Here is a 57671-nt window from a genome sequence, read left to right as displayed (position 1 = left end):
AGAGTTATTTTTGGCCTTTTAAAAAACAACACCATTTAAAATGCCAGACATCAAGGAATTACAAGATTTTGCTACCCAGGTTCGCAGGGATATTTTAAGGCAGGTTCATAAAGTAAACTCGGGCCACCCGGGAGGATCTTTAGGTTGTACCGAATTTTTCACTGCACTGTACAAGGTAGTTATGGATCATAACACCGATTTTAACATGGACGGAAAAGAGGAAGATTTGTTTTTCCTTTCTAACGGACATATTTCACCCGTATTTTACAGTGTACTTGCACGTACCGGCTATTTCCCGGTAGAAGAGCTTAACACTTTCAGGCTTATAGACTCCCGTCTTCAGGGACACCCTACCACTCATGAAGGTTTGCCAGGAGTAAGAATTGCTTCGGGTTCTCTTGGACAGGGAATGAGCGTGGCCATTGGAGCAGCACAGGCTAAAAAACTGAACAAAGACAAGCATATTGTCTATTCACTTCACGGGGACGGTGAATTACAGGAAGGCCAGAATTGGGAAGCTATCATGTATGCCGCCGGAAATAATGTTGACAACCTTATTTCTACTATAGATCTTAACGGACAGCAGATTGACGGTAGTACAGAAACTGTTTTGCCTATGGGCAACCTGAGAGCAAAATTTGAAGCATTTGGCTGGGATGTAATGGAAATTGAAGATGGAAATGACCTGCAACAGGTCATGGATGGTTTGAACGAGGCCAAGTCGCGTACTGGTAAAGGAAAACCAGTGTGTGTACTTATGCACACGGTAATGGGCCATGGAGTAGACTTTATGATGCATACCCATGCATGGCACGGAAAAGCTCCAAACGATGAACAACTGGAAACCGCTCTGTCACAAAACCCGGAAACCATCGGAGACTACTAATCTCTTCAATTTCTCACTTCAAACTAAAAACACAATGAAAGAATATAAGAATTCAGGAAGTAAAGACACTAGATCAGGATTTGGAGACGGTCTTACAGAATTAGGAAGAAGCAACCCAAATGTTGTTGCATTATGTGCAGACCTTGTAGGCTCCCTGAAAATGCAGGATTTTATAGATGAAAACCCTGAAAGGTTTTTCCAGGTCGGGATCGCTGAAGCTAATATGATGGGTATGGCCGCAGGTTTAACCATCGGAGGAAAAATTCCTTTTGCAGGAACTTTTGCCAATTTCGCAACCGGTAGGGTTTATGACCAGATACGCCAGAGTATCGCATATTCAGGTAAGAATGTAAAAATATGTGCCTCCCACTCAGGAGTTACTCTTGGAGAAGACGGAGCCACTCACCAGATACTGGAAGATATCGGACTTATGAAAATGCTTCCAGGAATGACGGTGATAAATACCTGTGATTTTAATCAAACTAAAGCTGCTACTATTGCTATCGCTGAGCATGACGGGCCTGTTTACTTAAGATTTGGAAGACCAAAAGTTGCTAATTTCACTCCTGAAGATCAAAAATTTGAAATAGGAAAAGCCGTTCAGCTTTATGAAGGAAACGATGTAACCATTATCGCCACCGGTCATTTGGTTTGGGAAGCCATCCAGGCTGCTGTTGAACTTAATGATAAAGGAATCAGTGCTGAAGTTATAAATATCCATACCATTAAACCTCTTGATGAAGAAGCTATTCTGAACTCTGTAAAGAAAACCGGATGCGTTGTTACAGCCGAAGAGCATAACTTCCTTGGCGGACTGGGAGAAAGTGTTGCGAGAACATTGGCAGAGAACCATCCCGCTCCCCAGGAGTTTGTAGCCACTCAGGATACTTTCGGTGAAAGCGGAACTCCTGCTCAGTTAATGGATAAGTATGGCTTAAATGCTGCGGCAATAGTTAAGGCTACCGAAAAAGTTCTAAAGAGAAAATAAAAGTATATATACTAGTAGATAAAGGCCTTTCAGCGACATCGCTGAAAGGCTATTTTTTTGTTAAACAGAAATAACTTAAAACTATCAACGTTATATTAGCCTAACGATAAAACAGAAGAATATGAAAAAGTTAATGTTGATAGCCCTTATTTTCACAGGCATTGGCATGTCTGCACAAAATGCAGAGTTTGGATTAAAAGGAGGTCTGAATTATGGAGCAACCGGTGATTATGAAACCTTTAATGATGCTTCAGGAGATTTTGTAAATTCATTCAATGGAGACAACAAAGCAGGCTTCCACGCGGGAATCTTTGCGCAATTTGAAATTATAGGAATATTTCTTCAGCCGGAACTTATGTACACTGAACTGAATACAGAATATTCCGAATTCGACTATAAAGTAAGTAAATTAGATGCTCCGGTACTTTTAGGTCTTAATATTCTGGGACCTTTAAATATCAAAGCAGGCCCATCTTTCCAATATATTCTGAAAAACGAACTGGAAAAAACTGAACTTGAAATAGGTGATGTGGAGAATGATATTACAGTTGGATACCAGTTAGGCGCCGGACTCGATCTTGGAAGGTTAGGCTTTGATGTGCGATATGAAGGTGCCTTCACAGAAAACACGGCCTTTGGATTAAATGAAACAGCTCAGGAAAATTTCAGTATAGATTCAAGACCCTCACAATGGATACTGAGTTTATCCTATAGTCTTTAATCAAAGCAAAACAGAATAAAAAGAGCCCCGCAAATGCGGGGCTCTTTTATACCATATTTTTTCTAGTTAGCCACCTGGCTGATAAATTTTATTCTGTACAGGCGAAGCTCTTCATCATCATATTCTCCGTCGAATTCTTCCATGGCCTCATCGATCTTATCGGTTTCTGCTTCCAGAAAATATTCATGGATCTCTTCCTGCTGATCTTCATCCAGAATATCATCCAGATAATAATCAATATTAAGTTTGGTTCCGCTATAGACTATGGCCTCCATTTCCTTAATAAATTCAGGCATTTCCATTCCCTTTGCCGAAGCAATATCGGGAAGGGGCAGTTTTCGGTCCACACTTTGAATGATATACAGCTTTAAAGAACTGTTGGCTCCGGTTGACTTCACCACAAAGTCATCAGGTCTCGCTATATCGTTATCCTCAACATATCTTGAAATAAGTTCAACAAACTCTTTTCCATATTTTTTGGCCTTTCCTTCTCCTACTCCATAAATATTACTCAACTCCTCTATTGTGATGGGATATTTAAGAGCCATGTCTTCCAGCGAAGGATCCTGGAAAATTACAAACGGAGGAAGATTCTTTTTCTTAGCGACCTTTTTGCGCAGATCCTTGAGCATCTTTACCAACTGTGCATCGACCGAGGCTCCACCTTTACTGGAAGTTACCGCCTCTTCCGTTGAGGCGTCATAAATATGATCTTCCGTCATCATAAATGATACAGGCTTTTTCAGAAAACCATGCCCTTTATCAGTAAGCTTTAAAACGCCATAGGTTTCAATATCCTTTCGCAGATAACCTGCAACCAAAGCCTGTCTCGATAGCGCCATCCAGTAATTGCTATCCTTATGGCTTCCCTTTCCAAAAAGCGGATGTTCATCGGTTTTATGTGAAAGAATCAGAGCGTTAGACTTTCCAATGAGCGTTTTAACAATCTCCTTGGACTTATATAATTCATTGGTCTCATCAACCGTTTTGAGAAGCAATTCAAGATCATCCTTAGCTTCATGCTGCTTTTTAGGATTCCTCACATTGTCGTCCATGCTCGCCCCTTCTCCGGTCTTGGAATCAAACTCTTCCCCGAAATAATGAAGAATGAACTTTCTTCGGGAAACAGAAGTTTCGGCGTAGGCAACCACTTCCTGCAGAAGTGCATGGCCTATTTCCTGTTCTGCGACAGGCTTTCCGCTCATGAACTTTTCAAGTTTTTCAATATCCTTATATGAATAGAATGCAAGGCAGTGACCTTCTCCCCCATCCCGTCCGGCACGACCTGTTTCCTGATAGTAACTTTCTATACTTTTCGGAATATCATGATGTATGACGAAACGAACATCAGGTTTATCAATACCCATTCCGAAGGCAATAGTGGCTACTACCACATCAATATCTTCCATCAGGAACATATCCTGGTGTCTGGATCTGGTCTTGGCATCCAGACCGGCATGATATGGAACCGCCTTTATTCCATTTACCTGAAGGGTCTGGGCAAGTTCTTCTACTTTTTTCCTGCTCAGGCAATAAATGATCCCCGATTTACCTTCATTTTGCTTTACAAAACGGGTAATATCTGCCTCAATATTTTTAGTCTTAGGCCTTACTTCGTAATACAAATTCGGCCGGTTAAAACTGGCTTTAAATGTTTTAGCATCCGTAATTCCCAGGTTTTTCAATATATCTTCCTGAACCTTGGGAGTTGCGGTAGCCGTTAATCCAATAACGGGAATATTATCGCCAATTCTTTTGAGTATGTGTCGAAGGTTCCTGTATTCAGGCCTGAAATCATGCCCCCATTCACTAATACAGTGAGCCTCATCCACCGCTAGAAAAGATATTTTCTGCCCTCTCAGGAAATCAACATAATCTTCCTTGGTAAGCGATTCAGGGGCGACATATAGAAGCTTGGTAATACCATTTCTGATATCACTTTTCACTTGATTAACTTCCGTTTTATTAAGAGAGGAATTGAGAACATGGGCCACGCCATATTCCGATGAAATCCCACGGATAGCATCCACCTGGTTCTTCATCAATGCGATAAGGGGCGATACCACAATAGCAGTACCTTCTGATATAAGAGCTGGGAGCTGGTAACATAGTGATTTACCTCCGCCAGTTGGCATTACCACAAACGTATCATTTCCTTTAACGATGCTGGCAATTACTTCTTCCTGAAGCCCCTTAAACTGACTAAATCCAAAGTACCTCTTCAGTTCTTTGTGTAAATCAATTTCGGTCAAACCCATTCAATTGTGTTACAATTTTACATACATTTGCATTAACTAAATATACATATTTCTTTAGTACCTGCAATTCATAATTTAATCTAATTTGAAACTTAGAGATCAAATCATTTCCACTGCAAAAGAAACAATTTCCAACGAAGCAGAAGCGATTGCGAACCTCGAAAATTTCATCGATGAACAATTCACCAAAGCGATTGAGATCATATATCGTTCCAAAGGTCGCGTTGTTGTAACCGGAATTGGAAAAAGTGCCATTATTGCCAATAAAATAGTGGCCACTCTTAATTCTACGGGAACACCTTCCATCTTTATGCATGCGGCAGATGCGATACATGGCGACCTTGGAATTATACAAAATGATGATGTGGTTATTTGTATCTCCAAAAGCGGAAATAGCCCTGAAATTAAGGTGCTTGTTCCGCTCATTAAGAATTTCCATAATACCCTTATCGCTTTAACGGGGAATAAGGAATCATTTCTGGCAAAGGAAGCCGATTATATTTTGAACTGTTATGTTGAAAAAGAGGCCTGCCCTAACAACCTGGCTCCTACTACAAGCACTACCGCACAAATGGTGATGGGGGATGCCATAGCTATTTGCTTATTAAATCTGAAAGGATTCAGCAGTAAGGATTTTGCAAAATATCATCCTGGCGGTTCTCTGGGTAAAAAACTTTATCTAAGAGTAAGCGACATTACCTCTCAGAATATGGTTCCTCAGGTTAGCCCCGACACTGATGTTGCTAAAGCAATTATTGAAATTTCTGAAAAAATGCTGGGCGTAACTGCAGTTTTGGAAAATGAAAAGATCGTTGGTATCATTACCGATGGTGATATTCGAAGAATGCTGACAGATCATGTGGAGATCAAGGATTTAAAAGCCAGGGACATAATGAGTAAGAATCCTAAGACCATAGATCATAATGAGCTTGCCGTTGAGGCTTTAGAGGTTCTGGAAAGGAATAAGATATCCCAGTTGCTTGCCGTAAAAAATGGAAAATATACCGGTGTGGTTCATCTACACAATTTAATTAGAGAAGGAATTTTATAATGGAAAAAATAGGCCCCCAGGAAGATCCGGCTAATGAAATGTCGTTTTTAGACCATCTGGAAGAGCTAAGATGGCACTTAATACGAGCTACCCTGGCGGTAGTAATCGCAGGTGGGGTGGCATTTTTACTTAAAGGTTTCATATTTGATGTACTGCTTTTTGGGCCTTCTAAAGGTGATTTTTTTTCTTACGATATGCTTTGCCGTATTTCTAGTTATGTTGGAATAGACGGTGGCTTTTGTTTTGAGGAAATGCCTTTCAGGATCCAGAGCAGGACCATGGGCGGCCAGTTCTCTGCCCATGTATGGACTTCAATAACTGCAGGATTCATTATCGCTTTCCCGTATGTGATCTATGAATTCTGGAAATTTGTGGCTCCGGCCATGCATTCCACTGAAAGAAAACATGCGAAAGGATTTATATTTATCACCTCGGTTTTGTTTTTTCTGGGAGTTCTATTCGGATATTATGTCGTGACACCTCTTTCCATCAATTTCCTTGGGAAATATCAGGTAAGCGAGACGGTTTTCAATGATTTTGATCTAAGCAGTTATATTGGTCTGGTAAGAGCTTCCGTACTGGCTAGCGGACTCATTTTCGAGCTCCCGATCGTTATTTACTTCCTTACCAAAGTTGGGATCGTGACACCCGATTTCCTGAAAAAATATAGAAAATATGCACTGGTGATCGTTCTCATATTATCAGCTATTATCACCCCGCCAGATATCGTAAGCCAGATAATCGTTGCAATTCCAGTTCTGGTCCTTTATGAAGTGAGTATTATCATTTCCAAGATCATGTATAGAAAAGAAGAAGAAAAATTAAAAAAATAAGCTATGATTGATAAGGTTGATGAGTTCAACTCGTATCGCGCGAAGATGAACGACAAGATATTATCTGAAAACAATAAAATATTAAAAAGAATATTTAATCTTGACACCAATGCCTTTACCGAGGGTGGTGCACTTGATAAAAAGACAAAGGAATTATTGGGATTGGTAGCCTCTTTGGTTCTTCGCTGTGATGACTGTGTAAAGTACCATTTGGAATCCAGCCACAAGGTAGGAGTTAAACGAGAAGAGATCATGGAAACTCTAAGTATTGGAACTCTTATTGGTGGAACAATTGTCATCCCCCATCTAAGAAGAGCTTTTGAATACTGGGAAGCCCTGGAGGATTCAAAAGCTTAATTCCGGTATAGTTTCTGATTGATCAGAAGAATAATAACAGAATATGAAATTACGCGCCGAGAAACTTGTAAAGACCTATAAAGGAAGAGATGTTGTAAAGGGCATTTCCGTTGAAGTGAATCAGGGAGAGATCGTAGGACTGCTAGGTCCTAATGGCGCGGGAAAAACCACTTCCTTTTACATGATTGTGGGACTGATTAAGCCTAACAGCGGTGATATCATCCTGGATAAAGTAAATATTACTAAATACCCCATGTATAAAAGAGCGCAGCATGGAATTGGATATTTAGCCCAGGAAGCTTCAGTATTTAGAAAGCTAAGTATAGAAGACAATATCATGAGCGTTCTTGAACTTACCAAGCTTTCCAAAAAGGAACGGGTAATGAAAATGGAATCACTAATTGATGAATTCGGGCTTAATCATATCAGAAAAAACAGGGGAGACCTTTTAAGCGGTGGTGAAAGAAGAAGAACCGAAATTGCCAGAGCCCTGGCCACCGATCCTAACTTCATATTGCTTGATGAACCTTTCGCGGGAGTAGATCCGGTTGCTGTTGAAGATATCCAGCGCATTGTAGCTCAGCTTAAGGATAAAAATATCGGGATTCTTATAACCGATCATAATGTGCAGGAAACACTGGCGATAACAGACAGAACTTACCTGATGTTTGAAGGTAGCATTCTGAAACATGGAATTCCCGAAGAGCTTGCAGAAGACGAGATGGTAAGAAAAGTCTATTTAGGGCAGAACTTTGAGCTAAGAAAAAAGAAACTGTTTAAATAAGAAAAAGTTTCTTTAGTCAGAAATCAGGATGCGATATGAAATTTATTTTTTCAAATAAAAGACTGGATCTTGATCTGTCAAAAGATTTTCCAGACCTTAAATTTCTTCAGGTAAATTCATGGCAAATACTTACCAATGATCAAAATACTATTACCCATACCGAAAAGGAATTTTCAATTACCAATGGGTATCTGAAGGATCTCAGTTTGAATAATGACTCTGAGCAAAAAATCTCTGCTGTTAGACATATACTGAACACATGGCCGGTGCCAAATAATATAACAGGCAGCTTTTCCAGCCTAGCTTTGGATAGGATCAATAATGAAATAGTAATTGCAACTGACCTGGCGAATATTTACCCTTTATATTATATAAAACAGGGAAAAGATCTCTTCATATCGAATAGTCTAATTCTCCTGGGACGTTATTCAAAAGTGAACTTTGATCCTACAGGAATATTTCAAAGAGCCGTAGGGCCGAGTTTCATGAATATAGGCTCAAGGACAATCCTTGAGAACTGTAAGAGCCTGCTTCCCGGTGAGTGGCTTAGATTTAACTTGAATGGTGAGTTAAAAATTAGAAAATTTGATAATTCACTTTATCAAAATATTGGTCCTACTGATTTGGAAGAAAATCAAATTAGAAATTACTGGTCACATTATAAAAAAGAAGTATCTCTTTGCACCTCAGGATACAGCGAGGTTAGCATTGCCCTAAGCGGAGGAGTTGATAGCAGGATAGCATTAGGGGCAATACCTGGAAATAAAAAAATCTCTGCCTATACATTTGGGAGGCCTTCAAATTATGAAAGCAAAATTGCGTATAAACTAGCTCAGGCCAGAGGAGCAACCCATTCAGCCTTTTTTGCTCCGGAACAATATTTCCCTACAATAAAAACTCTTCGGGATTATACAAAAAATACCGAAGCTGTAAAGTTAAACTCCTGGCTTGAGATTCTTAATAATGTTCAACCTTCAGATAAACATCCTTTGCTATTAGGCGAGTTATGTGAAGGTCTGCCGGGCAGAAATATCCGAAAATTTAATACTACTGAATTCAGAAAACAAAATTTTATTAAATATTATCTAAAAAAAGAAAATATTCCTCTTACTCCCGCTAATCTAACTTCTTTTGAAAAATGGAAAAAGGATAAAACAAATTTTATTCTTTCCTGGCATGTTGATTTTTGGTTCGAAAAGCTGGATTTGGTAAATCAAAAGCAGGAGATTATAGGGGCAACATTAGCTAATGCCGATGAAATATTTGATAGGATAGAAGCACATAAGCTTCCTTTTACTGAGTTATATGATGAATTATTTTCATGGTATACTTTCACTAGAATGGAATTGTCCCGACAAGTAAATATTTGCAACGAAAAATTCTATGCATATAGCCCGGGAATGTCTTTACAAATGCTAAAAAAAACGAGCAATATCCATCCAAATCTGAGGCTTTATTATCGTTTTGCTAATAAACTATTAAAAGAAACTCCAGAGCTCAGAGCATTTAAAAATATTCCGACAAGTCAAATTCCCTTAATTCCTCAAACCTGGCCCAACATATTTAAAATTCCGGTATGGGGTATGAGATCGAAAATAGACGACTGGCTGATTAAAAGGATGATAAAATCTAAAGATATAAATAAGCGATATCGGTTATTTAAATCGATTAACTGGGCCAAAGTATATCAGCAAGAAGACATGTTAGAGAATCTTAAGGGATATTATAAGGAAAATAATCTTTCGCCGGAATATTTTGAAACATTCTATAATCTCGCAAAAAAAAGAAAGGCTTTAATAAGCTGGCCTTTTGCTAATATGGATATTATTAGTGGCGCAACATTAAATACTGAAATAAGCCTTATTAAAAAAACTAGAGAGTAAAAGTTTATCTTCTTGCAAAAACTGACAGTACTACATACAGCAGTATAATCAGGGGCACAGCAATAAATTTCAGAAGTATTATTAGGATAATACAACTTAGAATAAAGAAGTATCTAAGCTTATTTTCCTTAAAACTCCAATCACTAAATTTTAATGCGAAAAGCGGCAATTCAGCATTCAGAAGAAAACAGCTCAGAATAGTTAGAATCACTAAAAACCATTCATTTAATAAAAGCTCTGAGATAAATGGCCCTGGCTGATATGTTAAAATCAGAGGCAAACTCAATATTAAAAGAGCATTTGCCGGGGTAGGCAGGCCTATAAAAGAATCTGTTTGACGATCATCCACATTGAATTTTGCCAATCTGTATGCCGAAGCAAGGATGATTAGCAGCCCTATCAGAGCAAATGGCTTTATTTGAATATCAAATACTGACGAGTTCCAGTCTGCTCCCAAACCACCCCCTGACGGTAAGGCCTTGGTCATTAACTGGTACATAACAATTCCAGGCACTACACCACTGGTCACAACATCAGCTAATGAATCCAGTTGAAGCCCCATTTCACTTTTAACGTCAAGAAGCCTGGCAGCCAGTCCGTCAAAAAAATCAAAAAAGATCCCCGCAGCTACAAATATTGCAGCAAGAACTAAATTACCCTTTACAGCAAAAATAACCGCAAGACTTCCACTAAACAGGTTCAAAAGAGTTATAAGATTAGGAATATGTCTTTTAATTCCCATAGATCGGTTTTAGTTAGATTTTACTAAACTACTATTTTGAAATGAAAAAGCTCTAAATATTTCTTTAATGTCTTTCAATTTTGATTTCAAGCATAATTGATAATTGATAATTGATAATTGATAATTGATAATTGATAATTGATAAGGAAGTTTGTTATTTTTGATGAGACCCAAAATTTATGAGGAATTTTTTCTACGCTTTACTTAGTGGATTATTATTAGCAATTGCCTGGCCTACTTACGGTTTCCCCTTATTTATTTTTATAGCATTTGTCCCTCTGTTGCTGGGTGAATTTCAGGTAAGGAATTTTTCAGAAAACTGGGTAAAATTAAAAGTTTTCGCCCTGGCTTACCTGAGTTTCTTTATCTGGAACCTAATCACGACTTACTGGATCTACTTCTCCACTCCTTTCGGCGGGGCATTCGCCATTCTGGTGAATTCACTGCTAATGGCCCTGGTTTTTTTGTTATATCACATTGTAGCCAAAAGAACGGGTTTCAGTGCTGCAGCAGCATTTCTGGCAAGTATATGGATGGTATTTGAAAAAATACATCTCACCTGGGACTTTTCCTGGCCCTGGCTGAATTTAGGTAACGTTTTTTCTGAATATATAAGCTGGGTCCAGTGGTATGAATATACCGGAACATTTGGCGGTACTTTGTGGATTTGGCTGGTAAATATAGCCGTATTTAAAACTATTCTGCAATACAGGGAATTCAGGGAAAAAAGCATTATTTATCGCTCACTGGTGAAAGTTCTTCTTCTTACTGGCATTCCACTGATAATCTCACTATTAATATATTATGACTATGAAGAACCCGAAAAGAAAATAGATATCGTCATACTGCAGCCGAATATCAACCCATATACTGAAAAATATAACACTACAGACACTAGAATAGGCGAACTTTTATTAAGGTTAAGTGCAGAAAGTGTCACTGATTCTACAGATCTGGTCCTGGCTCCGGAAACGGTATTCGCCGATGGAACCAGAATTGATAATATAGAAAATTCTGAAGCTGTTTTTTTTGGCAATCAGATAAGCAGGAAGTACTCAAATCTTAGCTTTTTGGGAGGGGTTACTCTTTTTGAAAGGTTCAGCGATCCGGAGAAAGTTAGAAATCAGTCAAATCAAATAGGTCCCAACGACTGGTATGACGACTATAATTCTGCTTTTCTCGTTAAATCTTCTCTTGATAGCACACAGCTTTATCACAAATCCAAACTTGTAGTTGGAGTTGAAAATTTTCCTTATCAGAATATTTTAAAACCCATTCTGGGCAATATCATGATAGATTTAGGAGGAACGGTAGCAATGAAAACAACCCAGGAAAACCGGGAAGTTCTATGGTTAAATGACAGCACTGGTACGGCCCCCATAATTTGTTACGAATCAGTATACGGTGAATATGTCACCGATTATGTTCAGAACGGCGCCAATTTTCTCGGCATCATTACCAATGATGCCTGGTGGGGCGATACGCAGGGACACAAACAACATTTGAGCTATGCAAAACTAAGGGCTGTTGAGACCAGACGTTATGTAGCCAGAAGTGCTAATACGGGTATATCGGCTATCATCAGTTCCAGAGGAGATATCATCAAAAGTCTTGGTTATGAAAAACAGGGAACTGTTTCGGGCCAAATAGGACTTAGTTCTGAAACTACTTTCTATATAAAATATGGAGACTATATCGCACGGATTGCACAGTTCCTGGCTTTATTTATATTTCTCTTTGCCATTGTTAAATTCCGAAGAAAACGGCCTGCCTGATCAATTAAAAATTAATAATTAAAATTGGATAATTACACCATAAACCTTCTTATCAATTATTTTGAAAGAAATATATTTTTCACTGCTAACTTTCAACTGAGCACTGGAAACTGAAGTCACTGTCCCCTGAAAAAGATTACCGTACTCAGAGTTTTGAGAAGGATGCTAAGGTCGAGAAATATTCCCCTATGCTTTATATAATATAGATCATATTGAAGTTTCTCCAGACTATCATCATGGCAATCCCCGTAATTCGCCATTACCTGTGCCCATCCAGTAAGTCCGGGTTTAATTATATGTCTGCTTTCATAAAATGGAATAAGCTCAGATAATTCCTTAACAAAAATAGGCCTTTCAGGTCTGGGACCAATCAGGCTCATATCACCTTTAAGTACATTATAGAATTGCGGAATTTCATCAATTCGGGCTCTTCTCAAGAACCGTCCAAATTTCGTTACCCTGTAATCATTCTTCTGTGCATACTGAGGTCCCGCTATTTCTGCATCATGAATCATGGTGCGAAGTTTGAGAATTTTAAACACCTTGCCGTTCTTTCCCACTCTTTCCTGGGTATAAAAGAGATCACCACGATTACCTAAAAAGTTCCCAACTATTACGAAAGGCAGGATAAGCAGGCAAAAAACAAGTCCCATAAAAGAGACTAAAATATCTATTATCCTGAAAACAAGAAGATAGAACTTATTCTGATTACTTCTGCTAAAAGGAAAATATCTATAAAAATCCTTATCAACATTCTGCACTGGTATTCGCCGTGTAATCTCCTCATACACCTGGGTATAATCTCTGATCGGAAAACCTTTCTTAAGTAGTTCACTAAGCTCATTGTAAAGGCTAAACATCAATCCTTTCTGATAGGCACTTGCAACAACCACTTCATTTATATGATGTTTGTGAATGGCACTTTGAAGTTCTCCAACTTCAAACCTTTTCAGCTTTTCATTTTCTAATTCGGTTTTAAGCCTTTGATCTGTGTTTATATATCCGACGACCATATAGTTGGGGTCAGTTTTCTGCAAGGCATCCGCAATAAGTTGAATATCAAATGAATCACCTACCACCAAAACCCTTTTATAAAATCTTGGGGATGATATAAGACTGATATACAGAAATCGCCATATGAGAAGAGCTCCTGCAATGGACAGAAAGAAAAAGAGTATCTGTAAACGATTGGTAGGCAGACTCGGAGTAAAGAATGGAGTCAGAATATAAAAAAGAACGGTAAGGCTTGAAGTTAGAAGTACATTCTTGATTACACTATCAAAACGATCGGCTTTTTGGAGATCATAGAGTTCAAAGACACTGGAAAAAAGATTGAGGTAGATCAAAAAAACCAGTGTCCAGTTCCAATGATCTGCATTGATCCTGAAATAATCAAATTCAAAGATGATACCGACAAGAGCAAGTGTAATAAGGACTGCAAGCATGTCAAACAAACGCAAAAGAATCTTACGTTCAGAAATCTCGAAATGGAAGAGGGGTTTTTGAGACATGGTTAAATTGCATTCCGACTAGGCGCTAAATATATAATTTTTAGTTTAGCAATTCTAACCATAGAGGCTTTACCTGTTCCCAGTCATATTTTTCTGTTTGAGCTCGTGAATTCCTGCTTAGCAGTCCGGCCAATTCAGGATCTTCAAGTAAAGTACAAATTGCCTGAACCATGGCTTCGGGATTTTCCGGTTCCACCAGAATTCCGTTCACTTTATTTTCTATCATATATGGAATTCCTCCTACGTTCGTAGAAACTACCGGCAGACCCAGGGCCATTGACTCAAGCAAACTTACAGGGGTATTATCTACTGAAGTGGTATTAATAAAAACATCAAAATCCTTGGATAAATCTATCCATTCCTTCTTACTGAGTTTTCCTTTAAACACCACCGGTAAATTTTTCTTCCGGACAATAGACTTCAATCTTTCAAGACTGCCATCTTTTTCAGGTCCAACCATACAAAGTTCAGCATGCGGAAAGTTTTTGGATAATTTCTCAATTACCTCCACTGCCATTGCAGGGTTATATACTTCATCAAACGACCTTACCCAAAGTAATCTGGGACATAAGCCAGTTCTCAGTTTAAAAGGATACAATTTAAGGTCTATCCAGTTAGGGATAAGCTGTATGTTATTAAAATTAAAGGCTTTCAATTTTTTAAGGAGATATTGAGACGGCACAATGTTAATTTTCGCCTCCTTAAATATATTAAGGACCCACCTGGAAACCTGAGTAAACCGCTGATCCAAATTTCCACCGTGTAAGATAAATATATACGGAAGCCTCAGACTACGGCAAAGCATTCCACAAATCACAGCATACCAGAAATTTGAAGTACTATAAGTATCGATTAATACCAGTTCTACTTTACGGGAGTTAAAAAGCACACTTCCCATCATGTGAAACAGGCGTAAGCCCTTATTTCTTGCAGAAGAAGCTGTTTTAACCTTATAACCTTCCCGGGCCAGATAATAGGGAAGTATATCAACACTTGTTGGAGCTGCTCCATGTTTTGAAAGTTTATTCCCTATATAGAGGATTCTTTTCATTAAGCAAGTACCTTGTTCCACTGGTTTTTCACAAGGTTCCAGTCAAAGAGTTCCACTTTTGCCCTTGCATTTTCACATATTCTTCTTGCTTCGTCAGGATTTCCGATCAGTTCCATAATTTTTGACGCCATAGCTCTTTCATCATTTTCAGGCACCAGAATCCCATCAAACCCATCCTCAACCAGTACCGGCATTCCGCCCACGTTTGTACTAACAACCGCCAGCCCCAGACTCATGGCTTCGATTACACTAATAGGGGTGTTATCTATTGAGGTAGTATTTATGAAGAAATCGTAATTCGAGGCAAGCTGAGCCCAGTGTTGCTTTTTTAGTTTTCCAGTAAACCTCACATCCAGGTCAAATTTACTGGCAAGTTTTTTACAGGTAGCCATTGTACCATCCTTCTCAGGTCCTACCATGCATAAACTCGCGTTTGGGTATCTTTCCTTGATTATTTGCAGCACCTTTAAAGCCATCAATGGATTATATCGCTTTTGAAATCGTCTCACCCATAAAAGTTTCGGACGGAATTCTGATCTTTCTTTGAACGGATAATTTTCGGTATTTATGGAATTAGGGATAATTTTGATATTATCAAAACCATACGACCTGAAACTGTCATACAGAAACTTTGAAGGTGCTATGTTTATTTTGGCATTTCCAAAAAGGCTTTTGCTTAATTTCCCTGAACCTTGTAAACGATCCGGAAGATTGCCACCATGAAGTATAGGTATATATTCCATATTAAGCATCTGGCAGGCTTTCCCAACCAGGTAGGCATAATAAAAATTCAAAGCGCCATAGGTGTCTATAAGAACAATATCGGTAGAATCTTTATAGCGAATAATCATGGAGAGCATTTCTCCAAGGCGGAGTGCTTTATTATTCCGGGTGGAAGCGGTCCTCACCTTATAGCCTTCCTTTTTCAGCATTTTACTGAAAAACGAAATATAGGTTGCAGTAAAACTATTGACCTGTAAGTCGTTTCCTATGTACAGTATTCTTTTTCTCATCTACAATATACAATAACGCCAGTCCGTACACGAACGCCGGCATGGCAATACGCATAGCCGAATGATTGATGGTTAGGAACCAAAAGGTAACAAAAGCAAGAAAATAATAATTATTTTGAAACTTAAACCAGAAAATCAACGGCACAAATATAAGGATAGATAATGCAAATATTCCTAAAACTCCATGTTCTGCAAGTAACCTACTAATTTCATTATGGCTTGCTATCTTTATACCTAAATTTTCTTCCCTATATTCAATACCTTTTCCAACTCCTATCCCTGTAATAGGGTGTTTGTAAAAGGCTGTTAGTTCAGTTGTAATCAATTCAGTCCTTCCAGTAGTAATATCCTCTTTTAATTGGCCAGCTGCATCGCGATTTGAATAACGGTTACCAATTAATCCACGCGTTTCCAAGGATGAAAATATCCAAATGGCGGTAGAAATGCCGATTAAAACAACTATTCTAAGATTTGTACCTTCAATTCGTTTTGAATCCTGTTTATAATAGAAAAAAATTAAAAATGCAACAATGCAAGCAATCCCAGTAATAATTCCACCTCTGGAAAAGGTGATTATTCCTCTATATCCCATAAGTATTAAAAGAGCAATATCTATTAAATTAATTAATTTATCCTTAATAGTAAATAGCCTTGTTGCTAAGAGGAAACATCCCATGCCAAATACCGTAGCGATTTGATTTGGGCCAAAACCTCCTGTCGCTGCATAGTTACCGGATAAACTAATCCTCACCTCTTCCATACTGGGTGTATAGAAATATAAATAAGTCATCTGTGCTACTAAAGGCATTAATAGCATCAATAAAACTCTCTGAAAATCTTCTCTTTTTATTTTTTTATAATAACAGTATAATGCAGAAATACCCAAACAAACAGGTCCCGCCAGGTTAAAAGCTATCAACTTCCGAACTTCGGCATCATAACTAAAATTAAAGGAAGCTATTAAAACACCTGGAAAAAGAATAAGAAGGTATAGCCAATAGGGTACTGTTTTAGAGCTAGCACCTTTAAAGAACATCCCTACTAATAGAAATATAATTACGGCATATTTACCAGTTTCCCAGAAAAAAAGAGCACCAGTTTGCCTAAAGAAGACCTCTCCCCCTGAAATATAAGCAGCAGCCATTAAGGCTTCATTACCTTTATTCTTTCTATCTAAAATAACAAAGAGAAAGGATGCCATTATCAAAAGGAGGATTATTTTTGATAATGCAGGAAATAAAAAAATCAAAAATCCATATCCCAGATGAATAAGAAGCATTCTGATATAGAATTGATTGTTTATGTAATTTTCCTTGCTCAAGATTCAGATTTTTGAGATGAACTTTTGAAATTCGGATAGAATAGCTTCCTCAGAATAATCATTTTTTATCCTTCTATTGAAATTTATAGAATCTTGTTTAGATTTTTCCCTATTTTCCAGGTAATATTTCATTGCTGCAGCCAGTTCCTCTGGCTTATTAGCTTCCACTAAAAATCCATCATCTTCAATAATATTACTGCATTCACCTACTTTAGTGCAAATCACAGGTATACCGGCCATACCATATTCCAGTAGTGCCAAAGGCAATCCTTCAGAATTTGATGATAACACTCCCATATCGGCATCTGCTAGAAAATTCATAACATTACTCACTTCTCCGTCATAAAAAATTCCTGGATTATTTTCAACCAGGGTTTTTACTTCAAAAAAGTAAGCATCGTCTGAATGTCGTCCAAACAAGTGCAAAGAAACATCAAATTTATGCTGGATCATCTTAAAGGCTTTGATTAAAGTAAAGTGATCTTTTTGGGGACGTAGATTAGCTACACAAACAATTTTAAATTGACAGTCTCCACGTAATACTTTTCTCTCTAAACTTATTGGCTGGTTTACGAAATTAGGTAAATAAATTAAAGGCTTTTTAAATTTTAATGTATGCTTAGCCCAGTTTCTCAAATTATTATTTACACTGATAATGCCATCAAAATATCTTGATGCTTTTTTTAATAATATGCTTTTCCTTTTATCTAAATTTTCGCTATCTCCAAAATGATCATGCCACACAACCTTAATTTTACTTCCAGAAATCTTGCATAAAACTGCCCAAAACCAAGAGCTTCCATGAGCCTGAATAATATCTATTTTATGTAAAGAAATAATCTTTTTCAATTTATAGAATGCTAAAAGATCTGCCGCATTCGATTTTTTTAAAAACTTATAACCCGGACTATACCTGATCTGTTCTGCGAGAAAACCTTCCTCTCTACTTACTGCTATATAGCTTTCAAATCCGCACTTTTTAACAGCTAAAAAATAATTCAGAGCCATTCTTTCAGCTCCACCTGAATTAAGCGTATCTATAAGCTGCAGTATCCTCATAGCATTTTTTTTATTTCAGAACTGAATTTCTCGGTTGTATAGATCTGAGACCATTGCTGTGCCATTCGAGATTTTTCTACTAATTCTCCAGATGAAGTGAGTAATTTAGATATTTTTTTTGCAACCCGGTTTCCTTCAGGATTGTTAATTATTATGCCTCTTTCTCCCTCACCCATCATCCATCTAACACAAGAAACCGAAGTACCAATCGGCACACAACCAAAAAACATAGCTTCTGCAATGGCCTTAGGCCATCCTTCGCTTTTAGAAAGCAACACAGAAAAGTGAGCTTTACGGTAAGCTTGTTTCAAATCTCCCAGATTCGCGCGGCCCTTGAAAACTATAATTTGATCAAGCTCTAATTCCTGAACCATTTGCATAAGTCTATTCTCCATAACCCCATCCCCGTAAATATCCAATTTACAATTCAGGCCAAGTTCCCTTAAGGATTTCATCATACCAATTGTTTCCTTCAAGCCTTTGCCTTCAACCATATTTCCGGAATAGATAAACTGGAAGGGAGGTTTAAATTCTTTTAAAACAGTTTCGCGTTCTTCTTCTGAAAAACTTGCCGTAAAAAAGGGAACTATATTTCTTGTTTGGTTTTTCCACTCTCCATAGACCAAAACCTTGATATTCCTGCTCAAAAAAGTATTACTCAATATCCATTTTTGCAGATTATAAGTCCAGGGTTGCCTGGCGCCTGGATCCCAATTCCCTGCATACTTAACGGTTTTAGATTTTTTCGGAAAAAAGATCTGAGCTATAACAGCTAACAAACCAATATTGCCAGGACATCTAATATGCAAATGATCTGCCTGACGCATCGCAGCAATAATTTTGTAAAAATTGACTGGAATTTTAACTAGCGCCTTGAGGAATTCTAATAAGTTTAGAAGATTAAAAGTAGAAATTTCTATAAAATTTAAATTATGATGAATATAATCTTCTCCTAAATCTCTGGTTTTGGAGGTCTTGGATAGAGGGGCTACTATGTGTACCTCATCAACATATCTTAACCACAAATTAATCTCCCTTACATAAGGACCGTAGGCATAATATCTTCTTTCATGCTTATGGTGAATTACATGAGTGAAAATTGCAAACTTCATTTGACAGGTTTTTTGACCATATGTAAACTTAAATGCATACAGGTAAACATATGTTTATCAGAATGGGCAGACATTTCCCAGTCTTCACGATGCCATAATTTTGCTTTATTAATTTTCTTTTCTTCAGAAACCGGCAACAGATTTGCAAAAACACTCCATTTAGCTTTACCAAGGACTGCTCTTCGTCCTCTAATTTCAAATGCTTCTTCAAATTTATAATAGGTCTTTTTTGAAAAAGGCCATTCCCAGTCCTTATCACTTTGAAATGGTCTATATATACTTCTGATCAATTTTATAGGAAGACTGGTTTGCAATGGGTCGTGGCTTACGATCTCACCTCCGTTGCTTAACTTCTCTTTTAACTTGGAAATAAGTTCATCAACATCTTTAAAATGATGAAGAACACCATAAGCGTAAATCAGGTCAAAATCTTTTTCTTTGAAGCCTTCTGATAGGAAATCGATCACCTCAGCCCTGGCACCGGGGATCTTTAAAATTCGCTGGCTTAAATTATCTATGCCTATGGGGCTTAGATCTATCCCTAGATACTCTCTGGAATTCTGAGCGAGATAAAAACTTAGAGAATTTCCTGCAAAACAGCCTAAATCAAGAACTTTTTTATTGGAAAGGTCCCCAAACCAAGCTTTGTGTAATTCATATATATCATGCTCCACTCCAATTCTCTTTTTAATCCTATTTAATGCTCCATTTCTAAAATAGGACCATATTCGGGTTGCAGCATTCTTTTTCTTAGTATTATAGAATTCCCTCTGTCGTTGGTTGATATTTTTATAATCTCTATTCAATAAATATTCGTCTTAGGTCATAAAAATTATACTTTAGGGAAGCTTTCCAATTAGCGATTCTTTCTTTTTCAGGAGATTTTATATCTCCGTCGAATACAATTTTGAATCGGCCTTTATATGGTAGAACAGACAGGTGATGCATACCTCTATTAAACCATTTGAGAGTATCTATTTTATCCAAATATGATTCCGCGTACTTCTCAAATTTAATTTCTTTATTAGTATATTTTAATTTGTATAATGAAATACCAGAGCCATACCCTCTATTATTTCTTTGTAAAGGTAAAAACCATTCACCTCCTACCTGAAAAAAATTACCTCCTGCCCTTGTTTCATCGCCATAACGTTCCTTAAAAAGATCGCTTTTAACCCATGGCCCGGTTAAACTATCTGAAGAATAAATGGTTTGTTTTAAATTTTCATCACTTACGCTAATCAACTTTATAGAATCAGTAATAAGTATAGCCGGATCTTTAAAAGTAACATCTTTAATTAAGGTATCAGAAACACTCCATTTACTTGGAAAACTATCTGCTTTATATAACAATACATTTCCCGATTGTTTAGATTCAGGGAGCATATAATATTCCCCACCCCATTTGAAAACCTGTGGAAAGGATAAATGGAAATCCTCATCCAGAATATCTCCTTCAAATTGAAAATCCTCCCCATTTCTTGATGTTAATAGACCTATATTTGCATTACCTTCGGCCTGATGCTCAAAAAAGATGTAATGAGTACTATCTTCAATAAAAATGAATGGATCTGCTAAAAACTGTGTTGATCCAGCGGTTTGCCCATTAAACCATTCCTTATCCAGAATAATGCTGTTCTTCACAGGTTCTTCTTCAAATACATTGGTAAGCGTATTCATTCCTATGGACCAACCGTCCCCTTTTATGGTGAAAAAATTATATCTCCAGTTTGCTATCATGATAATGATGCATAGCAAAAGAATAATATATAGAAGTGCTCTAAAAGCCTTATTCACTCGTTCGATTTTTAAAGATTAAAGAAAACCAACCGGCAATTCTGCCAAAACTTTCGGTGAGCGCCTCTTTTCGTTTTGGAGTTGAAATCACATTGCCAAGTCGTACTAAAGTTAATAAATATGCTGTACCATGCCATTTTAAACGAGCTTTTAGACTGGGATCTGGATATTTAACCCTCCATACATACCAACCATTTCTGATCACCATTTTACCAAACTTATATTTATTTGGACGTCCAGCTTGTTCATGGTAATGCACCACCCGGGCAGCACAATTCACATATAGTTGACCAATTTTTGACGTTCTTAAACAAAAATCCATATCCTCGTAAAGTCCATAACCTTCAAAATAGGAGGAGAATTTAATTTTTTGAAAAAGACAGCTTCGATAAGAGGATACACCACCCATAAAGAACTCAACCTCATAAATTTTATCGGAAGGCGGTAAAAATCCTGTCGAGAAGCCATGAGAAAATTCCGGCATGAACCCAGGCGGCTTATCTGATAATAATCCTAATCTTTTTCTAAAAACATTCCGCTGTCCCAGCTTACGCACGTAATTGTCTATTATAAATTCATCAAATTTCGGTTTATAGTTCCCTTCTTCTTTTCGCCAGTAAGTATCGTCATCTATCCAGCCTCCAACTGCTATAGCCTCTGGCTTTTTTCTATAGGTAGAGAGCAATTGTGCGAAATAATTCTTCTCCAGTACTAGATCATCATCTGCAAAACAAATAACATCTACATTGCCACTATGACGTATCCCATAATTTCTCTGTTTAGTCAGCCCCCTATCCTCTTCCCCTACTTTAAAATATTTCAGTTTTGCATACTGATACTCATCTATGATCTTCTTGGTTTCTTCGGTAACAGATCCATCAATAATAAGAATCTCATCGGGATATTCTGTTTGTTTTTTTACCGAGTCTAGCAAACGCTTTAAACTGGAAGCCCTTTCGTAGGTACAGACAATTAGGCTGAAGCTGATTTTTTCCTCCTTTATCATCGCTTAGTTTCAGTTGTATCCAATGTATCCAATCTTTCACACAAACTTTCACTGAGTTTCCACCGCTTTTGCATTGATCGAAAATAAAGAAAAGGATTTATGATCTTTTGATTCCTATAATATTTTATAAATAACGATATCTTGAATCCCTTTACCATCGGGCTGGAATAATATTGTTTTATAAGAAACATCATTGTAGGAGAAGGTTTTGGTTCCAAATCTTGTTCTTTCCATTCATTAATCCCTGGTGTTCTGAACCCCCCTGTTTTTGCTTTTAAATGAGTAAATTTTAAATCGGGATGATAAATAATATCACACCCCAAATTTCTTAGCTGCATACCATAATCAATATCTTCTCCGAAACCGAATTCCAAATACTTTGAGAATTTACATTTCAAAGCATACTCACTTTTAACAAGAGCGTTTGCCGAACCAAAAGCGCCCCATTGTTTAATTTTTGAAAACACGGTTTTTTCCCCCGGTTGTAAAGAATTAAGATTAAGACAATTCACACCTAGTCTTTTTAGTTCTTTTAAACTATTTTCCAGCAGCCTCGGCTCAATTCTAATATCGTCATCGGCAAATAACACCCAATTTGATCTTACTTCTTTTAAGGCAAGATTTCTTGCATTACATGCACCTGTTTGATGAATAAAATGATGCACAATCTTAAAAGGCCACTGCTCTTTCAAAAAAGGCAATTTCGAAATTGAAGTAGGATCCGGATCTTGCTCTATAATAATAACCCTTTCCGGTAATTTAGTTTGGTTAGCAAAATCATGAAGAAGATTTTTTATATAACCGGATCTGGAAAGAGTAGGAATAATGACATCAATTGATTGGTCTACCTTTGTAAACTTTTTTTTCTCTTTTTCCATTTTAATTTTAACCTTCTTTTTAAAAAAGGATTTTAAGAAAAAGCTTTTACCTAAAGCTATTATGGGAAACTTTTTTTCATACTTCCAATAACAAAAAAAAAGAATCCAAAGCCATTGCTGATTATAATGTTGGGCGACAAAACCGAACAAATCCACAGTTTTAGCTTTTGATTTTAAGGAAAGGTTTTGCTTGACATTAAAAATTGATGGATTTAAATAACAGAACAGGGAATTCTGCTGGCCAATTTTAGCTATGGAACTTAGCAAATATTCAAAATTGGAGATATTGTAAAGAATTTTCTTGAAAGAAAGCGCCGATTCTCCATAAATCCCACCAATATCACTACTCATAAGCCAGGACGCATATTTTACATTCAGATTTGGTTTAACAAACGGAAGCTGGTCAATGTACCCTATTTGATCTGGAATAAATCTGGATTTAATACTGTAGGAAGCCATTACATTTTTCGTAGGAAAAGCCGCTTTTATTTTATTTTTATCAATCCCCGAAAAATATTCTTCTTCACACCATATAATTAGTTCTGCCGGGAATTTTTCTGCCAGTTCCCAGAATACCTGAATAATTGACCTGCTTTTTAATGATAATTTCTCCTCCTCTTTAATAGCTCTCAGAAATTCATAGGCATTTCGGTGAATCAGAAAAATCATTAGGAATAATTTGGTTTTAAATTTAATGCTTTTATTATCTGCTTTTTGCTTAAAATCATTTAATAGTGATGAAGAATTTTTTTATAAAATTCAATATTCTTTTTCACCACGACTTCTGAAGAGAATTTTTTCTTCACCTGCTCTCTTGCCTGTTTTCCTACAGATTCTCTCAAATCTTCATTATCCAGAAGTCGGACTATTTTTTCAGCATAGGCTTTATGGGAACGAGGGTCTTCCATAAATCCTGTTTTTCCATCTACCATTACTTCAGGAGCCCAACCAATATTGGAAGTTACAACAGCCTTTTCCATAGCCATAGCTTCTATCCAGGTCATGGGCAGGGCCTCAGCGAAACTAGGTAATACCACTACAGCCGCTTCCGCTATATGGGTTTTGACCTCACTGTAATCTACGGCTCCCAGATAACTAAATCTTTCTGTTGCTTTTTCGGACAAATTCTGCCTGAACAATTCAATAGTAGATCTGTTCTCAAAAATATCAATAACATCCTTGCCAATAATTACCAGCTCAGAATCAGGCCTTTCTTTTACAACCTCATTAAAGATCTTACTAAGCTCAAGAACACCTTTTTTGCGGATTACCGTTCCAAAATAAAGGATCCTGTTTTCTACTGGCTTCTTTGCTGCAGGTAAGAATTTGTCAATTTCTATGCTATTCGGTATAATGCTGAAAGGGAGTTCCAGGTTAAAGATCTCATTCGTTTTGATTGCCGTAAATTGACTTACCGAAATATGATGATCAGCATTTTTAAGTGCCACTTTTTCAAATAACCTGTTCTTCAGTTTCTGCTTCCGGTTCTCCATTTCACAGAAATAGGCATCAGAACCATTCAATCTTATCACTACCGGACAATTTATCCTCATAAATGCAGTGATACCTGTCCAGTCTGTTGCTTCTATAACCTCAACTTTCTCTTTCTCAATTAACCTGTTCAGGAATTTCTGTATATATTTTCTATGGAAGAACCATCCTCCAAACGCATAGTGCTGATGTTTCAGAAGATAAAATCGAATGCCATTTTCCTCCAACTCCCTGTCCAGGGATTGTTCATATACTATTACGCTCACCCTGATATTATTCCTTACAAGGCTGTCTGCCAGATTCTTTATACTGGTTCCCAATCCACCTGAAGGGCCTGTTAGTTCATGGGGATATTCTGGTGTTAGGAAAGCAATGTGCATTTCAGAGTGGGATTGTTTTAAATTTATGACACCTTCCGGGAAGGCAAATTAGAAATAAAATTCCAGAATCTTTCAGAAGCCTTTTCCGCAGGCTGAATATTTATCTTTTTAAACCATTTTAGCGAATTTTCCACATTTGATGAAACCTCTTCCTCAAGAACTTTCTTTATCACGCCTGGTATTTCATCCTTATTATCTATCCAAAGAACAGCATTCCTGTTAGGCATACTCCTAAAATGTACATAATCGTATATAATAGCTACATCTTTTAAAGCACTTTTGCCTTCCGGATCGTAATTAATAAAAGCACAGGGCTTTTTATAGCTGGCATAATCAAAAACCATAGACGAGCCCAGATTGATGACCATAAAAGTGTTGGAAATAATACTGGTTTGTAATCCAGGATCCTCCTCTTTGGGCAGGATCTCATTCCAGGATTCCCCTGCTTTATACCATTCAGGCTTTATTTCAGTAATAATATGTTTATAGTTTTCAAGGATATCATCATATCGGCCGGAATGATCTACAGGAGATCTTCTGAAAATAATTCCAATATCATAACCCCGGGAATTAAGTTTCTCAACCGCTTTAGCTGTGTCTTGCAAATAGGCCTCATCATATGGAGAAGTAGTAATATCATCTCCCGAAAAACAGAGATATTTTCGGGAAATTTGCAGTCCAAAATTATTGATGAATCTCTCTCTTTTCAGTCTTTTTTGATCGTTGAAGTGTATTTCAAACTGCGGAGTTCCGGTGATAATAACCTTCTCTTCTAAAATATATGGATAATATTTAATTAGCTCCTGTTTCATGTGATCGCTCCACACAAAATAGAAATCGGCATCGATCACTTTGGTCGCCTTGGGCAGATTGTCCCAGGAAAAAATAAAGCAGCCCGTTGGAATTCCCAGATCCCTGGCAGCAAGCACCGGTGCTATTGCCGTTAACGGACGCTGGTTGGTGCAAAAGAGAAAGTCTGGTTGTTCCCGCTTCAGTACTTCAAGACATTCGGTATAATATTTAGATCTTCTCTCAGCTTCTTCCATCCTTTTCTGCAGATGTTTTACACCTTTTTCGCCTGAATGCATATTTACCATCATCCTGACAAAAGAATTCTTTAGTCGGGTTTTCAAACCGTTACCAGAAGAAGGAAATTTATAGGTCTGGTAGACGGGATCATTGAATTTCGAAGTAAAATGATTCAGCTCACTTTCTATTTTCGCTCTTTTATAAAGATCGGTCACCGCCCTTGGTTCAGGTTTGAGTTTGATCTGTTTCAGTCCTTTTTCAGAAAGATCTTTCGAGGTCTGATTCCAGAAAATGATATCATATCCCAGCTGCTTTCCTATTTCAGGAAATGATCCGTAAGCAAAATTCTTCAATCCAACCCCGTCTGGTATTAAAACAAATATCTTCTTAATCAAGGGCAGTTAATTTAAATCTCTGAACTGTTTTTGATGCTCTATATCCCATATATCCCCTTTTTGGAGCAGGTTTAGAAATTTCCTGGCGCTGTCACCGTTCCCAAAATCAAATCCTTCCTCAGAAAATGTAACTTCTTTTGTTCTGTCTATCGACTTTAGAATATTTCCCACGGAATAATCACAGTTTATTATCTGGGTATTTGCCGACCTGTTCTTCTGGCGTGTACCTATATTCACGGATGGAATCTTATAATAATGTGCTTCACGTATACCAGCGCTACTGTTCCCAATGATAAACTTTGCATTTTTAAGCAGACTCAGGAAATATTCAAACCTTAAAGACGGAATGATTCGGAATTTCGAATTATTTTCAAGTCGTTTATACTCTTGCAGGATTATCCCCGTGCCACGATCATTATTAGGATATATAACCACATAATTGTGATTATCCTCCAGGAGGGCATTTACAAAATTCGAAGCATGCTTTTCCATGAGGGCCGCTTCCGTAGTGACCGGATGGAACATGGCAATTGCATATTCTTCAAAATCTATTTCATAATATTCTTTGACCGTTTTTAATGCCGGCAGATTCTCTGAAAACATGATATCGATATCTGGTGAGCCTATTTTAAAAACAGAGCTTTCCAGTTCTCCCATTTGAATGAGCCTTCTTTTTGCCTGGTCATTGGCAACAAAATGTACATGGCTAAGTTTGGTTACACTATGCCGAATGAGTTCATCAATGGTTCCGGAAAGTTCACCACCTTCTATATGTGCCACCAGAATATTATTGAGAGATCCCACTATGGCTCCGGCTAATGTTTCTATCCTGTCGCCGTGAACCACTATCAAATCTGGATTTTCTTCTTTTACATGGGAAGAAAGTCCTTCTATGGTTTTTGCCAGGCTTAGATCCATGGTCATCTCGCTGGTATGGTTTTCAAAGGTCTTTATATTTTTAAACCCTGCTTTTTCAAGCTCCAGTACCGTGTAACCATACTTTCTTTGCAGATGCATTCCGGTAGCGAATATTATATATTCAAAACCCGGTTCTTCCCTTACTACCTGCATTAGGCTCTTTAGCTTCCCAAAATCAGCCCGGGTCCCGGTTATGAATAATATTTTTTTTGATACTTTTTCTTTCATTCAAAACCCTTATGTATTTACATCTTCCCAGCCAATTAACTCATCGGCTTCTATATCCTTTACAGCAATCTTTCCAATAATCTGATCAAAGAATTCAGCTGAAATTTCTCCTGTACCTGGTCTTTTTACCCATGTATTCCTGGGTGTGAAAGTTTCCCCAGCTTTGATTGGCAAAATGCTACATACACTTGCAAATGCAAAATCACTTGTAATTTTCTCTTCCTCAGCAGGACCTTTTTTACCTCCTCTCATCAGTGCAATCTCAGCAGATGATTTTATTAAATTTCTGCAATTAATCTCATCCATACTACAAAGTATATCGGGTCCGGAGCGATCCATGTGATCTGTGAAATGTCTTTCCAGAAGGGAAGCGCCAAGGGCAACTGCACCAAGACAGGCATTATTATTTAAAGTATGATCAGACAGGCCAAAAACCTTATCGGGAAATGACTGATGAAGTTCCTGCATAGCCCCATATCTAACTAATTGAGGAGGTGTGGGATAAAGATTGGTGGTATGCATTAAAGCAAGGGGTACTTCATAATCATCGAAAACAGAAACAGCCTTACGTATACTGTTGATTGTATTCATACCGGTGCTTAAAATCACAGGTTTACCAAACCTGGCAATATGCTCTAACAAAGGATAATTATTGCATTCCCCACTTCCGATTTTAAATGCAGGTACATCAAAAGAATTTAGCCGATTGGCGGCCGCCCTGGAAAACGGTGTTGAAATAAATATCATATCATTTCCTTCAACATAATACTTTAGCTCCAGCTCCTCTGCCTCACTTAAAGAGCATCTTTTCATAATTTCATAGATAGAAACCTCAGCATTTCCAGGAATTACATTTTTTGCTGCCTTGGTCATTTCATCTTCAACAATATGAGTTTGATGCTTCACCATCTCCACCCCAGCTCTTTTAGCGGCATCCACCATTTCTTTAGCCACTTTCAGGGAACCTTCATGATTGATACCTATTTCTGCTACAACCAACGGTGGGTAATCCATTCCAATTTTTCTGCCTGAAATTTCTATATAAGGATTTTCTGGTTTTTTATTTTCATCTGACTCACTCATGATAAAGAATCATTTTTCGATTTATCACTCTCATATAAAAATTCTGCGTATCTCAAATCTTCAAGAGTGTCTATATCCACTTTTCCATATAAATGATTAACCTCATAAGGTAAATTTTTCTCTCCTAACAAAACATTATTCAAAATAATATCTGAACGCATAATATAAATCAATCCATTTTCATAATAAAGAGGATCCATATCCTGGCTCCTTTGACCAATTGTATAATTAAATGGAACAAATCTTTCCTTTTCAATCTTTCCTAATTTATGATAGTTTCTACTTACAGTCATTAAACTGTCATAATCTCCAGATTGAAATTCTTTAAATGCATTTTTGAGTAAATTATCGGGACGCAATGGATTCGTTGGTTGTAATAGAACAGTCACTCCATATTTGTTGTCTAAGTTCATCAAAGCATGTTTAAGAGCCGATACTGTGGAGCTTTTGTCTCCGGAAAGTTCTGCGGGTCTCCTCACTACAGTTGCACCTGAGCTTATAGCCACCTTTCTGATTTCTTCAGAATCTGTACTTACTACAATATCATCAATAATCTCAGAGTTTGCCATAGCATAATTAATACTATGCTCCACTAACGTGATACCCCCTATCAATTGTAAATTTTTATTGGGTAATCTTTTTGAGCCTCCACGGGCTGGAATTATCCCTACAGTTCTTATAGCCAATATCCTATTTGTTTATATTTTCCAATCGATAAATTGATTGTTTTCTCCACTCAAGATAATCAACAATTTCAAATCCATTTCGCTTAAAGATATCTCTCAGATCTGAGTTAGTATAGTCACTTAACCAACCCTCTTTTAATCTATTCGCTCCTGAAATATCACTACACGCATATGTGAGATTAATATATTTTAAAGAACCTGCAAGTTTTTCAAAAAGCCGATCCAAGTCATAAACATATTCAAGCACTCCACTAAATATAGCCGTATCGTAACTTTGCAAGTTAATCATCTCATCATCATTGAGATCACAGTATATCACATTTGAATCCCTTACATAAATATCTGAAGGGGTATAATCACAATTTGCAGGAAGATAATCTTTCAAATGCATATTCCCGGCTCCAAACTCAATAACTTTAGCTTCAGGTCTTACCATTTTAGCAAGGATTATTGATCTTTCTTTCCAGTCTTCATTTAATTCACTGTTTTTCTTCCATCGCTTAATATCAGATCTTTTTTGCTCTTTTAGCTTCTTAGTTTTATTAGCTCTTCTTCTTTTTGCAATTGACTCATAAGATTTCCTGAATCTAAAAGAGAGTATTTTAATTATTTTACCCAACGTTTTCAGCATTCTTACATTTCGATTTTAAATGTTATGGAACGCAAATCCTTTGATATTTTATATGAATAATTTGATCTATGATAATAAAATATGATATGTTTTAACAACAGGTCATTAATGTCCTTTAGGGAACTATAAATTTGAGTCTGCTTTTTTAAGAGCTTTTTCAATTTATACTTCGGGGAATTAAAATAAAGGGATTCCACAACTTCAACTTCTACAATCTCTTCTTTTAAATAAGGCAATTCCACAAAAAGCAAATGTTCAATTTCGGCAAGTATGTTATTGAGTTTTATTCTTTTAGTGGGGCTATTCAGTAAATCTTTTCTTGATTGGGGAATAATTTCTCCCCAGTCAGTTTGATTAACAGGATCTACAGCCTTCTCCCTTTTATGATATAAATAGTGTTGCTCGTTTATTCTTAAAACATTTTTCAACCTTGGATAATGATCTAATACTCTTGTTTGCGAGTTTTCATAAGATTTGTGCCATATATGATAGAAATATACCTCTTCAATGAATTGAGATGTCAATCCATAGTTTTCCAGGCGTGTATATAAATCTACATCCTCAGATCCATAGAAATGATAAAACTCATCATAACCTTTTATTTGGAAAAAGGATTCTCTTGTTGTTAAAATCATTCCATTCACACTTCCATATCTGCTTGGTTGGAGTGCATCAAACTGAATTCCCTTTTTTATTTTTTTTGATTCTTTTTCATCGAGATATCCCATTTTAAAATTATAAAATACTCCTGTGGTGGCAATTTCTTCGAGATAAGAAACAGCTTTGGGATGAAAAATAAGATCAATATCAGCTATAAAATTAAATGGATTGGATGCCTTTTTTATTCCAAAGTTCAGAGCCCTGCTCTTATTCCATAATTGATGGGAAACATCTAAATAGATATACTTTACAAAGTCAAATTTCTTAATTAATTTTTCAATTTTACCCGAATAAAATTCATTACTTCCATAATTCACAAAGATCACCTCGAAGTCACATCCAGACTGGTCTTTTAATGACTGGAGTGATGCTTGCACACGTGAAACCTCTCTATCTCTATATGCATAAATGATACTTATTTTATTCATATCCTTTTGATGTGAAATTAAAGCTTTTGGCCTAAGCTGTTAAAGATTTTATTAATTTCATCTTTAAGATATTCAGGTCCTAAGTATTTTTTAAGGTCTGGTCTATTAAGGCTCAAGACACCTGAAGCCTTTTTCCATCTGTAATATAATTCTTCAATCATATTAGTAATTCCCTCTTTATCATCAATTGACGTAGAGTAAGGATAGTTTTCTCCCAGTAATCTATTGGATTCACTAAGCACAGGTCCCAGATATAAAATTGGTTTATCAGCCTGAACACAGTGTGGAAATTTTCCCGGTAAAAATGGGCTTATCTCAGATTTAGCTTCCAATATAATATTGACTGAACTATAACTTTGTAAGGAATGGACATAATTGAATGGCAGTTTTTCTTCTACCAGAATTAGTTGGTCTAATACTGACTTTTTCTTGTTTAACCAATTTGAAAATACGCTTCTACCTCCCACTAAAATTAATCGAGAATCCTTTTCTGCCTCCGGATTTCTATTTAAAAAAGCTTCAAATGATTCTACCAGCACTTTAGGATTTCTTGGTTTTAATAAAGAACCCGCATGCATGAGGTTAAAATACTTACTATTAAAATATTCCGGAAGGTTAGCATTATCAACCTCAATTTCAAATACCTGATGAGGAATAATATATCCCGTATCAGTGAATTTAGGATAATAACTCGCCATCCAATCTTTTAATAACAAGCTGGGAAAAGCACTGAATGCTGCTTTTTCTGAAATATCCCTGATCAATTCCCATTTTTTTCTGTAGCCGGGTTCTACCCAGGCAAATGGTCGTGGGTAAAGATGCATTGGATAGGGATCATGGATATAGGCGAGCCATTTCTGATGTAACTCGGGAAGCTTTAATAAGGCATGATGAGGACGGAAACTACCTGCCTGACTTAAAGTTATAATCAGTTCCGAATTAGTCTCATTACTTTTTTTCAGTTTAGAAACAATACTATTTCTATCATTAAAAAGAGTAAATGAAAATCCAAAAAATTTTTCCAGCTGCTTATTAGGTTCTATCTTAAAAAAATACCGAATATATCGCTCAAGTCGGCTTAAAAAGAATAAAAAACTCCTCCTGTTTTCCCTAATTTCAGTACATTCAATCCCTTTTAAGCGAATATTTTTTTGTGAATAATGATAAACTCTTAGATCAAAACCAGCTTCGTGCAGATTATTTATAAAAGCTACATTAGCCTTAGCTCCACTACTCCCGTCTACATCGATGGACTCAACTACTACTAAAATCTTTCTTTTAGGTGGCAAATTTGAAGGCTTTTATTCTGTAAAGCTAAAAATTTAGCTGAATATTCTGTTATAGCTTATTAAATCCTCTTCATCCTAGTCCTTTCCCGAACAAAAAAGTGACAATTCATCAATAATCTTAATTGCTGCGGTTCCATCTCCATATGGGTTTTCAATATCAGAAAAAGGATCATCCGGTTTCAGATATTTATGGGACTCGGCAACAATTTTATTTTTATCTGCACCTGTAAGTACCGCTAAACCTGCTTCCACAACTTCCATCCTTTCAGTAAGATCTCTGGTAACTATAACAGGCGTTTTAAATGATGGCGCCTCTTCCTGAATTCCTCCGGAATCTGAAATAATGAGTTTTGCTCTGTTCATCAACCAAATCATTTCGGGATATGATACAGGTTCTACCAAATGTATGTTTTCCATGTTTCCAAGCTGATCGTATACTGGTCCTTTCACATTCGGATTAAGGTGTACCGGATAAATGATTTGGGTATTATCTCTTTTCGAAAGTTCTTTTATGGCCTCACAAATCTCCATTAACCCATGGCCAAAATTCTCTCTTCTATGACCTGTAACTAAAATCAAATCCTTTTCAGGATCAATTAGATCATTTAAATGTTCATCTATGCTAACTTCCTTAAGTTTGATTTTATTTAAAGCCCAGTGGAGAGCATCAACTATTGTATTTCCCACCAATCTGGTAGTATTTTCTGGAATATTTTCTCTGATTAAATTGTCTATCGCACTTTGAGTAGGTGCAAAATGTAAGTCAGCTATCCTGGCAATCATCTGCCTGTTCAATTCCTCCGGATATGGGGCAGCCTTATCAAAGGTTCTTAAACCTGCTTCAACATGAGCCACCGGGATCTTCTTGTTAAAAGCGGCCAGCGAAACTATCGCGGCACTGGTAGTATCACCCTGTACCAGCAACACATCAGGCTTTTCTGCATCCAGAATTTCATCAGCTTTCGAAAGAATACGTGAAGCAATCATGTTCAATGACTGTCCCGATTGCATAATCTCCATATCATAATCCGGCTGAAACTGAAAAAAATCAAATATCGGGGCTAACATTTCCCTATGCTGACCCGTTGAAATTATTCTAAATGGAATATTCCGTTTTTTTAGTTCATGACAAACGGGTGCCATTTTTATAGCCTCAGGCCTTGTACCAATGCATATTAAAACTTTCAAAGCAGTAAACTATTTAAAATAACGTTTGTACCATGGCATAACTATCTTAAAGATTTTATATCTGGTAATGTAATAAGTATATCGGGAAGGGTAGACACCATTTTCTATAAATAAATATTTATTATTCCGGATTAACTCTTTATCAGACTTACCAAATAACAAAAGTAATTTTCGCAACTTCCATTTCATAAAACTTTTAGCCTGTACATCTCTAAGTTTAAGGTGTGCCTGAATTAATTTATATCCATAAATAAGTGAAGCTAAATTTTTTGAATTAAAAGAGCTGCTTATTCTTTCGCCATCATGCACTCCATAAAGAACTCTGCATCCCTTAGTGTTCACCAATCCGTTTGAGACCAGGATTATCCTTGTAAAATACTCGGCATCCTGGTTTATGGATAAATGAATATTCCAGGGACCAGCTAGTGCAGCGAGGGCCCGGGGAATCAGATAGGCGTGAGGAGGAACATATGTTTCCCTTTTTACCAGTGAATTAAAAAAATCTTGTGGCAGAAGTACCTCATCATCATCAATAACATTGTGTGGTTCAAAATCTTTACCCTCCCAGTAGACATCCCAGTCGCAGGTAGTGAATTGTTTTAGATCAGCCTCTTCAAGTTTTTGAACCTGCAACTCTAGTTTATTCTCTGAAAGAAGGTCATCATCGTCCAACCACTGGATATATTTACCCCTGCTTTTGACAAATCCGTAATTTCTTGCACCACACGCACCTTTAGCAAAATCCTTACTTCTAATGTAATACTGAAATCTTTGATCTTCACCTGAAATTTTTTCTACTACAGCTGCTGTATTATCGGTGCTGCCATCATCTACTATAATGCATTCCCAGTTTTGCAAACTTTGGTTCTTTACCGATTTCAGGGTCTTTTCCAAATATTTACTCCTGTTAAAAGTAGGAACAATGATAGAAACAAGAATATTTGGGTCGATGTCCATTCACTTAAATTTTAAACCCAGGTAGAAATTTTACCCAGTATTTTATAGTGTAGCCTACTTAGAAATAGACCGGTTTTTATAAAATAAATAAGTCCGGTTCCAAGATCCCTATTGTTTTCAACATAGGCCAGCAAAGTTCTCACGATTGCTGCATTATATTGGTAAGTCAAAAAAGACCTGGTAAAGAAAATTATACTTTTTTTTGTATGTAAATTATTTTTGGTCAGATAGTTCACAAGGATCAAACGGCTAACCGAAGAAGACTTTCTTCTCTCGTAATCTTCATCTTCTCCCATAGTAAGAGTACTGGGATGCTTCCTATAGCCAAACAGAAAATGATCTACTACTTCGTAATTATCAGGATATTCATAACCTATTCGTATAAATAGCTCCCACTCTTCTGCATATCTTAGCCTTTCATCAAAACGAAATTTATCTATCAGGTCCATATTCCAGAGACCGCTTAGACTATTCATTTTAAAGTTACCGGTTAAAATAGCATCTCCAATGTGATCGTGATGAAGCCTTAATTCCGGACTTGCGGTTGTAGTTTCATCACCATTCATCTGAATTATTTTGTCATATTTACAAACCGTGAAATTTAAAGTCCTGTTCTTTCGAAAAGGTTTCACCTGTAATTCCAGTTTTTCAGGGTACATTATATCATCATCATCAAAAAACTGAATAAGATAGGCCCCGTTTTCACGTGCCAGGTCCAGTCCAAAATTTCGAGTGCCCGATAAACCTTTTTTGTAGGTATCAGGTTTTGTATAAAAACCAAATCTATCGTCGTTTTTTATAAAATCCGCGACTACTTCGGGAGTTTCATCAGTAGAATTATCATCGGTTATATAACATACCCAATGAGGATAGGTTTGATTTTTAATAGACTTTAAAGTTTCTATAATATAAGAAGCCCTGTTACAGGATGCCAGCAATATAGTAACTTGTAGATCCTGCATCTCTTTCATCCTTTGAAAATTGATTTCAACTTCCTTAGCGGTGTCAAGACAGCCTCTCCCACACGGTATTCCAGTTGATGCTCTATTCTGTCCCGTTCACTGGCTCCCTTTTCAATTCTTTCAAACATATTATCTACAAAGCCTTCAAAATTATCCTTGTACAGCTCTTTATGTTTAAGAATGATATATTTGAATTTTTCCAGCCTTAGATGTCTTATTCGCTGAGTCGTGGAATTTTCCCTAATCTGGTAATTAAAAAGAATTTCAGGAATCACATAGGCATAGCCTCCGGTTTTTAAAAGCTGGATATATAATTCCCAGTCTTCAAACCCCAAAATTGGTAGTTTTTCCTCATAACCACCGATAGCCTCCCAGTCCTTTTTTCTGAACATGGAACTGCCTACAGCAGCATTCGCAAAGAGAAAGTTTTTTATATCACCGCCGGCAGGTTGAAAAATCCCAATATTCTTTCCATTGTATATCCTATTCACTTTACAGGTGACAATCTTTACCTGCCCATCATTCTTCATAACCTCTATCGCCTTGTGACAAAAGCTTTTTTCAAAAGAATCATCAGAATCCAGATTTAAAATGAAGTCTCCTGAAGATCTTTTAATCCCGTTATTCCTGGCAATACTCTGGCCTTGGTTCTCCTGCTCTATCAGTATATCTATATTCTCCTTAACTGATGAAAGAGCTTCCAGGGTCTCCTTATCCTCAGAACCGTCATTTACTACGATAATTTCCTTGTTCTTATAAGTCTGACCCACGGCAGATCTTACCGCATTGGCCACATTTGGATCATTATAACAGGCAATAACAATAGATATGAATGGTAATGGTTTGTTTTTATGTTCTTGCATAATGCATTATTTTATAACCCCTATTTAGAAACTTTGCCGAAATAAGGGCTATTAAAAAAGCACTTCCTTTAATAAAAGAATAATATTTACAAATTAATTTGAATGCAGGCAGAAAAAAAGGAACATTGGCCTTTTTTATACCTAAATTAAAAGAATGTCGCATATAACCAGCCAAAAACCAACGTATAAGTTTTTTATCATTATATATAATTAAGTCTTGGGCTGTTTGATATTTCAGAGTTGTGATAATTTTTTCAAATTCAAGTTCATTCTTGGTACTTTCTTTTGTAATTGAATCTTTATGAATTCTTCTGTGGGTTAGAAACTCATTTATAAAACATCCATTTAGAGGTTGCTGTAAAAGTTTAATAAAAAAATTATATTCATCACCATAAAAAATTCTTTCATTAAATTCAATATCCTTTACAATTTCTCTAGTGCCAAGAAAATCATCTGTTATCCAACCTATTCTATTCAGTGCTAAATTTTCCGCTGTGATACCAAACTCTTCTCTATCAAAATCAAAGTGTTCTCCTAAAATCTCTTTAGTATCACTGTCAAAGTTCAATGAATTGGTAATTACGAAGTCAAGTTTTTTACTGGTTAAGGTTTTAGAAGCAATTTCAAGATGTCGAGATAACATTATATCATCACTATCAAACCATTTTATGAGTTTTCCTTTGCACTTGGTAAACCCATAATTTCTACAAGAATTAGCACCTTTTCTCTTTTCCTTTGGCCTAGCAAACAATTTAAAACGAGAATCATGCTTTAAATATTCTTGTAGAATTTCTAGGGTATTATCTTCACTCCCATCATCGACTATAATACATTCCCAATTAGTATAAGTTTGCTCCTTTATACTTTCAAGGGTTTTTCGAATATAGTTTGCTCGGTTATAAGTTGGAATAATTATAGATATTAATGGTTTATACATCATTAGATTTTATAAAGCAACTTAAAACAGCGGAATTTTCATTCTAATTTCTCTCTACGGAAAATTGTATTTATGTAGATTAATAATCTAAATCCAGTCCTCTAATTTAATAGAATTTTAAATCCTTCGACCTTAGTATTACACATATAATTATATTTTAAAAGTTGTAAATAGAATACCAGAAATAAAGCCTTTTATTCTACTCTTATAGAAAGGTCTGAAATACTTTCCTTTAAACCTATTAAGTAATTCTCGTATCAAGCTTTTTAAATAATAGTTCTTTACTTTTGAAAAGTCAGGATGATATTTTTTACAAAAGATCAACTTATTTCGCATAAAATAATAATGAAAAAGGGACTTCTTCACACTCGTAAGATTATAAACTATCGCATTAGTGTTTATGGCAAGACGCCAATTGTTTTGCCGGGCCCTGAAGCACCAATCAGTTTCTTCAAAATATAAAAAATATTCTTCCGGAAAATTCCCTATTTCTCTTATTGCTTTGCAATTTAAAAGAATGCTGCTACCATTGATGTAATCAATTCCATAATCCACATTTCCAGGTATCTCAGAAACATCTTTATTGAAATTTTTTTGAGATGTACTACACTTCTCATCCATTCTCAATAACTCACCATCAGAAAATATCTTAGCTCTATTGTGCCTGTGAATAATTCTTGGACCAACTGCAGCCAATGTTTTATCTTCAATTATAGTATTTAGCAGTATGGGAAGAGAATAAAAAGTAATCCTAATATCGGGATTCAGTATCCATATATAATCTGCTTTTTGCCTTAGCGCAATATCAACACCAATATTGTTACCGGCAGCATAGCCTGAATTATTTTTATTAAGGAATAAATTTTTTGAGGGTACATTTTCTTTTAACTTAATTAGATCTGAATTAGAGGAATGGTTATCAATGACTAAAATATTTAAAAATTTATAATTCTGCTCTTCTAAATTTTTAAATAACTCAATAGTTTCGTTTGCACTATTATAATTTAAAATAAGCGCAAAAACATTCAATCTTTCCAAATTAACGCAATCTATTTTTATAGCTTTTTTTATTAAAAATTGTAAAACCAAAAAACTTTTTGACGAAAAGGTCAATTACAAATTTTTCACTTTTTATAATCGTCAAAAATTCATTCTCTTTTTTTTCTGCTTGTTGATGCATGTAGTGAAAAGAACCAAAATATTTAACAAAAAAGTCAGCGTGCTTTACACTTAAATATTCATATAAATAGTCATATTGATCTCTAGTCATCATTCTATGCATATTCTTATCTGATATTCTATAGTAGAAACCTACAAAATCGAGCCTTTTTACACTTCCCCCATTTTTAAGAATGGAAATCCAAAAGTCCCAATCTTCCCACCCATATTTCATATTCAGATCATATCCTCCAGCCTTTTCCCACTCGACCTTCCTAAAAAGCGCACTACAAAAAATCATATTCATTCTACTCAGATTAAATAGAGAAAATGGTTTTAATGCCCACAGACCACTTTCCTTTCCAAATTTCTCAGCTAGACAGTAGACTACTTTAATCGAAGGGTTATCTTTAAATGCAGTTATTGCATTTTCAATATAGTCAACCGAAATTTTATCATCAGCATCTAAAGGCAAAATTATACTTCCTTCACATTTATTAATTCCAAAATTACGAGCACTACTTAATCCCTGGTTTTCTTTATAGAAATATTGGAAACGGCTATCTTCTGTAACAAATTTTCGGACTATTTCTTCAGTATTATCGGTACTCCCATCATCTACAATTATACATTCCCAATTAGAATAGACTTGTTTCAAAACAGACTCTAAAGCCTCTCCCAAATAGCGAGAATGATTATAGCACGGTACAATAATTGAAACTTTATAATCCATATTATAATTCCAATAGTTTATGAATTCCCCTTCTCACCTTTTTGGCCGAAACATCGAAACCAAGTAATAGGTAGTATTGGATAGCCAATAATAACAATTGGTAAAAAGTTAAAATACGATTTTTGTAAAATACCATGAAGAGACGGAGATTATTTTGCCTACTAATAAACCTGAATGACTCTCTTAAATAGTCATTTAGATATCCTTTTAAATTATGTCTTAAGTGCGAAAGTGAATTTTCTTTTAGTAGCGAGGATAAATCTGGGATAAAAAGCATTAAGGATTGATAATATTTAAAACTTAAATTAGTTCCTACTTTCAAGATTGCTGGTCTATAGACACTATCAGGTTTACTATCCCAAAAAACAGTATAATTTCTTATGGAATGAACCATTGCTCTTATATGAATTTCAGGATCATTTAACCTGAGATAATTTTCTTTAAATCCACTAATGGATCGAACAAAATTTATATCCCACAAAGTACACATGGTTTGCCAGTGAACCTTACATTTAAGAAAGTCTTCCAGGTAAGATTCTTTTTGAGGGATTTCCATTAATTGATATTTACCATATGTGTTTTTAACATACATTGGAAACACCCAAAAATCATTTTTTTCACCAATTTTTGTTTTTTTGACTCTCTCCTCTAAACAGAAATCAAGTAGTATATCGTCAGAATCAAGGAAAATACAAAATTGCCCTTGGGCTTTATCTAAACCAATATTTCTACAGTGTGGTGCACCTTTCGGGGACGAGTCTCTTTTATAAAACTTTATTTTTGAATTCCTTTTGCAGTAAAAATCCAATAAATCTTCCGTGTAATCAGAGGATCCATCGTCTATAATTAAACATTCCCAATTTGAATAACTCTGGGAAATTACAGAATCTATAGTCTCCCCAATTTGAGATGCTCTATTATATGTAGGGATTATGATAGATACTAAAGGTTGCAACATTTAACTATTTACGGCAAGATACAAATCCAATACTAGAATTCGACTTTGACATTCTACAGTTCATGCAAATTACAATAATTCATTTTCGACATTGTTAAAAACTTTAATCCTCTTTTATTAAGAATATTTACCTTCTAATCACCTTTCAAAAATACGTAGCCTTTTCCAAATAAATTGAAAGAAACCACAGCCAGAGCATATTTGATCAACCAGCGGAAGAAATGAAAACCCGGAAAGGCCAAACGCCTGAACAAAAGAAAATTCTTCCTGCTCATTCCTTTAACTTTCCATAAGTATTGATATTTCTTAAGCTGATCCTTGAGGTAAAAATATTTGATCTCGTTAGAACTGTCCTGCGATAAGACCTTAGCCATCTGCCTGTTCACAGCCTCATAATTAGACCTCACTACCTCCACTGATAAATCATTGGAGATGGAAGAATATGACTGACGATACCTTGTAAGATACTTCCCAACAAAAACAATATTGGGTTTTTCAAGGAGTCTCCTTATATGAAAATCACGATCCTGGCCTCGTAATAATTTCTCATCAAAAAGCTCCTTTTGCTCTAGAAAAGAGCGACGATACATGGGATCTGGCAGGTACCAGCTCACATCGAGACACACATAATCCTTTAGAAGTCTTTCACTGGAATGGGTTCTTTTCTCCTTCCTGATAAACCTCCCGTCATTATCCACCAGCTCATGCCTTGAGATCACCATATCTGTATTAGCCTCGAAACTTTTAAGCTTCTCTTCAAGGAAACTTTGGTTCATCAGGTCATCGCTGTCAAACCAGTTAACATAGTCGCCCTTACTCTGTAAATAGCCATAATTTCTACATGCATTTGCACCTTTGGGCATGGAAGCAGGTCTCTTATAATAATGGATACGAGTATCTGAATTTTCGTAGCACTCCATCATTTCTGCCATATAATCGGTAGAACCGTCATCTACTACAATACATTCCCAGTTTTTATAGGTCTGGGCAATGATACTGTCCAGGGTTTCTCCTAAAAACTCATAGCGATTGTAAACAGGAATTATAATTGAAATGAGCTCCATATAAAGGCTAAGATAACCAGATTACAGAAATCAGTATTTTCCTGAATTCTCAAGAGTGGTTTTGACCAACTCATTAAGTTTGGTAATGTGTCTTTCCAAAGTGAAATTTTCCCGGATATTCTTCTTTCCTGACTGCCCCATATGTTGTGCCTGTTCTATATTTTCAATCAACGAAATTATTTTTAAAGCCATACCATCCACATCATGTTCTTCTACCAGGAAACCGGTTTTCCCATCTATGATCACATCCGGGATCCCGGCATGATTAGTTGAAATCACCGGTAAACCAGCCGCACTGGCTTCAAGTACAGCAAGCGGAGTACCCTCTGAATCTCCATCTTCTGCTTTAATGGAGTGTTGAAGTAATGCCCGGGAATCCCGGAGATAGCCTCGAAATTCATCGGCACTTATCACACCCGGGAAATGTATGTTCTTTTCTAAATTATAATAACTAACCAGATTTTTACAGGCATTCAGGAGGTTCCCTTTTCCAGCCATAATGAGCATGCCATCCGGGTGTTTTTCAAGGACTTTCCTAAAAGAAATTATAAGGTAATAAGGAGCTTTTTTATCCACAAACCTGCCTATGGAAATGAACTGTGGTTTCTTAAAATTGGGAGACACTTCAAAAAATCCATCCCGTGGACCATATACGTTATAGACCAATTTTTCTTGGGGACAACCTAATTTCAGTAATTTTGAGTACATCTGTTTGGAAACTGCGATCACATAACTGGCATATTCAAATAACTCGCTATAGTTCGCATTGTTTTCCAGCACTTCATTTCTGCTGGCATCCACTCCATGAAAGTGAACAATTAAAGGCAGGTTCAGGGCCTTACAAACCGGAAGCATTCGTGTTCCTGTTGGGCCATACTCAGCAAAAACCAGGTCGATCTTCTTTAATTTGAAGGAGGTGATAAGGGCCTGCTCTGCCAGGGAATATTTGTTTAATCTTAAATGTCCTTTAAAAATATCTACGATCCTGCTTTTCCTGGAATTGATCACCAGGCCTCCTTCCAGTTTAGTAGGCAATTCACCATGATAATAATAGTGGATATTCCCTTTTAAAAATACCTTATGCGCCTGAATAAAAGTTTCAGAATAGGTATTCTTGCTTGGAGAGCAGAGGGCTATATTCAAGACTTTTCTTTTTTTGCTATCCCATATAAACCGGAAATCATCTGGCCTTCTCTAAAAACCACCTGTTCTGGTTTATCAAGATTAATTAAGTATCTAATAACAGGTTTTAAAATTAAAGAAAGGAATTTTCTTTTACCAGATTTCATGGGACTTCTTCTTACCCAAAGTCCAAGCATTTGTGCCATAGTGCCATGCCACCCGCCGGTAGCCTTAAGTTCAATATTTTCAAAGCCTGCTTTTTTAAACAGACGTTCTAATGCAAATGGGGTATAGCGATATTCGTCATTGGGGACTTCATGCAAATTCCATAAAAAAGGGACTGTAAAAAAAAACACTCCTCCCGGTTTCAATACGCGCAGGACCTCTTTCATCACCTGTTCGGGATTTGGGCAATGTTCTAGAACTTCTGTCGCCATCGCACACTCATAGCTATCATCTTCAGCAGGAATTACCTCCCCGTTCCATGTTACATCGGGCTTGAGATCCTTTTCATACTCTAAAGCACCTTCTATATCCAGCCCAACATATTCGTCTACGGAAGAATTTTCTAAAATGAATTTCTTATAAGGCATTTTACCACAGCCTACATCTAGCATTTTACCATTGGCCTGTGGAAGAAATTTTTTTAGACTTCTAAAAATCGATGTACGAATAAAGTATATATCTAGATTCTTTTTATTGAAGTCAACATTTATAAATTTATCCATGAGCAGGCAAATAATTAGGAAGTTAAAGTTTAAATTTCCTTTTCAGAATCTTTATATATTTATTCTTAGGTTTCTCTGGATTAACCTCTTTTTCACTTGTTTCAAATTCAAAATGGGGATTAAATTTTCTTAGCGCTTTGGTATATTCATCCAAATGCTCATCCAGTAATTTATCCTTCCCAGAGTGTATGAGTTTTAAAGTCCCTGGCGTAAAATGTATAAATATTATGGGGTAAACACCATTTATCAACACTTGGTTATTTATCATTCTCCTTTCGCACTCTATGAAATTCCAGTTTGAAACATTGCAGCCTCTATGCTCAATTTGTCTTACCTGCCCGGGAAAATATACTGGAAGAAGATTAAGATAGGCCTGATCTACATAGAATCCCTGGCTTTTAACCATTTTGTAACTACAAACTTCTAACCACCAATCCAGGATATTTAAAGCCTCCGGGGTACACGCAAAAAAACCAGCATTGTACAGGCCACCAGTAAAAAGCTGGTCAAAGTTTTCCGAATCAAGTTTTGGATCCCTGGAGCGCCAATGGGGCGTTAACAATACATCAGTCTTATCCAGTTCATCAAAAAGAAAAAATGGGGAATTGTAAAAATGGATATCGGGATCAATAAAAATTGCCTTTTTAAATTTTTCTTTTGTAAGAAGGAACTTCAAAAATAAAGGTTTTAACGCCCATCGCAAATTGCTAGCTGGGTCACTTTCAAATCTTTTTATTTTTTCAAAATCATCCGGATAACTCTCTTTAATATTTTCAAGAGTATATATCTGCAAATGTTCGTCAATAACTTCTACGTTTCCATCTACAATGAGAACCTCAAAATTTACTTTATTATCAAATTTTTGTAGGGAAGCATGAAGAGTTCTGGCAAAGAACAAATAATCTGCTGTAATGATGGTGCAAAAGCAATCCATATTTTTGTCTTTAATAATATAGAAATTCTGAGAGTATTCGGCGGAAATAATTCCTTTTATCCTCAAATTCAAACCCAAAGAAATCTATATCTTCTTTGTATTTGTTAAAGACAAGATTTTTTCTTTTTGAATTATAAAAGAAGGAATAATGGTTTTTCCCATATTTCCGTGAATTCATTTGGACGGAGAAAAAATCAATTGGAAGATCTAAATCATTTCTTACCATGGAAAAACCTTCCTCTAGAGAATCAAAATCAATTTCGATATCATATTTTATTCTTTTATCATTCAGAAAAAAATAATCCTTTTGTAAATAAAGATGATCTCCAAGGTATGGCCTACTAGAATTATCATTTAAAACCTTCTCAAATTTTCCTGTTTTGTTTAAAAAATTGGAAAATGAATCTTTTCCATATCCATTGATAATCCAAATATAATCGGAATAAGCTCGAGACCATGAATTTCTATAAATAATGAATTTATAATATTCATTCCAAGTATCAGGCTCAATATACCCTAAATCTATCAATTGCTTAGGAGTGGCATGCTGTAACCAAAGCTTATTCTTTTCATCCCATCCAAATAAGTGGTCATAGTCCGGAGTTTTTAAATTTTGAGTATGTACCCCAAATGCATTTTCTACACTGGTACCAGCACACTTCGAAATATGAATAAAAATGCATTTATGTTTATGTGATATCATGGATCTATTTCAGAGGCTTATCAATATTTTCAAAAACAGATGAAAGTAAAAATGGTTGAAAATGATCTTCTCCATGACTAACTTGAAAACTAAGCAATCCATTTATCCGCAGAAGTGGGTTGTTACTTCGCTCTTTAAAAACTGTAATATTTACTGTGTAAAAACCTTTACTCAATTGGAGATTACGATGAGTAACAATAAACTCCAACCCCCCATTTTCTATTTTTAGATTTGAACCTTTCTTATTCGGATCCAAAATTGCCACAGGTCTTTGTTCTTTATCATAAATTAAAATCCGAAAAAGTGGAATTTTTATATTCCGTTTAATATTGAATTTGAAATATAGTTTTAGATCATCTCCCCACCTTAATATCGGTTTTTCTTTTGAATACCATTCATCCGAAATTAGGTGCGTATCTTCAAGAGAGAGGCTATTGTCATCAAAAACAATACTACTATCATTATCTAAAAATCTTGAATAATACAAATCAATACCTTCACTAATATCAGCACCTTGATAAACCGCATTTCCTCTTTCTAATAAAATAATATTATTGCAAATTCTCGAGACCGTAGGCATACTGTGCGATACAAAAACTATCGCAGTATTAGGCAAAATCTCATCGATGGTTTTGAAACATTTAAGAATAAAACCAAGATCACCAACTGCCAGCACCTCATCAATGATCAAAACATCGGGTTCCATTTGAGCCGCGACGGCAAAGCCCAGGCGAACCTTCATCCCACTGCTGTAATTTTGTACAGGCATATCAATAAATTCCCTGAGCTCTGCAAAATCTATGATTTCCTCCAGCTTTTCTTCGATCTCCTTACGGGTAAAGCCTAAAACTGCTCCGTTATTATATATATTCTCCCTTCCGCTTAATATAGGATTAAAACCGGCGCCAAGTTCTATCAGGGCTCCTACCCTACCTTTGATAGTGATCTTCCCGGCATCGGGATTTATCAAACCATTCAGCATTTTAAGCAGTGTGGACTTCCCGGCTCCGTTATGCCCTATCAAACCAAGGCATCCACCCCGCCGAAGTTCAAAATCTATATCCTTTACCGCCCAGAATTCCTTCTCCCTCAATTGTCGTTCAGTCTGATTTCCTTTAAGATTGCTTACCAGGTCTTTGATCCCATACCATAGACTGGTCTTAAGATCTTTACAAAACTTCTTGGATACACCCTCAACCTTTACCAATACCTCCTTTTCTTCCATCTTATGCGCTCATACGTTCAACAATAATTGGAATGGAGATCCTGTAAAATACCAGTCCCACAAATAATAAAGGAATAGCCAGCAGGATGATCACTATATAATATCCCAGATATTCGGGCATAGTTCCAGTTAGCATATTACGTGTAGTGAGTATAATAGGACTTATGGGATTGATCTCCATCAGGGTTTTCATTATTCCGCTCTCGGGGATGGCATATACTACCGGAGTAGCATACATTAGGAACGAAAGTCCTACCGATATGATCTTCCCGATATCCTTATATAGCATACTCAAAGGAGTTAGAAATAATCCAATAGTAGTACCAAATACCAAAGCGATAAAGATCGCGAGGGGTATGAGAAATATACTCCAGTGGAAACCTATCCCGAAAAGAAAGATAAAGACCAGTAACAAAACGATCTTTACCGAAGAATTAAATAATAATTTATAGATCCCTGAGATCACCAAAGCCTCTTTAGGAAAATTGATCTTGGTGAGTATGCTCCTGGCAGAATTGGTACTTGAAGTTGGCGCATTGATGGCTTCAACGATAATAGACCATATAAGAGTACCCGAAAATGCATACACTGGATAAGGGATGCCGGTATCGGTTACCCTTATAGTACCTGAAAGATTCAGAAATATCCATACCGCTGCCGTAGCGAGTGGCGTTATAAAAGCCCAGATAATACCAAGATAGGATTGCCTGTATTGAGCCTTAATATCCCTCTCAGCTATCTGTCTTGCCAGGAACCTTGAAGAATAGATATCCTTTAGGCTTGCTTTAAGCAATTGGCTCAGCTTTAAATTATTCTCCTTTTGGTAAATTCGTGTCTCCAGGGCCAATTCTATCCTTTTTTATTCAACTTTAATAAATGTTTTCTTTCGATTAATTCACTTCCAACTTCCATTAATTTCACGGTAATTCTTAATCATCTTAAGTTCTCAAAAATGGAAACGCATACTTTTATTTCTGCATATTATAATTTGCCTTAAAATATTTTTTTAAGATAACTTTGCTTTTTCTTTAGTTCATCAGAACTGGAACCGCTAATATTAGCAAATCTAATCCTATAATTAAGTCCCTTTAATTCTAATGAGGTTTTATTAATTTTTTCAAGGGATATTTTTGCTGTTTACGACCATGAACAACTAGTGCGATAGTTAATACAAAATTTTTCAACATAGTTTTACTTTCTAAATTTTAGATAGATTGGTAAAAGCATGTAAGGTCTTCTAATCGTTACAATATGATAATTACCTGTTTATTCTTCAAATAAATATTCCCATTTTGAATTTTCAAATTTTATTTTTAATTCAGAATAATTATTGATTAGTTCATTAAGCCCTTCAGGGTTTTGCTGTTTATTATTTGCAGTCAATACATCAACAGGCAAATTCAATGAAGATAAAATTCTATTAATTTCCAGTTGCCTATTTTCTATTAAGTCTTCATAATAAACTTCTAAATAATTATGCCTTTGGAAATTAAGTCTGGTAATATTTTCGTAATCTTCAATCTCTTCAAAAGCACCAATACAAGCATGGTAATCTAAAGTCACTTTTTTTGTATTCAAAGACAAATTATTTGGTCTATTAATATTATCTGTCCATAATTTTGTTTTCAATCCAATTTTCTGAGAAAGAAATATCCTTAGAAGATTTTTTCTCTTTAAATGGATAATTGTTATAGTCTTATCATTGTTGATAATATTCCAAACATCTTTGTCCTCATCATACGGATGAAAATAAAATAATTTAAACCCAACCTGATGAATTTTTTTAGGCTTTTTACTAAAAAATTCTTGCCAAATCTTACTACAAGATTTACCATTTAAATTTTTAAAAATTTCTCCTTCGCAAATAATATTCTGATGACTATTTAATAGCGTTGCTAGCAAGGTAGAGCCAGTCCTTGCGGTACTAATGATGACGAATTTTTTATAATTACTGTGTCCAGTAATATTGTATAAGTTTTGCTTTTGCCATTTTAACAAAACACCATATATATTTTTGATATTCTTTTTCACTTACAAAATGATTACCTCATTCTAAAAAAATTTAAAATTTAATAGATTTAGTTTTGAATTTATTTAGAACAATATTTTTCTTGCATATTGAGATAAATGTTTTGACATTTTCAATTATTTGCAAAGATTTATTTTATCTAATTTAAATAATGTTTCCCTTTCAGTTTGTTCAACTCCCGGCTTTCTTTGATTTCAGGTATGATCCTTTGGATCATCAAGAGTTCATCAAGATGAAACCGGGCGTTTTTAAATCTGAAAAATATAATATTCTTTAAAATATCTTTTTTAAGATCGGCTTGTTTTTTCTTTAGCTCATCAGAAACTGAACCGGTAATATTGGCAAATCTAACCTTATAATTTCGTTCCTTATAATTTAAATGAGCTCTTGTAAAGTTTTCGATTTGGTGCTTTCGTTCTTCACGGTCGTGAACAATAAAATTATTTACACCGAGACCTATTTTAAACCCATGATAACGAGCCCTGCTGCAATAGTTAATATCTTCGCCATAATGAAAAAAGATAGGGTCAAACCCGCCAACGTTTTCTATACATTCCTTTGAGATCAACCATGCCGCTGCATTGATAAAAGGAAATTCATAAAGCTCTTTTTGCTCGCTTTTTAGAACCATATCTGAGAAAAAATATGGATTATATTGAAAAGAAACGTGCTGAGAGAACAGGGCGTCCATTTTATCTTTTTTAGCATTTAAATGAACTGGGCTTAAGATCCCAAATTCAGGATTTTTATTTTGGAGCTCTACCAAATTTCCCAAACATTCCTCTAGTACCCATGCATCCTGATTTAATAAGAATACATGCTTCGCTCCATTTGTAAGTGCCTGACTAATACCAATATTATTTGCTTGCCCAAAACCAATATTCTTTGCTTGCTCTATTAATTGAACCTCAGGATAATTATTCTTTATAAACTTTTTGGTGCCATCATCTGAGTTATTATCAACAACAATCACCTGAAATCCCGAAACGCTTTGCAAACATTTCGATATCCAGTCCATCGCATTATAAGTAACTATTATTATGCTTAACTCCTTGCTCATCCTAGAAAAGATTCTTCAACTTTTCCAATCCTTTTTTTTGTTCCTCAAAGGAATAATCAAAGAGTTGGATATCCTCCTGGTAATTTTCTTCGATCAACTTACGCTGACTCCCTGTATAGAACAATGAATAGTGAGACGGCATGGTATCACTTTTTTTTTCATGCTCGCTAAACCTGTTCGGGATGTCCAAAATCTCACATATTTTAGCCATTTCTTCCGAAAAATTTTCAAACCTGCCAATATAATCAAGGTCACCATTATCAGGCTTCGCAAAGATATGCTGTGGATCAAGATGATCACCTCTGTATGCCTTTCTTGAATCATCAAGCAGCACCCTTTTGAATCTTCCTTTTTTTAATATGAAATTTTTAAAGCTATCCTTAATATGAGTATCTTTCATCATCCATAAATAATCGGACAGAGCCCTCTCCCAGGGATTCCTAACAAAACAAAATTTAAAATAGGTGTTCCACTGCTCAGGTGTTACTAAACCTGTGGATAGTAATTGAAAGGGCGTAGCATGTTGCATGTGTATTTTCCTTTCGGGACACCATCCATATAGTAAATCGTAGTCCGGGGCCACCCAATTTAGTGCTACCCCCCCAGATAAAAATTTGTTTATACTACTTCCTCCGGTCTTAGGAATATGAATAAAAATGCATTTATACCTATGGTTTATCATTTAGGCAATATTATTTTTTACAGTCTTTCGCTCCAAAAATGCTTCATACTTCATCCTATCAATTCTCTCAAAAAGCTTCTCATCCACTATCAAATGTTTAAGTTCTTTTGCTGGGTTTATTATTCCCAATCCAAAATCATCTTCCATAACTGAAATTTCCAGGCTTTCGGGGTATTTAATTTTAAGATACTCCATTGTTTTCCAGACATCACCGCACCATTGTCCTGTCCAGCCTTTAATGTTTTTATCTTTTGCTTCATGAAATGAAGATGCTGGTGTAGCGGCCGCTTTGTTTGGGGGAACACAATCATGCATAACTATGGTTCCATTCTTATTCAAATATCGTAAACTATTCAAAACGTCTTTAAGACTGGCTTCAAAAGTATGCAATCCATCTATAAAGAAAAGGTCTACCCCATCCTGCTTAAAAAGTGATGGAGCTTTTCTCTTAAAAAACTCATCACTTGTTATCTCAAAATATCGATTGTTGATATTGAAGAAATTTCTTTTGATCCAGACAAGTTTGCCTTTCCAGTTTATTTTCATGGCCGGATCTACTGCGATCTTTCTTTTACATTTTAATGGAAAAAACAATCTTCCGCGATGTACTCCTATCTCAACATAAGTGGAATAATTTTTTTCCTCAATTAAGTGCTTCATCAATTGAAACCTGTTCATATCAAAATTTAATTATTTTTGTTAAAACTACCACTTTAATGCTTACATTTTCTAAACTCGAAAAAAAAGGAAATCTCGGTAATCAGTTATTCCACCTGGCGTCCACTATTGGGATTGCCAGAGAGAAAGGCCACACTTATTCTTTTCCAGAATGGAGATACGAGGAATTCTTCGACTTCAATTTTCCTAAAACTCCGGAAAACGCTGAATTTAAATATATAAAAGAAAAACAGTTTCACGTATACGATTGGGACTTAAAGCAAGATAGTAATTATGACCTGGAAGGCTGGTTACAGTCTGAACAATATTTTGACATTCCTTACACACGTGAGGTGGTCTTTAAGTTCAAAGATGATTTTATAGATCCACTATTAAAGAAAAACTCCTTTCTATTTGACAGGAAAACCATACTTATAAGCGTAAGAAGAGGCGATTTTATACATCATCCTTTTTATTTTCAGTTATCATACAGATTTTATTTCACTGCTATTTTAGAATATTTTCCAGATTGGGAAGACCGCAATCTCATTTTTATAAGTGACGATATAGCATATTGTAAATATCATTTTGGCCATTTTGATAACGCCTATTTTCTTGAAGGCTTCAGTCCTATGGAGCAGTTGGCAATAGGATCCAGATGTGATGATTACATAATAAGCAATTCAACGTTCTCCTGGTGGGTAGCGTGGCTGGGTGAAAAAGAAGATACTCGCATTGTAAGGCCTTTGAGCAAATTCAGAGGTAAAAAAAGTACGCTTTCAAATGAAAAAGATTTCTTTCCCGATAGATGGATCATACACGATCACGGGAGAAAAAATATACCTTCCAGATATTCCAAACTCTATATTAAAGCTAACACCTATCTCTTCGGGAAATTCATTTATAACAAACTAAGAGGTATGAAATACAGAATCATCAGGCTACCCAATAAATTAGGCTGGTCTTCGTAGAACTATTAATTGACTCCTGGCCATAGAGCAATTCAGAAAATTTGGTAAAAGCTTTTCATTCTTTAAAGCCCATCTGGTATATTTTCCACTAAATTTTCCAACAGGTAGCAGTCTTCGGAAACGTTCCAGGGATCCTATAGGTGTGATTTGCACTTCATTAAAAAACTCTTTCCCTGCAGTTTCAAAATGACGGCTACTATAACTCCTATCCGGATGAGGATCGTTTGCCTTCCATTTATCAAAAGCTGCTCTATTGAATTTGGAAGGCCTGTCATCTACAGGAATATACCATCTTATCTCATCCAGAATTCTACTGTTCACTGCTGGCTCAAAGAATCTTGCCTCTCCGTTTTCTTTTAATAATCTGGCCGTTTCCTTCAGAAATTCTTTTTCAATAGGAATAGTGAGATGATGTAAAAAGGCCTTACCGATAATAAAATCGAATGAATTTTCTTCTAAGTCGTTCTTCAGAAAATCCCCTTCAATAAATTTTATTGGATACTTGAAAGTATATTTTTGGTTTAATTTATCTACTATTTCGCCACTTGCAGAAGCAATATCATTCGCATAAACCTCGGCTCCCAGGGCAGCCATTACCGCAGCATTATTACAATTACCGCAGCCCATTTCAAGGATTTTCTTTCCCTTTATTTTTTCTCTGAAATTATCCTGATATATCCCAAACCAGCTGGTTTCGGTTTTTGTGGCAAATCGTAAATAATCATCCAGATGATCTAACCACCACAATATATTCTTAATCGAATAATTCGAATATTGTTGCTCGTATAAATACTTGTTTTTTTCCTGATTCTTAGCGTTCTCCTCCATTCAACTTGATTAATAAAGATTTAATTAAAAGGTTGAACTCTTAGCAGACCTTCTCTAAGGTCATTAAGTCTTTCTGGTAATACCAGAGAATTAGAGTTTTTAAAGTAATTATCCATCTCATCTAAAAAGACCGTACTATCCACGAATGGAACCACATAATTATCTATATCTACTGAATTAAAATAATCCTCATATTTTACTCCATCTCCAAAAATTCTTTCCGAAAACTTAACCTGAATACTGGGAATTCCATAAGCATGTGACACAATTATGCCGTGAAGAGAAGATGAAATCGTTTTACGGCATTTTAATATCTCTGTAGTAACCTCTTCAACATTATTGGTCATGATATCTATTACTTTCACGTTGTTCATTCCTTTGAACAAATCTAAGGCCAGGTGGTAGTCATTATAGTGTGGAATTATCCCCAGCTCAAATTCTTTCTTTACTTCAGGGTAATAGAATTTTGGTAGAAGTAAGGCTGGATCTCCATAAACCTCTAGACAGTCCATACCTTGCTTGTTGATATATTTACGAGTAAGTGGACCTCTAACCGCTAAAAATCTATCAGCCTTTATGCCCTTTTCCCTATCAATTATACCACTTCCCCAAACGATGGTATTCTTGGAGGTATGATGCAAAATACTCCCAATAGCAGCGTAATTCTTTTTATTTATGGTATACCAGGCCGTTTTGGATGGGTTTACCCATTTTACGACTCTTCCCGATATTTTTTCTACAATATATCTGGATAAAAGGTCACCATAATTTTCCCTGGACTTACCCATTAATCTGGTTTCACTCCAATAAAAGAGAGGAATAGTTTTAGATAATGAAGAGGCCATATGATAAATGTATTATAAGATCATAGATACAAAAATCTTCTACATAATTCGATAATATTGATCCCAAAACATTTTAGGAATTTAAATAACCGCTAAAGCTACATCTTTTCAGGAGAAGGAAGTAGATAAATAAAAATTTTACAGATCAATCCTCCTGGTTTTTAGATAGCCTTATCGAATGTATTTGTTTATCATACATTTCGTTTATCATCTTAGTAAAACAACTGTTTTCCCACTCACCAGGATCTGACTTTATTTCAAAATTTCTAAAACTGGAAGGATAGTTCTTAATTGGAGGGAGCTCTACTTCCTTTGACTCGGTATTCTTTAATATGTTGTACCTACTCTCTACTTCATTCTTATATAGAAGGAACTTTGAGTTAAAAATATCTGAATAAAGATTCGCATAATTTGAATTATTCCCAATCGAAAGTCCAAGAAAGCCTAAAACACAAACGGCAGCACTTACGCTAAGCAAAGTTAAATACTTAGAGTAATTTAATCTAGTGGAAAAAAAACTCGCTAGGTTTAATAAATTTAAGAAAAATATTGCCTGCAAAACGGAAAAGAGCAAATTACCAATTCTGCTGACCGTCAAATTAGGAACTCCCATGGTATAATAGGGAACAAAAACTATAGTGCTAAGAAAAAAGAAAGAAATTGTGGCTAAAATAAAAGGATTAAAGCTTTTTATTCGGCCGCCTTTATTTTTGGCAATTAGGATAATGAACAATATAAAAAGTCCGAGGTAAATAATAATATGCGGCCAGCGAAATGCATTTTTAATTATAAACGATCCTGTTGATAAAATAGAATAGATCATAGAATGTAATAGATCACCACTTCCTGAATAATTATTAAGTTTCCCTTCAGTCGCTGGGGACATGAGCACTATCATACTGCAAATTATACTAAACAAAACAAGCCATAAACTTCTTTTGTCCGCACTCTTTTTTCTAATCGAACTATAAATAAGTTTAAGAAGTAATAAGAAATTTATTGCCACTATTAGCATTTCACTATTCCCGATAATTAAAAAGATTAAAATGGATAAAAGAAAAAAGTATCTGGGTTCAAAAAATTCTGATAGATAGTATCGCAAAAAGAGAAGAAATAATATGTAACTGTACAGATAAACATTTAAAGAAGCATACCAATAAAACATCTGGTATACCGAAGGCAGGGTGGTTAAATTAATAATAACAAAGAGAAAACCAATTAGTATAATTGAGAAGAATGAACTTTTCAGATTATAGAGCACTAATAGCTTTCTAACAAAATAGAATTGTACACAAATAAAGATTATAAATGAGATTAGACATATAAACCTATAAAAACTCAAGCTGTATACAGGTAATAGGCTCAAAAAAGAATTGGTATACCTGCCATTATGACTTTTATACCAGTGAATAATATTTGAGAAATATTGATCACTCTTAAGAAAAGCCCTACAGAAGTCGTCTGCCTGAGGAAATATATAAAAAAATACTAAAAAAAATGGAAAAAGAAAAAGCAGAAAGATAAGCAATAAAAGTCCATACTGGAAGGCCTTCTTCTTCATCACTTATAAGTTTTATATATAAAGTATAACTGTTTCAATATCCTTAAATTCTGACTAAATTTGAAGTTGGAAAAATTGGATTTAGAATATCCCAATACCGGAACCTCAACGATACGATTTCTTAGGTAAGGAATACCATTTCTAAGTCTTAAAAAAATTTCAATATCAAATAACCATTTTGAAATAAAGGGATCTTTAAAACACAATCTATAAATTTCCCTTTTAAATAATTTACATCCACATTGTGTATCGGATAATCCGGGTTGGAGCTTAATTAATTTATTTGCGATCTTAACAATAAAAACAGATCCAAAATTTCTAACAGAGAGCTTTTTTAAATTTTTTAATAAATCTCTTTTACTAATTGCTATTAAATAATTCCCAGCCTCTATTTCCTTTTTTAAAAGCCTAACCTGATTTAAAGGTATATCGGAATCAGCATCTATAAATCCAAAATAATCGTAACCTTCAAGATCTGAATTTAATATAGCATTTCTTAAGGCAGGTCCTTTTCCAATATTTCGTACGTTCTCGATAAGGGAAACGTTTTCATAATTTAATAACTTTTGTTGTAGCAGCTTGCTGGTGTTATCTATACTCCCGTCATTGACGAAAAAAAAATCGATTGAATCTGTTTCTGTCTGAATAAATTTTTCAAAAGCAGGTATATTCAGTCGCTTTTCTTCATTAAAACAAGGAATAAAAAGAGCTGTTTTTTTCACTTAACAAGAACTATATGAAAAAACATTTTACTCAAAATTTCGCATGAATTTTCTCCACGATTCCTTCAATTGTGATATTTTAGAAGGTGCAGCACCGTAATAACCCTTAGCATATCTATTATAACCATAACCATAGCCATAGCCATAGCCATAGCCGTAACCATAACCATATTTTGCACTATGCACAAAGTGATTTAAAACGAAGCTGATGTTTTTAACCTCTTCTTTAGCGTATTTTTGATTAATGGTCTCCAGCATACCACGCTTAGTATAATCCTGTCTCACAAGATATAGGGTAGCATCGGCATGTTTTACCAGGTTTAAGGCATCAGCAACCATCCCGATAGGCGGAGTATCAAGAATAATATAATCATATTCTTTCTTTAGGTCAGAAATCAGGACATCCATTTTTTCGCTTAACAATAATTCCGACGGATTTGGAGGTACTGGACCAGAAGTTATAACGTCTAAATAAGGGATTTTACTTTTCTGAATAATTTCTTTGGAATCTGCCTGATCAATGAGATAATTTACTATCCCAAGATCATTATTAAGTTCAAAATCATCAAATATTTTTGGCTTCCTAAGGTCGACTCCAACTAATACCGTTCTTTTTTCACTGAGCGCAAAAACAGTAGCCAGGTTCATAGCACAAAAGGTTTTACCTTCCCCCGAGACCGAAGATGTAATTAAAACTGTTTTGGATCCAACAACTCCCTGCCGCTTGTACATAAACTGCAAACTAGAACGCAGTCCCCGAAAACTTTCAGCAATAGATGATTTTGGAGAGTCGAAAACTGCCAGATTGGAATTCATTTTATTTCTTCCTATCAATCCCAGAATTGGTATAGGAGAAAGCCTGGTGATTTCCTGAGCATTATGAATATTTGTGTTTAAAAAAACTAATAGAAAAACGAAGGTTAAAGGGATTAATCCACCTGTTAAAACCGCCATCACATAATTTAATTGCGTATCTGGTCCAATTCTCCCTCCTCCCGTATCTTTAGCCTTATCTATGATCTGGACATCACTTACATTCGCAGCCTTGATCAAACCAGCTTCACTACGTTTTTCCAGGAACATATTGTAAGTGCGTTCATTAATCGCATACTTCCTTTGAATTCTTAACAGGTCCTGTTCTCCCTTGGGTAACTTTCTAACTTCCGATTCTAAACTTGAAATTTTTGAATTGATATCACGAATCTCTCCTTGCAATAAGTTTTTTGAAGATTGAATATTCTCGAGAAGTATAGCTTTTAGCGAATTGATCTGGCGGTCAATGTCATCAAATACTGGCGAATTCTCTCTTAAAGTATACTGATAATTGCGACGTTCCTCTGCCAGGCTAATAATTTTAGATACTGCATTCGATATACTTCCTTCATCTATTCCGGCAACGGAAGGCGCGGGAACATTTGAATAATCATCCCTGGTTTGCAGATATTGCTCCAGATTATTATAATATTTTATCTGTCTTCTAATTTGTTCCTTTTCCAAATCTAATTCAGATAATCTAGCTGAAAGTTGCCCATTTTCAGTTGATATTTCCATCAATGAATTCTCATCTTTGAAAGCGTTTAGTTCTGCCTGAACCAACTTAAGAGTATCTTGCTGTGCACTTAGGGTACTATCAATAAATCTGATTGTCTTGGTTGCAAAAAGATTTTTTCTTTCCAGCATATTATCACTCAAAACAGCTACCGATCCATTTAGGTAATCTACTATCCTGAATTTATTTAGATTTACCATGCTCAAATTTAAGACAGAAGACCCGTTCCCTTGGGGGGCTACACTTACACCTCTATATCTCCCTACAGTTCCGTCGAAATCATTGAAACTGATATAAAAATTTTTTCCTATCTGTAAAGGTCTACTGGTCCTTTGAAAAACCCCTGAAAAAAAAGGAAGTTTTATTCGTTCCCCTATATTGAAATTTCGGCTAAATTCACCGGCCTCCATTACCCGGTTATCTGTCTCCCTGGTTCTATAATTGGTTCTGGACAAATTGGAAGGAATCTGGGCCTGAATATTAAAAGTAATTTCATCAACCATTGAAACGACCATGGTAACATTATTGGCCTGAAAGGCAGCTGAATCTGCTTCTATTTTAAATGGAGTTTTGCCATATGCATCTACCCTTTGATATTCTCCATCCTCAAGATAATTTATATAAAATTGTAATTCTTCTACAACTTCTTCATTATGTGATCGGGATCTTAAAATAGTTATTGCTGTATTAATCTTATCAGAAGTCCCTCCCCAGTTAAAGGTCAGACTGGTATTGGAAGTGAAAAAAGGATTCTGATCGTCTTTAATAGCGATCATATTGCTCAAACGATACACAGGTAACTTTCGAACATTATTATAATAAGCTACGGCAAGACTAATACCTATGGAGAGCAATATAAGCTTCCAATAACTAATAACTTTAAGAATAAACCCCTTAAAATCGAAGGTGGAACCTACATCTGATATGTGATCATCTTCATGCGCCATTTATCGTGTTGTTAAGAAATAAATTGAAGTAGCTAATGCAATGA

General features: G+C 35.7%; 55 protein-coding genes (1 of these 55 only partly in view). 10 read left to right on the top strand and 45 right to left on the bottom strand.

The window, feature by feature from the left end; translation table 11 throughout:
* The first annotated feature begins 40 nt into the window (after positions 1 to 40).
* The 3 genes from LU635_RS15510 (at position 41) to LU635_RS15500 (ending at position 2595) form a co-directional block, all read left to right on the top strand.
* The gene (locus LU635_RS15510; protein WP_240100417.1) at positions 41 to 886 is read left to right on the top strand and encodes a transketolase; all 846 of its coding nucleotides are present in this window, start codon (positions 41 to 43) and stop codon (positions 884 to 886) included.
* A gap of 34 nt (positions 887 to 920) precedes the next feature.
* Positions 921 to 1874 (top strand): transketolase family protein, encoded by a 954-nt coding sequence (locus LU635_RS15505; protein ID WP_240100416.1) that lies wholly within the window; start codon positions 921 to 923, stop codon positions 1872 to 1874.
* Between the two features lie 121 nt (positions 1875 to 1995).
* Positions 1996 to 2595, top strand: coding sequence for an outer membrane beta-barrel protein (locus tag LU635_RS15500; RefSeq protein ID WP_240100415.1), 600 nt, complete (start codon positions 1996 to 1998; stop codon positions 2593 to 2595).
* Between the two features lie 62 nt (positions 2596 to 2657).
* Here LU635_RS15500 and LU635_RS15495 read toward each other — a convergent pair whose 3' ends face one another.
* Complete coding sequence (locus tag LU635_RS15495) at positions 2658 to 4853, bottom strand: RecQ family ATP-dependent DNA helicase (RefSeq protein WP_240100414.1); 2196 nt, start codon at positions 4851 to 4853, stop codon at positions 2658 to 2660.
* An 85-nt stretch (positions 4854 to 4938) separates the two neighbouring features.
* Between LU635_RS15495 and LU635_RS15490 the strand changes: the two genes are divergently transcribed.
* The 5 genes from LU635_RS15490 to LU635_RS15470 all read left to right on the top strand — a co-directional run bounded on the left by LU635_RS15490 (position 4939) and on the right by LU635_RS15470 (position 9761).
* Entirely contained in the window at positions 4939 to 5904 is a 966-nt protein-coding gene (locus LU635_RS15490; protein ID WP_240100413.1) for a KpsF/GutQ family sugar-phosphate isomerase, read from the top strand.
* Positions 5904 to 6737 carry a twin-arginine translocase subunit TatC gene (tatC, locus tag LU635_RS15485; protein ID WP_240100412.1) on the top strand — a complete coding sequence of 278 codons (834 nt, stop codon included), beginning with the start codon at positions 5904 to 5906 and terminating at the stop codon, positions 6735 to 6737. The genes LU635_RS15490 and tatC overlap by 1 nt, the downstream gene beginning before the upstream one ends.
* Before the next feature lie 3 nt (positions 6738 to 6740).
* Complete coding sequence (locus LU635_RS15480; RefSeq protein ID WP_240100411.1) at positions 6741 to 7094, top strand: carboxymuconolactone decarboxylase family protein; 354 nt, start codon at positions 6741 to 6743, stop codon at positions 7092 to 7094.
* A gap of 43 nt (positions 7095 to 7137) precedes the next feature.
* Positions 7138 to 7878, top strand: a complete 741-nt coding sequence (gene lptB, locus LU635_RS15475) for an LPS export ABC transporter ATP-binding protein (RefSeq protein ID WP_240100410.1) — start codon at positions 7138 to 7140, stop codon at positions 7876 to 7878.
* 266 nt (positions 7879 to 8144) lie between these two features.
* On the top strand, positions 8145 to 9761 hold the full coding sequence (locus LU635_RS15470; RefSeq protein WP_240100409.1) for an asparagine synthetase B family protein: 1617 nt from the start codon (positions 8145 to 8147) through the stop codon (positions 9759 to 9761).
* A 4-nt stretch (positions 9762 to 9765) separates the two neighbouring features.
* Here the strand turns inward: LU635_RS15470 and LU635_RS15465 are convergent, their stop codons facing one another.
* Positions 9766 to 10503 carry a CDP-alcohol phosphatidyltransferase family protein gene (locus LU635_RS15465; RefSeq protein WP_240100408.1) on the bottom strand — a complete coding sequence of 246 codons (738 nt, stop codon included), beginning with the start codon at positions 10501 to 10503 and terminating at the stop codon, positions 9766 to 9768.
* Between the two features lie 179 nt (positions 10504 to 10682).
* Between LU635_RS15465 and lnt the strand changes: the two genes are divergently transcribed.
* The gene (lnt, locus tag LU635_RS15460) at positions 10683 to 12278 is read left to right on the top strand and encodes an apolipoprotein N-acyltransferase (protein ID WP_240100407.1); all 1596 of its coding nucleotides are present in this window, start codon (positions 10683 to 10685) and stop codon (positions 12276 to 12278) included.
* Positions 12279 to 12394: 116 nt separating this feature from the next.
* Here the strand turns inward: lnt and LU635_RS15455 are convergent, their stop codons facing one another.
* The 37 genes from LU635_RS15455 to LU635_RS15275 all read right to left on the bottom strand — a co-directional run bounded on the left by LU635_RS15455 (position 12395) and on the right by LU635_RS15275 (position 50225).
* Positions 12395 to 13789: a sugar transferase gene (locus LU635_RS15455; RefSeq protein ID WP_240100406.1), complete on the bottom strand. Its 1395-nt coding sequence runs from the start codon at positions 13787 to 13789 to the stop codon at positions 12395 to 12397.
* Positions 13790 to 13829: 40 nt separating this feature from the next.
* Positions 13830 to 14840: a glycosyltransferase family 4 protein gene (locus tag LU635_RS15450; RefSeq protein ID WP_240100405.1), complete on the bottom strand. Its 1011-nt coding sequence runs from the start codon at positions 14838 to 14840 to the stop codon at positions 13830 to 13832.
* Positions 14840 to 15853: a glycosyltransferase family 4 protein gene (locus LU635_RS15445; protein ID WP_240100404.1), complete on the bottom strand. Its 1014-nt coding sequence runs from the start codon at positions 15851 to 15853 to the stop codon at positions 14840 to 14842. Before LU635_RS15445 ends, LU635_RS15450 begins: the two co-directional genes overlap by 1 nt.
* On the bottom strand, positions 15807 to 17174 hold the full coding sequence (locus tag LU635_RS15440; RefSeq protein WP_240100403.1) for an O-antigen ligase family protein: 1368 nt from the start codon (positions 17172 to 17174) through the stop codon (positions 15807 to 15809). Before LU635_RS15440 ends, LU635_RS15445 begins: the two co-directional genes overlap by 47 nt.
* Positions 17175 to 17177: 3 nt before the next feature.
* Positions 17178 to 18233, bottom strand: coding sequence for a glycosyltransferase family 4 protein (locus tag LU635_RS15435; protein WP_240100402.1), 1056 nt, complete (start codon positions 18231 to 18233; stop codon positions 17178 to 17180).
* Positions 18230 to 19345, bottom strand: a complete 1116-nt coding sequence (locus LU635_RS15430; RefSeq protein WP_240100401.1) for a glycosyltransferase family 4 protein — start codon at positions 19343 to 19345, stop codon at positions 18230 to 18232. The genes LU635_RS15435 and LU635_RS15430 overlap by 4 nt, the downstream gene beginning before the upstream one ends.
* Positions 19342 to 20151 (bottom strand): class I SAM-dependent methyltransferase, encoded by an 810-nt coding sequence (locus tag LU635_RS15425; RefSeq protein WP_240100400.1) that lies wholly within the window; start codon positions 20149 to 20151, stop codon positions 19342 to 19344. Before LU635_RS15425 ends, LU635_RS15430 begins: the two co-directional genes overlap by 4 nt.
* Positions 20144 to 21142 (bottom strand): glucosamine inositolphosphorylceramide transferase family protein, encoded by a 999-nt coding sequence (locus LU635_RS15420; RefSeq protein WP_240100399.1) that lies wholly within the window; start codon positions 21140 to 21142, stop codon positions 20144 to 20146. The genes LU635_RS15425 and LU635_RS15420 overlap by 8 nt, the downstream gene beginning before the upstream one ends.
* Entirely contained in the window at positions 21135 to 22148 is a 1014-nt protein-coding gene (locus LU635_RS15415; protein WP_240100398.1) for a glycosyltransferase family 2 protein, read from the bottom strand. Before LU635_RS15415 ends, LU635_RS15420 begins: the two co-directional genes overlap by 8 nt.
* Positions 22145 to 23377 (bottom strand): glycosyltransferase family 2 protein, encoded by a 1233-nt coding sequence (locus LU635_RS15410; RefSeq protein WP_240100397.1) that lies wholly within the window; start codon positions 23375 to 23377, stop codon positions 22145 to 22147. The genes LU635_RS15415 and LU635_RS15410 overlap by 4 nt, the downstream gene beginning before the upstream one ends.
* A gap of 377 nt (positions 23378 to 23754) precedes the next feature.
* Entirely contained in the window at positions 23755 to 24897 is a 1143-nt protein-coding gene (locus tag LU635_RS15405) for a glycosyltransferase family 4 protein (RefSeq protein ID WP_240100396.1), read from the bottom strand.
* 23 nt (positions 24898 to 24920) lie between these two features.
* Positions 24921 to 26321: a glycosyltransferase family 28 protein gene (locus LU635_RS15400; protein WP_240100395.1), complete on the bottom strand. Its 1401-nt coding sequence runs from the start codon at positions 26319 to 26321 to the stop codon at positions 24921 to 24923.
* 6 nt (positions 26322 to 26327) lie between these two features.
* Positions 26328 to 27467 (bottom strand): UDP-N-acetylglucosamine 2-epimerase, encoded by a 1140-nt coding sequence (gene neuC, locus LU635_RS15395; protein ID WP_240100394.1) that lies wholly within the window; start codon positions 27465 to 27467, stop codon positions 26328 to 26330.
* A gap of 9 nt (positions 27468 to 27476) precedes the next feature.
* Positions 27477 to 28550: an N-acetylneuraminate synthase family protein gene (locus tag LU635_RS15390; RefSeq protein ID WP_279343908.1), complete on the bottom strand. Its 1074-nt coding sequence runs from the start codon at positions 28548 to 28550 to the stop codon at positions 27477 to 27479.
* Positions 28547 to 29236, bottom strand: a complete 690-nt coding sequence (locus tag LU635_RS15385; protein ID WP_255749896.1) for an acylneuraminate cytidylyltransferase family protein — start codon at positions 29234 to 29236, stop codon at positions 28547 to 28549. Before LU635_RS15385 ends, LU635_RS15390 begins: the two co-directional genes overlap by 4 nt.
* A 4-nt stretch (positions 29237 to 29240) precedes the next feature.
* Positions 29241 to 29867: a class I SAM-dependent methyltransferase gene (locus LU635_RS15380; RefSeq protein ID WP_240100393.1), complete on the bottom strand. Its 627-nt coding sequence runs from the start codon at positions 29865 to 29867 to the stop codon at positions 29241 to 29243.
* 2 nt (positions 29868 to 29869) lie between these two features.
* Positions 29870 to 30955, bottom strand: a complete 1086-nt coding sequence (locus tag LU635_RS15375) for a glycosyltransferase family 2 protein (protein ID WP_240100392.1) — start codon at positions 30953 to 30955, stop codon at positions 29870 to 29872.
* A 17-nt stretch (positions 30956 to 30972) separates the two neighbouring features.
* On the bottom strand, positions 30973 to 31719 hold the full coding sequence (locus tag LU635_RS15370) for a glycosyltransferase family protein (RefSeq protein ID WP_240100391.1): 747 nt from the start codon (positions 31717 to 31719) through the stop codon (positions 30973 to 30975).
* A 600-nt stretch (positions 31720 to 32319) separates the two neighbouring features.
* Complete coding sequence (wecB, locus tag LU635_RS15365; protein ID WP_240100390.1) at positions 32320 to 33432, bottom strand: non-hydrolyzing UDP-N-acetylglucosamine 2-epimerase; 1113 nt, start codon at positions 33430 to 33432, stop codon at positions 32320 to 32322.
* A gap of 9 nt (positions 33433 to 33441) precedes the next feature.
* Positions 33442 to 34389, bottom strand: coding sequence for a glycosyltransferase family 2 protein (locus tag LU635_RS15360; protein ID WP_240100389.1), 948 nt, complete (start codon positions 34387 to 34389; stop codon positions 33442 to 33444).
* A gap of 11 nt (positions 34390 to 34400) precedes the next feature.
* On the bottom strand, positions 34401 to 35360 hold the full coding sequence (locus tag LU635_RS15355) for a glycosyltransferase family 2 protein (protein WP_240100388.1): 960 nt from the start codon (positions 35358 to 35360) through the stop codon (positions 34401 to 34403).
* Entirely contained in the window at positions 35357 to 36214 is an 858-nt protein-coding gene (locus tag LU635_RS15350; protein WP_240100387.1) for a glycosyltransferase family 2 protein, read from the bottom strand. The genes LU635_RS15355 and LU635_RS15350 overlap by 4 nt, the downstream gene beginning before the upstream one ends.
* Positions 36201 to 37154, bottom strand: a complete 954-nt coding sequence (locus LU635_RS15345) for a glycosyltransferase family 2 protein (RefSeq protein WP_240100386.1) — start codon at positions 37152 to 37154, stop codon at positions 36201 to 36203. Before LU635_RS15345 ends, LU635_RS15350 begins: the two co-directional genes overlap by 14 nt.
* 147 nt (positions 37155 to 37301) lie before the next feature.
* Entirely contained in the window at positions 37302 to 38189 is an 888-nt protein-coding gene (locus LU635_RS15340; RefSeq protein WP_240100385.1) for a glycosyltransferase, read from the bottom strand.
* Between the two features lies 1 nt (position 38190).
* Positions 38191 to 39042, bottom strand: coding sequence for a glycosyltransferase family 2 protein (locus LU635_RS15335; protein ID WP_240100384.1), 852 nt, complete (start codon positions 39040 to 39042; stop codon positions 38191 to 38193).
* A 1-nt stretch (position 39043) separates the two neighbouring features.
* Complete coding sequence (locus LU635_RS15330; RefSeq protein ID WP_240100383.1) at positions 39044 to 40000, bottom strand: glycosyltransferase family 2 protein; 957 nt, start codon at positions 39998 to 40000, stop codon at positions 39044 to 39046.
* 134 nt (positions 40001 to 40134) lie between these two features.
* Positions 40135 to 41064, bottom strand: a complete 930-nt coding sequence (locus LU635_RS15325; protein WP_240100382.1) for a glycosyltransferase family 2 protein — start codon at positions 41062 to 41064, stop codon at positions 40135 to 40137.
* A gap of 30 nt (positions 41065 to 41094) precedes the next feature.
* The gene (locus LU635_RS15320) at positions 41095 to 42207 is read right to left on the bottom strand and encodes a glycosyltransferase (protein ID WP_240100381.1); all 1113 of its coding nucleotides are present in this window, start codon (positions 42205 to 42207) and stop codon (positions 41095 to 41097) included.
* Entirely contained in the window at positions 42204 to 42914 is a 711-nt protein-coding gene (locus LU635_RS15315) for a class I SAM-dependent methyltransferase (protein WP_240100380.1), read from the bottom strand. The genes LU635_RS15320 and LU635_RS15315 overlap by 4 nt, the downstream gene beginning before the upstream one ends.
* A 22-nt stretch (positions 42915 to 42936) precedes the next feature.
* Positions 42937 to 43848: a hypothetical protein gene (locus LU635_RS15310; protein ID WP_240100379.1), complete on the bottom strand. Its 912-nt coding sequence runs from the start codon at positions 43846 to 43848 to the stop codon at positions 42937 to 42939.
* A gap of 10 nt (positions 43849 to 43858) precedes the next feature.
* Positions 43859 to 44551, bottom strand: coding sequence for a sulfotransferase family 2 domain-containing protein (locus LU635_RS15305; RefSeq protein ID WP_240100378.1), 693 nt, complete (start codon positions 44549 to 44551; stop codon positions 43859 to 43861).
* 4 nt (positions 44552 to 44555) lie between these two features.
* Positions 44556 to 45776, bottom strand: a complete 1221-nt coding sequence (locus LU635_RS15300) for an ABC transporter ATP-binding protein (protein WP_240100377.1) — start codon at positions 45774 to 45776, stop codon at positions 44556 to 44558.
* Position 45777: 1 nt separating this feature from the next.
* Complete coding sequence (locus tag LU635_RS15295) at positions 45778 to 46569, bottom strand: ABC transporter permease (protein ID WP_240100376.1); 792 nt, start codon at positions 46567 to 46569, stop codon at positions 45778 to 45780.
* 473 nt (positions 46570 to 47042) lie between these two features.
* Positions 47043 to 47807 (bottom strand): sulfotransferase, encoded by a 765-nt coding sequence (locus LU635_RS15290; protein ID WP_240100375.1) that lies wholly within the window; start codon positions 47805 to 47807, stop codon positions 47043 to 47045.
* A 137-nt stretch (positions 47808 to 47944) separates the two neighbouring features.
* A complete protein-coding gene (locus LU635_RS15285) occupies positions 47945 to 48865 on the bottom strand; it encodes a glycosyltransferase (protein WP_255749894.1) in 921 nt (306 codons plus the stop codon).
* A 1-nt stretch (position 48866) separates the two neighbouring features.
* Positions 48867 to 49547, bottom strand: coding sequence for a sulfotransferase family 2 domain-containing protein (locus LU635_RS15280; protein ID WP_240100374.1), 681 nt, complete (start codon positions 49545 to 49547; stop codon positions 48867 to 48869).
* On the bottom strand, positions 49548 to 50225 hold the full coding sequence (locus LU635_RS15275; protein ID WP_240100373.1) for a class I SAM-dependent methyltransferase: 678 nt from the start codon (positions 50223 to 50225) through the stop codon (positions 49548 to 49550). It lies immediately after the preceding gene.
* A gap of 38 nt (positions 50226 to 50263) precedes the next feature.
* Here LU635_RS15275 and LU635_RS15270 point away from each other — a divergent pair, with 38 nt between their 5' ends.
* The gene (locus tag LU635_RS15270) at positions 50264 to 51175 is read left to right on the top strand and encodes an alpha-1,2-fucosyltransferase (RefSeq protein WP_240100372.1); all 912 of its coding nucleotides are present in this window, start codon (positions 50264 to 50266) and stop codon (positions 51173 to 51175) included.
* On the opposite strand, the gene LU635_RS15265 is transcribed toward LU635_RS15270, so the two are convergent.
* From LU635_RS15265 to LU635_RS15240, 6 genes are all read right to left on the bottom strand, one after another.
* Positions 51158 to 52003 carry a class I SAM-dependent methyltransferase gene (locus LU635_RS15265; RefSeq protein WP_240100371.1) on the bottom strand — a complete coding sequence of 282 codons (846 nt, stop codon included), beginning with the start codon at positions 52001 to 52003 and terminating at the stop codon, positions 51158 to 51160. The two genes, LU635_RS15270 and LU635_RS15265, sit on opposite strands and share 18 nt — an antisense overlap.
* Positions 52004 to 52023: 20 nt before the next feature.
* Positions 52024 to 52791: a polysaccharide pyruvyl transferase family protein gene (locus tag LU635_RS15260; protein ID WP_240100370.1), complete on the bottom strand. Its 768-nt coding sequence runs from the start codon at positions 52789 to 52791 to the stop codon at positions 52024 to 52026.
* A gap of 202 nt (positions 52792 to 52993) precedes the next feature.
* On the bottom strand, positions 52994 to 53326 hold the full coding sequence (locus tag LU635_RS15255; RefSeq protein WP_240100369.1) for a hypothetical protein: 333 nt from the start codon (positions 53324 to 53326) through the stop codon (positions 52994 to 52996).
* A 1082-nt stretch (positions 53327 to 54408) separates the two neighbouring features.
* Positions 54409 to 55131, bottom strand: coding sequence for a glycosyltransferase (locus LU635_RS15250; protein WP_240100368.1), 723 nt, complete (start codon positions 55129 to 55131; stop codon positions 54409 to 54411).
* Between the two features lie 27 nt (positions 55132 to 55158).
* Positions 55159 to 57627, bottom strand: coding sequence for a polysaccharide biosynthesis tyrosine autokinase (locus LU635_RS15245; RefSeq protein WP_240100367.1), 2469 nt, complete (start codon positions 57625 to 57627; stop codon positions 55159 to 55161).
* On the bottom strand, positions 57628 to 57671 hold the 3' portion of the coding sequence (locus LU635_RS15240) for a polysaccharide biosynthesis/export family protein (RefSeq protein WP_240100366.1). It continues 745 nt past the right edge of the window; 44 of the gene's 789 nt are visible here — the last part of the coding sequence; its start codon lies beyond the right edge, outside the window; the stop codon is at positions 57628 to 57630.

Source organism: Christiangramia crocea (assembly GCF_022410465.1).
Lineage (GTDB): Bacteria > Bacteroidota > Bacteroidia > Flavobacteriales > Flavobacteriaceae > Christiangramia > Christiangramia crocea.
The sequence above is the reverse complement of the archived record's forward strand: the minus strand, read 5'-3'. Positions and strand labels throughout refer to the sequence as shown.

Coding starts and splice junctions, on each gene's coding strand:
- LU635_RS15510 (WP_240100417.1), top strand. CDS start 41: ATGCCAGACATCAAGGAATTACAAGATTTTGCTACCCAGGTTCGCAGG.
- LU635_RS15505 (WP_240100416.1), top strand. CDS start 921: ATGAAAGAATATAAGAATTCAGGAAGTAAAGACACTAGATCAGGATTT.
- LU635_RS15500 (WP_240100415.1), top strand. CDS start 1,996: ATGAAAAAGTTAATGTTGATAGCCCTTATTTTCACAGGCATTGGCATG.
- LU635_RS15495 (WP_240100414.1), bottom strand. CDS start 4,853: ATGGGTTTGACCGAAATTGATTTACACAAAGAACTGAAGAGGTACTTT.
- tatC (WP_240100412.1), top strand. CDS start 5,904: ATGGAAAAAATAGGCCCCCAGGAAGATCCGGCTAATGAAATGTCGTTT.
- LU635_RS15480 (WP_240100411.1), top strand. CDS start 6,741: ATGATTGATAAGGTTGATGAGTTCAACTCGTATCGCGCGAAGATGAAC.
- lptB (WP_240100410.1), top strand. CDS start 7,138: ATGAAATTACGCGCCGAGAAACTTGTAAAGACCTATAAAGGAAGAGAT.
- LU635_RS15465 (WP_240100408.1), bottom strand. CDS start 10,503: ATGGGAATTAAAAGACATATTCCTAATCTTATAACTCTTTTGAACCTG.
- lnt (WP_240100407.1), top strand. CDS start 10,683: ATGAGGAATTTTTTCTACGCTTTACTTAGTGGATTATTATTAGCAATT.
- LU635_RS15455 (WP_240100406.1), bottom strand. CDS start 13,789: ATGTCTCAAAAACCCCTCTTCCATTTCGAGATTTCTGAACGTAAGATT.
- LU635_RS15450 (WP_240100405.1), bottom strand. CDS start 14,840: ATGAAAAGAATCCTCTATATAGGGAATAAACTTTCAAAACATGGAGCA.
- LU635_RS15445 (WP_240100404.1), bottom strand. CDS start 15,853: ATGAGAAAAAGAATACTGTACATAGGAAACGACTTACAGGTCAATAGT.
- LU635_RS15435 (WP_240100402.1), bottom strand. CDS start 18,233: ATGAGGATACTGCAGCTTATAGATACGCTTAATTCAGGTGGAGCTGAA.
- LU635_RS15430 (WP_240100401.1), bottom strand. CDS start 19,345: ATGAAGTTTGCAATTTTCACTCATGTAATTCACCATAAGCATGAAAGA.
- LU635_RS15415 (WP_240100398.1), bottom strand. CDS start 22,148: ATGATAAAGGAGGAAAAAATCAGCTTCAGCCTAATTGTCTGTACCTAC.
- LU635_RS15410 (WP_240100397.1), bottom strand. CDS start 23,377: ATGAGTAGTGATATTGGTGGGATTTATGGAGAATCGGCGCTTTCTTTC.
- LU635_RS15405 (WP_240100396.1), bottom strand. CDS start 24,897: ATGCACATTGCTTTCCTAACACCAGAATATCCCCATGAACTAACAGGC.
- neuC (WP_240100394.1), bottom strand. CDS start 27,467: ATGAAAGAAAAAGTATCAAAAAAAATATTATTCATAACCGGGACCCGG.
- LU635_RS15390 (WP_279343908.1), bottom strand. CDS start 28,550: ATGAGTGAGTCAGATGAAAATAAAAAACCAGAAAATCCTTATATAGAA.
- LU635_RS15380 (WP_240100393.1), bottom strand. CDS start 29,867: ATGCTGAAAACGTTGGGTAAAATAATTAAAATACTCTCTTTTAGATTC.
- LU635_RS15375 (WP_240100392.1), bottom strand. CDS start 30,955: ATGAATAAAATAAGTATCATTTATGCATATAGAGATAGAGAGGTTTCA.
- LU635_RS15360 (WP_240100389.1), bottom strand. CDS start 34,389: ATGGACATCGACCCAAATATTCTTGTTTCTATCATTGTTCCTACTTTT.
- LU635_RS15355 (WP_240100388.1), bottom strand. CDS start 35,360: ATGAAAGAGATGCAGGATCTACAAGTTACTATATTGCTGGCATCCTGT.
- LU635_RS15350 (WP_240100387.1), bottom strand. CDS start 36,214: ATGCAAGAACATAAAAACAAACCATTACCATTCATATCTATTGTTATT.
- LU635_RS15345 (WP_240100386.1), bottom strand. CDS start 37,154: ATGATGTATAAACCATTAATATCTATAATTATTCCAACTTATAACCGA.
- LU635_RS15335 (WP_240100384.1), bottom strand. CDS start 39,042: ATGGATTATAAAGTTTCAATTATTGTACCGTGCTATAATCATTCTCGC.
- LU635_RS15330 (WP_240100383.1), bottom strand. CDS start 40,000: ATGTTGCAACCTTTAGTATCTATCATAATCCCTACATATAATAGAGCA.
- LU635_RS15325 (WP_240100382.1), bottom strand. CDS start 41,064: ATGGAGCTCATTTCAATTATAATTCCTGTTTACAATCGCTATGAGTTT.
- LU635_RS15315 (WP_240100380.1), bottom strand. CDS start 42,914: ATGGATAAATTTATAAATGTTGACTTCAATAAAAAGAATCTAGATATA.
- LU635_RS15310 (WP_240100379.1), bottom strand. CDS start 43,848: ATGGATTGCTTTTGCACCATCATTACAGCAGATTATTTGTTCTTTGCC.
- LU635_RS15305 (WP_240100378.1), bottom strand. CDS start 44,551: ATGATATCACATAAACATAAATGCATTTTTATTCATATTTCGAAGTGT.
- LU635_RS15300 (WP_240100377.1), bottom strand. CDS start 45,776: ATGGAAGAAAAGGAGGTATTGGTAAAGGTTGAGGGTGTATCCAAGAAG.
- LU635_RS15285 (WP_255749894.1), bottom strand. CDS start 48,865: ATGAGCAAGGAGTTAAGCATAATAATAGTTACTTATAATGCGATGGAC.
- LU635_RS15280 (WP_240100374.1), bottom strand. CDS start 49,547: ATGATAAACCATAGGTATAAATGCATTTTTATTCATATTCCTAAGACC.
- LU635_RS15275 (WP_240100373.1), bottom strand. CDS start 50,225: ATGAACAGGTTTCAATTGATGAAGCACTTAATTGAGGAAAAAAATTAT.
- LU635_RS15270 (WP_240100372.1), top strand. CDS start 50,264: ATGCTTACATTTTCTAAACTCGAAAAAAAAGGAAATCTCGGTAATCAG.
- LU635_RS15265 (WP_240100371.1), bottom strand. CDS start 52,003: ATGGAGGAGAACGCTAAGAATCAGGAAAAAAACAAGTATTTATACGAG.
- LU635_RS15260 (WP_240100370.1), bottom strand. CDS start 52,791: ATGGGTAAGTCCAGGGAAAATTATGGTGACCTTTTATCCAGATATATT.
- LU635_RS15245 (WP_240100367.1), bottom strand. CDS start 57,627: ATGGCGCATGAAGATGATCACATATCAGATGTAGGTTCCACCTTCGAT.